The sequence below is a fragment of the Streptomyces regalis genome (genome assembly GCF_001509475.1).
Lineage (GTDB): Bacteria > Actinomycetota > Actinomycetes > Streptomycetales > Streptomycetaceae > Streptomyces > Streptomyces regalis.
On record NZ_LLZG01000001.1, the window covers coordinates 1 to 57,671 of the forward strand.

General features: G+C 71.1%; 42 protein-coding genes and 4 pseudogenes (1 of these 46 running past the window's edge). 22 read left to right on the plus strand and 24 right to left on the minus strand.

Features of this window, described 5'->3' with window-relative positions:
* On the plus strand, positions 1 to 283 hold a 283-nt coding region (locus ADL12_RS00005), incomplete at its 5' end, for a substrate-binding domain-containing protein (RefSeq protein ID WP_159053040.1).
* Positions 284 to 911: 628 nt separating this feature from the next.
* Positions 912 to 2,078 (plus strand): SpoIIE family protein phosphatase, encoded by a 1,167-nt coding sequence (locus tag ADL12_RS00015; RefSeq protein WP_244187715.1) that lies wholly within the window; start codon positions 912 to 914, stop codon positions 2,076 to 2,078.
* 35 nt (positions 2,079 to 2,113) lie between these two features.
* Here the strand turns inward: ADL12_RS00015 and ADL12_RS00020 are convergent, their stop codons facing one another.
* Together ADL12_RS00020 and ADL12_RS00025 are read right to left on the minus strand one after the other, a co-directional pair.
* On the minus strand, positions 2,114 to 4,561 hold the full coding sequence (locus ADL12_RS00020) for a SpoIIE family protein phosphatase (protein WP_062697048.1): 2,448 nt from the start codon (positions 4,559 to 4,561) through the stop codon (positions 2,114 to 2,116).
* A 181-nt stretch (positions 4,562 to 4,742) separates the two neighbouring features.
* Positions 4,743 to 6,818 carry a SpoIIE family protein phosphatase gene (locus ADL12_RS00025; RefSeq protein WP_063806594.1) on the minus strand — a complete coding sequence of 692 codons (2,076 nt, stop codon included), beginning with the start codon at positions 6,816 to 6,818 and terminating at the stop codon, positions 4,743 to 4,745.
* Between the two features lie 141 nt (positions 6,819 to 6,959).
* Here ADL12_RS00025 and ADL12_RS00030 point away from each other — a divergent pair, with 141 nt between their 5' ends.
* Entirely contained in the window at positions 6,960 to 10,334 is a 3,375-nt protein-coding gene (locus ADL12_RS00030; protein WP_062697050.1) for a pyruvate carboxylase, read from the plus strand.
* Positions 10,335 to 10,409: 75 nt separating this feature from the next.
* Here the strand turns inward: ADL12_RS00030 and ADL12_RS55910 are convergent.
* Positions 10,410 to 10,647 (minus strand): annotated as a pseudogene (locus ADL12_RS55910) (hypothetical protein); the annotation flags it as partial.
* Positions 10,648 to 10,659: 12 nt separating this feature from the next.
* On the opposite strand from ADL12_RS55910, the gene ADL12_RS00035 reads away from it, so the two are divergent.
* Positions 10,660 to 11,373 carry an aminoglycoside adenylyltransferase domain-containing protein gene (locus ADL12_RS00035; protein WP_079051769.1) on the plus strand — a complete coding sequence of 238 codons (714 nt, stop codon included), beginning with the start codon at positions 10,660 to 10,662 and terminating at the stop codon, positions 11,371 to 11,373.
* Between the two features lie 26 nt (positions 11,374 to 11,399).
* Here the strand turns inward: ADL12_RS00035 and ADL12_RS00040 are convergent, their stop codons facing one another.
* Entirely contained in the window at positions 11,400 to 11,651 is a 252-nt protein-coding gene (locus tag ADL12_RS00040; RefSeq protein WP_062697052.1) for a twin-arginine translocase TatA/TatE family subunit, read from the minus strand.
* A 147-nt stretch (positions 11,652 to 11,798) separates the two neighbouring features.
* Here ADL12_RS00040 and ADL12_RS00045 point away from each other — a divergent pair, with 147 nt between their 5' ends.
* The 3 genes from ADL12_RS00045 to ADL12_RS00055 all read left to right on the plus strand — a co-directional run bounded on the left by ADL12_RS00045 (position 11,799) and on the right by ADL12_RS00055 (position 14,724).
* Positions 11,799 to 12,188, plus strand: coding sequence for a BlaI/MecI/CopY family transcriptional regulator (locus ADL12_RS00045; RefSeq protein ID WP_062697054.1), 390 nt, complete (start codon positions 11,799 to 11,801; stop codon positions 12,186 to 12,188).
* Positions 12,189 to 12,194: 6 nt separating this feature from the next.
* Entirely contained in the window at positions 12,195 to 13,154 is a 960-nt protein-coding gene (locus tag ADL12_RS00050) for a M56 family metallopeptidase (protein WP_062697056.1), read from the plus strand.
* 184 nt (positions 13,155 to 13,338) lie between these two features.
* Positions 13,339 to 14,724 carry an LCP family protein gene (locus tag ADL12_RS00055; protein ID WP_208614444.1) on the plus strand — a complete coding sequence of 462 codons (1,386 nt, stop codon included), beginning with the start codon at positions 13,339 to 13,341 and terminating at the stop codon, positions 14,722 to 14,724.
* A 57-nt stretch (positions 14,725 to 14,781) separates the two neighbouring features.
* Here ADL12_RS00055 and ADL12_RS00060 read toward each other — a convergent pair whose 3' ends face one another.
* Entirely contained in the window at positions 14,782 to 15,237 is a 456-nt protein-coding gene (locus ADL12_RS00060) for a tellurite resistance TerB family protein (protein WP_062697058.1), read from the minus strand.
* 214 nt (positions 15,238 to 15,451) lie between these two features.
* On the opposite strand from ADL12_RS00060, the gene ADL12_RS00065 reads away from it, so the two are divergent.
* Positions 15,452 to 16,567, plus strand: a complete 1,116-nt coding sequence (locus ADL12_RS00065) for an acyltransferase family protein (protein WP_062697060.1) — start codon at positions 15,452 to 15,454, stop codon at positions 16,565 to 16,567.
* A gap of 70 nt (positions 16,568 to 16,637) precedes the next feature.
* Positions 16,638 to 16,894, plus strand: a pseudogene (locus ADL12_RS49385) (CNNM domain-containing protein); the annotation flags it as partial.
* Positions 16,895 to 16,951: 57 nt separating this feature from the next.
* On the opposite strand, the gene ADL12_RS00070 reads toward ADL12_RS49385, so the two are convergent.
* Positions 16,952 to 17,377 (minus strand): hypothetical protein, encoded by a 426-nt coding sequence (locus ADL12_RS00070; RefSeq protein ID WP_159053041.1) that lies wholly within the window; start codon positions 17,375 to 17,377, stop codon positions 16,952 to 16,954.
* A 359-nt stretch (positions 17,378 to 17,736) separates the two neighbouring features.
* On the opposite strand from ADL12_RS00070, the pseudogene ADL12_RS00075 reads away from it, so the two are divergent.
* A pseudogene (locus ADL12_RS00075) lies at positions 17,737 to 18,351 on the plus strand (hypothetical protein).
* Positions 18,352 to 18,465: 114 nt separating this feature from the next.
* The gene (locus ADL12_RS00080; RefSeq protein WP_062697064.1) at positions 18,466 to 18,858 is read left to right on the plus strand and encodes a VOC family protein; all 393 of its coding nucleotides are present in this window, start codon (positions 18,466 to 18,468) and stop codon (positions 18,856 to 18,858) included.
* A 36-nt stretch (positions 18,859 to 18,894) separates the two neighbouring features.
* Here the strand turns inward: ADL12_RS00080 and ADL12_RS00085 are convergent, their stop codons facing one another.
* Positions 18,895 to 19,242 carry a hypothetical protein gene (locus ADL12_RS00085; RefSeq protein ID WP_159053042.1) on the minus strand — a complete coding sequence of 116 codons (348 nt, stop codon included), beginning with the start codon at positions 19,240 to 19,242 and terminating at the stop codon, positions 18,895 to 18,897.
* Between the two features lie 371 nt (positions 19,243 to 19,613).
* Between ADL12_RS00085 and ADL12_RS00090 the strand changes: the two genes are divergently transcribed.
* The 4 genes from ADL12_RS00090 to ADL12_RS00105 all read left to right on the plus strand — a co-directional run bounded on the left by ADL12_RS00090 (position 19,614) and on the right by ADL12_RS00105 (position 22,701).
* Positions 19,614 to 20,522: a PhzF family phenazine biosynthesis protein gene (locus tag ADL12_RS00090; RefSeq protein WP_062697533.1), complete on the plus strand. Its 909-nt coding sequence runs from the start codon at positions 19,614 to 19,616 to the stop codon at positions 20,520 to 20,522.
* Positions 20,523 to 20,581: 59 nt separating this feature from the next.
* Positions 20,582 to 21,637 carry an FAD-binding oxidoreductase/lyase gene (locus tag ADL12_RS00095; protein ID WP_062697067.1) on the plus strand — a complete coding sequence of 352 codons (1,056 nt, stop codon included), beginning with the start codon at positions 20,582 to 20,584 and terminating at the stop codon, positions 21,635 to 21,637.
* Positions 21,606 to 22,019: a hypothetical protein gene (locus tag ADL12_RS00100; RefSeq protein ID WP_159053043.1), complete on the plus strand. Its 414-nt coding sequence runs from the start codon at positions 21,606 to 21,608 to the stop codon at positions 22,017 to 22,019. Before ADL12_RS00095 ends, ADL12_RS00100 begins: the two co-directional genes overlap by 32 nt.
* Positions 22,020 to 22,314: 295 nt before the next feature.
* Positions 22,315 to 22,701, plus strand: a complete 387-nt coding sequence (locus ADL12_RS00105; RefSeq protein WP_062697071.1) for a VOC family protein — start codon at positions 22,315 to 22,317, stop codon at positions 22,699 to 22,701.
* A gap of 121 nt (positions 22,702 to 22,822) precedes the next feature.
* Here the strand turns inward: ADL12_RS00105 and ADL12_RS00110 are convergent, their stop codons facing one another.
* Both ADL12_RS00110 and ADL12_RS00115 read right to left on the minus strand, forming a co-directional pair.
* A complete protein-coding gene (locus ADL12_RS00110) occupies positions 22,823 to 23,482 on the minus strand; it encodes a hypothetical protein (RefSeq protein WP_062697073.1) in 660 nt (219 codons plus the stop codon).
* Positions 23,483 to 23,588: 106 nt separating this feature from the next.
* On the minus strand, positions 23,589 to 24,596 hold the full coding sequence (locus ADL12_RS00115) for a pectate lyase family protein (protein ID WP_062697075.1): 1,008 nt from the start codon (positions 24,594 to 24,596) through the stop codon (positions 23,589 to 23,591).
* 282 nt (positions 24,597 to 24,878) lie between these two features.
* Here ADL12_RS00115 and ADL12_RS00120 point away from each other — a divergent pair, with 282 nt between their 5' ends.
* Positions 24,879 to 28,073, plus strand: a complete 3,195-nt coding sequence (locus ADL12_RS00120) for an RICIN domain-containing protein (protein ID WP_079051770.1) — start codon at positions 24,879 to 24,881, stop codon at positions 28,071 to 28,073.
* Positions 28,074 to 28,479: 406 nt separating this feature from the next.
* Positions 28,480 to 30,123, plus strand: coding sequence for a sigma-70 family RNA polymerase sigma factor (locus ADL12_RS00125; RefSeq protein ID WP_062697077.1), 1,644 nt, complete (start codon positions 28,480 to 28,482; stop codon positions 30,121 to 30,123).
* A 19-nt stretch (positions 30,124 to 30,142) separates the two neighbouring features.
* Here the strand turns inward: ADL12_RS00125 and ADL12_RS49390 are convergent.
* From ADL12_RS49390 to ADL12_RS00155, 6 genes and pseudogenes are all read right to left on the minus strand, one after another.
* Positions 30,143 to 30,391, minus strand: a pseudogene (locus tag ADL12_RS49390) (PP2C family protein-serine/threonine phosphatase); the annotation flags it as partial.
* A gap of 276 nt (positions 30,392 to 30,667) precedes the next feature.
* On the minus strand, positions 30,668 to 31,663 hold the full coding sequence (gene meaB, locus ADL12_RS00135; RefSeq protein ID WP_062697080.1) for a methylmalonyl Co-A mutase-associated GTPase MeaB: 996 nt from the start codon (positions 31,661 to 31,663) through the stop codon (positions 30,668 to 30,670).
* On the minus strand, positions 31,660 to 33,834 hold the full coding sequence (gene scpA, locus ADL12_RS00140) for a methylmalonyl-CoA mutase (RefSeq protein WP_062697082.1): 2,175 nt from the start codon (positions 33,832 to 33,834) through the stop codon (positions 31,660 to 31,662). Before scpA ends, meaB begins: the two co-directional genes overlap by 4 nt.
* Complete coding sequence (locus ADL12_RS00145) at positions 33,834 to 35,636, minus strand: methylmalonyl-CoA mutase family protein (protein ID WP_062697084.1); 1,803 nt, start codon at positions 35,634 to 35,636, stop codon at positions 33,834 to 33,836. The genes scpA and ADL12_RS00145 overlap by 1 nt, the downstream gene beginning before the upstream one ends.
* Positions 35,637 to 35,854: 218 nt before the next feature.
* Entirely contained in the window at positions 35,855 to 36,109 is a 255-nt protein-coding gene (locus ADL12_RS00150) for an EF-hand domain-containing protein (RefSeq protein WP_062697086.1), read from the minus strand.
* A gap of 158 nt (positions 36,110 to 36,267) precedes the next feature.
* Positions 36,268 to 37,005 (minus strand): TetR/AcrR family transcriptional regulator, encoded by a 738-nt coding sequence (locus ADL12_RS00155; RefSeq protein ID WP_062697088.1) that lies wholly within the window; start codon positions 37,003 to 37,005, stop codon positions 36,268 to 36,270.
* Between the two features lie 147 nt (positions 37,006 to 37,152).
* On the opposite strand from ADL12_RS00155, the gene ADL12_RS00160 reads away from it, so the two are divergent.
* Entirely contained in the window at positions 37,153 to 37,896 is a 744-nt protein-coding gene (locus tag ADL12_RS00160; protein WP_062697537.1) for an SDR family oxidoreductase, read from the plus strand.
* A 67-nt stretch (positions 37,897 to 37,963) separates the two neighbouring features.
* Here ADL12_RS00160 and ADL12_RS00165 read toward each other — a convergent pair whose 3' ends face one another.
* The 5 genes from ADL12_RS00165 to ADL12_RS00185 form a co-directional block, all read right to left on the minus strand.
* Positions 37,964 to 39,043: a FecCD family ABC transporter permease gene (locus tag ADL12_RS00165; RefSeq protein ID WP_244187716.1), complete on the minus strand. Its 1,080-nt coding sequence runs from the start codon at positions 39,041 to 39,043 to the stop codon at positions 37,964 to 37,966.
* A complete protein-coding gene (locus ADL12_RS00170) occupies positions 39,040 to 40,044 on the minus strand; it encodes a FecCD family ABC transporter permease (protein WP_062697089.1) in 1,005 nt (334 codons plus the stop codon). The genes ADL12_RS00165 and ADL12_RS00170 overlap by 4 nt, the downstream gene beginning before the upstream one ends.
* Positions 40,045 to 40,088: 44 nt before the next feature.
* Complete coding sequence (locus ADL12_RS00175; protein WP_062697091.1) at positions 40,089 to 41,129, minus strand: ABC transporter substrate-binding protein; 1,041 nt, start codon at positions 41,127 to 41,129, stop codon at positions 40,089 to 40,091.
* A 182-nt stretch (positions 41,130 to 41,311) separates the two neighbouring features.
* The gene (locus ADL12_RS00180; RefSeq protein ID WP_062697093.1) at positions 41,312 to 42,943 is read right to left on the minus strand and encodes a cellulase family glycosylhydrolase; all 1,632 of its coding nucleotides are present in this window, start codon (positions 42,941 to 42,943) and stop codon (positions 41,312 to 41,314) included.
* A gap of 35 nt (positions 42,944 to 42,978) precedes the next feature.
* On the minus strand, positions 42,979 to 44,085 hold the full coding sequence (locus ADL12_RS00185) for a GDSL-type esterase/lipase family protein (RefSeq protein WP_062697095.1): 1,107 nt from the start codon (positions 44,083 to 44,085) through the stop codon (positions 42,979 to 42,981).
* Positions 44,086 to 44,216: 131 nt separating this feature from the next.
* On the opposite strand from ADL12_RS00185, the gene ADL12_RS00190 reads away from it, so the two are divergent.
* Both ADL12_RS00190 and ADL12_RS00195 read left to right on the plus strand, forming a co-directional pair.
* Entirely contained in the window at positions 44,217 to 45,002 is a 786-nt protein-coding gene (locus ADL12_RS00190; RefSeq protein WP_062697097.1) for a cyclase family protein, read from the plus strand.
* On the plus strand, positions 44,999 to 46,642 hold the full coding sequence (locus tag ADL12_RS00195; protein ID WP_062697099.1) for a thiamine pyrophosphate-binding protein: 1,644 nt from the start codon (positions 44,999 to 45,001) through the stop codon (positions 46,640 to 46,642). Before ADL12_RS00190 ends, ADL12_RS00195 begins: the two co-directional genes overlap by 4 nt.
* A 105-nt stretch (positions 46,643 to 46,747) precedes the next feature.
* Here the strand turns inward: ADL12_RS00195 and ADL12_RS00200 are convergent, their stop codons facing one another.
* A complete protein-coding gene (locus tag ADL12_RS00200) occupies positions 46,748 to 48,202 on the minus strand; it encodes a glyceraldehyde-3-phosphate dehydrogenase (RefSeq protein ID WP_062697101.1) in 1,455 nt (484 codons plus the stop codon).
* Positions 48,203 to 48,364: 162 nt separating this feature from the next.
* On the opposite strand from ADL12_RS00200, the gene ADL12_RS00205 reads away from it, so the two are divergent.
* A complete protein-coding gene (locus ADL12_RS00205) occupies positions 48,365 to 49,324 on the plus strand; it encodes a LysR family transcriptional regulator (RefSeq protein ID WP_062697103.1) in 960 nt (319 codons plus the stop codon).
* Between the two features lie 148 nt (positions 49,325 to 49,472).
* The gene (locus tag ADL12_RS00210; RefSeq protein WP_079051771.1) at positions 49,473 to 51,437 is read left to right on the plus strand and encodes a collagenase; all 1,965 of its coding nucleotides are present in this window, start codon (positions 49,473 to 49,475) and stop codon (positions 51,435 to 51,437) included.
* On the opposite strand, the gene ADL12_RS00215 is transcribed toward ADL12_RS00210, so the two are convergent.
* The 3 genes from ADL12_RS00215 to ADL12_RS00225 form a co-directional block, all read right to left on the minus strand.
* Entirely contained in the window at positions 51,403 to 55,980 is a 4,578-nt protein-coding gene (locus ADL12_RS00215) for an FtsK/SpoIIIE domain-containing protein (RefSeq protein WP_062697106.1), read from the minus strand. The genes ADL12_RS00210 and ADL12_RS00215 overlap by 35 nt on opposite strands.
* Before the next feature lie 65 nt (positions 55,981 to 56,045).
* Positions 56,046 to 57,323 carry a hypothetical protein gene (locus ADL12_RS00220; protein WP_062697109.1) on the minus strand — a complete coding sequence of 426 codons (1,278 nt, stop codon included), beginning with the start codon at positions 57,321 to 57,323 and terminating at the stop codon, positions 56,046 to 56,048.
* Positions 57,320 to 57,671, minus strand: partial view of a sigma-70 family RNA polymerase sigma factor gene (locus ADL12_RS00225; protein WP_062697111.1) — the 3' portion only. Its footprint extends 218 nt past the window's final position; the window shows 352 of its 570 coding nt (coding positions 219-570); the start codon falls outside the window, past its right edge — the gene reads right to left on this strand; the stop codon is at positions 57,320 to 57,322. Before ADL12_RS00225 ends, ADL12_RS00220 begins: the two co-directional genes overlap by 4 nt.

Below are 57,671 nucleotides of genomic sequence, written 5' to 3' on the forward strand. Positions count from 1 at the left end.
GGGGCTGGCCGTGGCCGGCCGCCATGTGCCGCGCGACTTCTCCGTCACCGGAGTCGTGGCCGGCCGTTGGGCGGAGACGGTGACCCCGCAGCTCACCGCAGCCGACGTACCGGCGGCCGAGCTGGGCCGACTCGCTGTCGACCTGCTGGTGGAGCGGCTCGACCAACCCGACGCGCCGCCCCGGCACCACCTGCTCACGCCGCCGATCTCGCTGCGGGCCAGCACCGGGCCCGCGGGAGCCGCGCCCCCCACGGACGACGCCGGGTTCGCTACAACGCCCTGACGGTCCGCACGCAGCCCCTCACCCTTCGTTTCCCCACCCTTTCTGCCCTCACCTCGCAGGACGCTCGAACCGCACGACGGTGCCGTTCGGCGTGCCCGCCCGCGCCCCCTTGCCTCGGCACCCGCATGCCAGAAACAGAGCCTCGTCATCGGCCTGGGCACCGTGGCCGTGTCCGCCGCCGGCTATGAGCTGGCCAAGCTGCGCCCGCGCGGCGGCGGGGCACTGAGCTTCCTCCTCCTCGCGGTGGAGGAACTGGACACCGCCCGCCCTCCCGCCGTACTGATGTCCAAGCACTTGCCTGGGACCAGTAGCCACCTGCGCCGCCGCCTGCCCACGCCTCCCGACCGGACGGAACCGGCCGAGACATACGCCAGGCTGGAACGCTGGACGGACTTCTGGCTCACCGCGCGGCGCGCCCCCGGCGCGGCACTGTACCCCCGCGGCGGCGGCCGTGTCCTATTTGACTCGAACCGACCGTTGTCGCCCGGTGTGGGCCAGGCGGACCGTCGCCGCGATCGGAACCGTCGGGCTGCGCTCCCCATGGGGGCGGCCCGACAATGGGCAGTGGATCGCATGTCCGGCCCGCCCCAGGACGCCGCGGCGGTGTCGGCCCGAGAGGAACGTGCTCATGGGCGCTGAGTCTCGGCTCGCGGGCGCCACGTCGCGGGCGCCTGCCGTGAAGGGCAGGGCGGAGCGGACGCGGATCCTGCACCGGTCGGTACGGGTGACGCTCGCTGCGTCCGTGGGCTTCTACACGTGCGTATACGGGCTCGAAGAACCGGTGCCGGCGCTGTACGCCCTGTTCGCGCCCATCTCCGTCGGCTTGCTGTCCCCGATCCCCGGGTCGGGTCGGCAGCGGGCCGAGGTGATGCTCAAGGCTCTGCCCGTCGGTCTGCTCCTGGTCGCGCTGGGGACCGTACTGGCGGTGACGACCTGGGCAGCCGTGCTGGGAATGCTCGTCGTGGGCTTTCTCCTCGCCTTCGCGGCGATCGCGGGCCCGCGCCCGGCCGGGGCGGCTCCAGGGCTCCAGCTCTTCTACATCCTGGCCTGCTTCCCGCCGTACGAACCCGAGACCCTCGGGCTACGGCTGGCTGGGCTCATCTTCGGAGTGGTGGTGCTGGCGTTGTGCGAGCTGTTCCTGCTGCCTCAGCCGCCGGACCCGACGTACCGGAGGGCCCTCGCGGACGCGCTGGTGACGGCCGGCGACACGGTTGCAGGGAGCACCGTGCTGTCGGCTGAGGCCCTGCGGGAGGCGGGCGCGCGGCTGCGGCTGTCCCACATCCCGCCCGCGGAACGCCCCGCGGGCCCGGGCCGAGCGGTTCGCGGCCTCTCCCAGGCGGGGGCCGCCGTACGCCGGTTGCTCGAACAGCTGGCCCATCTGACCGAGACCGGCGAGTTTCGCGTGCTCGTGCGCGGCGGGGGCCGTACCGCCACGGCGGCCGGGCCGCTGCTGCCGCAGGTGGTGTCCCTGTGCGAGGAGACCGCCGCCGCCCTGCGCACGGGCCGGGCTGCTCCCGGCCCACAGCGGATGGACAAGGCCATCGACGACTTCCAGCAGATCCGCGTGCGGCAGGTGACGGGGGCCACGGACGGGGTCAGCGAGGCCCGCAACGAGGGCGGCGTCTTCTACCCGGTCCTGGAGCGGCTCGGCGAACGGTTCTGCGGGGAGGGCGCGCTCGATCCGGAGACGGTCGTGTCGTTCGTACGAGCCGACGCGGAACGCTGGTCGGCCCGTTCCGACAACGACGACCGGGCCGTCCTCGCCCTCACCGTGGAGGCCGTGGCGCCCACCTGACGCGGCAACGGCCCGCCGGCCACGATGCCGAAGGGTCAGGCACCGGGCTCCCCCTGCTGCGTGGACAGCGGCTGCTCGGCCCAGATGGTCTTTCGGTTGCGGCCGTAACGCGTGCCCCACCGCTCGGACAGCTGGGCCACCAGGAACAGGCCACGTCCGCCCTCGTCGGTGCCGCGGGCCTGGCGCAGATGGGGGGAGGTGCTGCTGGTGTCGGAGACCTCGCAGATGAGATGGCCGTCCCGGATCAGCCGTAGCAGCACCGGGCCGCCGGCGTACCGGTAGGCGTTCGTGACCAGTTCGCTCACGATCAGTTCGGTGGTGAAGGCGAACTCCTCCAGCCCCCACTCGGTCAGCCGGTCCCGCACCAGCGTCCGGGCCCGGCCGGCCGCGGTGGCCTCGGCCGGCAGCTGCCAGGTGGCCACGTCCCGCGCCGCCAGCACCCGGGTCCGGCCCAGCAGCAGCGTGACGTCATCGGAGGGCCGGTCGGGCAGCATCGCGTCCTCCACCGCCTTGCAGGTGTGCTCCAGCGAGTGGAACGGGCCGGCCAGCGCGGAGCGCAGCAGAGCCAGTCCCTGGTCGATGTCGCGGTGGTCGGCCAGGAGGAGACCGTCGCTGTACAGGGCGATCAGGCTGCCCTCGTCCAGTTCGAGCTCGGCCGTCTCGAACGGCAGCCCGCCCAGGCCGAGGGGTGGTCCGGCGGGGACGTCGACCGGGCGCACCCGGCCGTCCGGTCCCAGCACGATCGGCGGCGGGTGCCCCGCGCGGGCCATCGCGCAGTGCCGGGAGACCGGGTTGTAGATCGCGTACAGGCAGGTCGCGCCCACGATCTGCGGGGTGTTCCCGTCCGCCTGCCGCTGTTCGGTGGCCAACTGGTCCACCAGGTCGTCGAGGCGGGCGAGAACCTCGTCCGGATCCATGTCGAGGTGTGCCAGCGTGTGCACGGCGGCGCGGAGCCGGCCCATGGTCGCCGAGGCGTGCATACCGTGGCCGACCACATCGCCGACCACCAGGGCGACGCGCAGCCCCGACAGGGGGATGACGTCGAACCAGTCGCCGCCCACACCGGTGGAGGCGGGCGCGGGCAGGTAGCGGCGCGCCGTCTCGACCGCCGGGTGTTCGGGCACCTTGCTCGGCAGCAGGCTGCGCTGCAGGGCCTCGGCGGCGTTGTGCTGCTGCGTGTAGCGGCGGGCGTTGTCGATGCAGACCGCGGCCCTGGCGGCGAACTCCTCCGCCAGGGTGAGGTCATCCTCCTCGAACGGCTCCGGTCGCTGCGAGCGCCACAGGCAGACGAGGCCGAGGACCACCCCGCGCGCGGCGAGCGGCACCACCATCAGCGAGTGCACGCCCAGCGCGAGCGCCTTCTCGGCCCGTGGCGCTTCGGCGGTGAAACATCCGCGGTTGCCCTTCAGGAGAGGCTCCAGAACCGGACGCCGCTCGGCCAGGCAGCGGGCCGGCGCGGTCTCCTCGGAGAAGGAGAACAGATGGCCCTCGGGATACATCACCTTCAGCGCCTCGGGCCGGATGCTGCGGACCGCCATCCTGCGCAGCGGGCCCCGGGCGTCGGGGGCCGGCTCCTCCCCACGCGTCACGGGTTCCAGCAGATCCACCGAGAGGGCGTCGGCGAGCGCGGGAACCGCCGCCTCGGCCAGCTCGCGCGCCGTCCTGGCCACGTCCAGGGTGCTGCCGATCCTGGTCCCGGCCTCGTTGAGCAGGGCGAGTCGCCGGCGGGCCCGGTGGCGGTCGGTGACGTCCTCGACGATCTCGGTGACGCCCAGCACCCTGCCGGAGGGGTCCTGCATCCGGAAGGCGGACACGGAGACGATGAGTTCCTTCTGGGGGTCCCGCAGCAACCGGCAGGGCTGCTCGGCGAAGATCAGGGGCTCGCCCGTCCTCAGGACCCGCCGGAGCCTTTCCTCGATCAGTTCCGTGTCCGGGCCGAGCAGGAAGTCGGCGGTACGACGCCCGCGGTACGCCTCGGGGGGCAGTCCGCCGAACCGCGCGATCGCCCGGTTCACCCGCAGCACGCGCAGGTCCGGGCCGAGTACCGCGACACCCACCGGGGACCGGGTGAAGAAGCCGTCCAGCACGGCCCGGTCCATCTCCCACTGGGCGATGTGCTCGGCGAGCGAGCCGATGAGGACCCACTCGACGGTGGAGTCCAGTCGTTGGACCCTGCGGGCTCTGAACCCCACGTACACGCGGTGTCCCGCGCGGTTGAGGACCGGCAGCAGCCCGAACCAACCCTGCTCCCGCAGGCACGCGGCGGTCGCCTCGGCGATCAGGTCCTCGTCGGCGCTGTCGACGAGGACCTCGCGCACCGTCCGGCCCAGCACCTCGTCGGCCCGGTGCCCGAGGAGCGCGGTAGCCTTTTCACTCCATGCGACGACCCGTCCGCGGCCGTCCAGCACGGCCGACGCGGATCGGTGGACCGAGAACGGATCGTCCGGGCTCTCGCTGAGCGACGTAGGGGATGTGTTGTGCATCGCCCACCCATCTCGCGCCGATCGCGGGGCCCGTGGTGCGGTGCCCCGGGCGCTCCTGCCGTTCCGCATGCCTGTCTGTGCAGTGGTTCTTTCCAGTATCGGCGGTGTGGGCGCCGAGTGCTTCGTCGTCGCGGCCGGGACGGCCTGTCCGGTGCTGCTCGTGACGGTCCGGGGTCCCGGTTCACCGGGGCAGTGCGCGGGCGAGGAGTACCGCCACGTCGTCGTCGGCCACCTGGGGCATGACGTGTGCCAGGAGGTCGTCGCAGATCTCCTCCAGAGGGTGGCCCGGGTGCCGCAGTGCCTCGGCCAGACGGCGCATGCCCTGGTCGAGGTCCGTGCCCCGGGTCTCGATCAGACCGTCGGTGTAGGTCACCAGGAGGCTGTGCGGCGGCAGGAACACCCGCTGGACCTCGCGGTCCTGTCTGCCCACGCCGAGCGGCGGGCCCGCGGGCCCGTCCAGGAAGGCGACCGTTCCGCGCTCGTCGGCGATCACGGGAGGCGGGTGGCCCGCCCTGGCGATCAGGCAGTGGCCGGTGACCGGATCATGAACGGCGTACAGGCAGGTGGCCATCTCGTTGTCGCCGAGGTCGGCCACGGCGGCGTCCAGGGAGCGCAGCACCTGGCCGGGCGCGGTGTCCCGGCGCGCAAGGGTCCGTACCGCCGTGCGCAGCTGGCCCATGACCGCCGCGGCGTGGATGCCGTGCCCCATCACGTCCCCGATCACCAGGGCGGTCCGGTCGTCCGACAGGGCGATGGCGTCGAACCAGTCGCCGCCGACCTCCTGGTCGCCGGCCGGTAGATAGCGCCCGGTGAGTTCCAGTCCGCTGACGGTGGGCAGGGCGGTGTTCATCAGGCTGCGCTGGAGGGTGAGTGCGGCGTCGCGTTCCCGGCTGTACATGCGCGCGTTGTCGATGTTCAGCGCCGCCCGGGCCACCAGCTCGTCGATCAGCAGCGTGTCCTGTTCGTCGAACGGCTCCCGCCCGCGCGTCCGGGTCACCACCACCGCACCGAGGACGGTGCCCCGGGCCACCAGCGGGACCAGACGCGCGGCGCCCACGCGGGCGTACAGGTACTCGCGCAGCCGTTCGGCGCCGGGGGTGGGGATCAGCGGGCCGATGTCGCCCAGGTAGAGGTTCATGGCACGCCCGGCAGTCATGACCTGCTCGTACACCGAGCCGGGCGGCACCTGCATGGTCATGCCGACCGCGAGGTGGTCGGCCGGCGCGTCCGGATCGGTGAAGGCCGCCGCGGCGCGGCGGACCACGCCGTGCGCCGACGCGGCGGTCTCGTCGGGGGCCATCGCCTCCTCCAGCAACTGCACGTCGGCGGAGTCGGCCAGCCGGGGCACCAGGACGCGGACCACCTCCTGTGCCGTCCGCGTCAGATCCAGGGTGGAGCCCATCTGGGTGCCCGCCTCCGCCAGCAGCGCGAGACGCCGCCGCGCCCGCTCCGCCTCCAGGTGGGCCCGCTGCCCCTCCGTGATGTCGATCAGCGAAGCGATCACCCCGACCCGTTGGCCGGCCCCGCCGAGCAAGGGGGCGTAGGAGCACGACCACGTCCGCATCCGTTGCGGGTCCGCGGCGCCGGAGACGTAGCGGAAGTCGACCACCGCCTCACCCCGGTCGAGGACCTGCCGCATCACCGACTCCAGCGCGCCGGCGCCGGGGGCGATCTCGGTCACGCGCCTGCCGGCGTGCTCGGCCACCGGGACGCCGTCGATCCGGGACAGAGCCTCGTTGACCCGGAGGAAACGCAGGTCGGGACCGAGCATGGCCAGGCCGATCGGGGACTGGGTGAAAAGCCCCTCCAGCGCGGCCAGCGCATCCCGCATCCGCTCCACGGCCGAGGTCTCCGCCGCGATGGCCAGCACACCCGTACGCCCCCGCGCATCCGCGATCGGACAGTGCCACATCTCCATGTCGACGACGGACCCGTCGCGATGCCGGACCGGCAGCCGCGCGACCACCGCCGCACCCGACCGCACCGTCCGGACCAGACGGTCGGCCAGCTCCCGGTTCTCCTCGGGTACGAGTACGCGCTTGGCGTCCTGGCCCACCAGCTGCTCCGGCGTGTGACCGAGCAGGTCCCGCGCGGCCAGCGACCACTGCACCAGGCGCCCGTCGGCGTCGACGACCCAGAGCGCGAGCGGCAGCAGGTCCTGGAACACCCCCGCGTGCCCCGCCGTGGACGTGCGCCGATCCGGCGTTTCGCCGATCGCGTCGTGGGCACGTGCACCGCGGTGACTCGCGCTGGTCATGAGGGCACCTCGCTCACATCACCCTTGACCACATCAGGCTCAAGGACAGCCTAGGCCGCAAGTGGCCCGGCTCACATGGCGTGAAAGGGGTACCGCCGACACCATGGGTGCTCCGTCACCGGCAGGCTGAAGGGATCAAGGATGTTCCGCAAGGTGCTGGTAGCCAACCGCGGCGAGATCGCGATTCGTGCGTTCCGCGCAGGCTACGAGCTGGGGGCGCGCACCGTCGCCGTCTTCCCGCACGAGGATCGCAACTCCCTGCACCGGCTGAAGGCCGACGAAGCCTACGAGATCGGCCAACCCGGGCACCCGGTGCGGGCCTACCTCTCCGTGGAGGAGATCGTCCGCGCGGCGCGCCGGGCGGGAGCGGACGCCGTCTACCCCGGGTACGGATTCCTGTCCGAGAACCCCGATCTGGCCCGGGCGTGCGAAGAGGCGGGCATCACGTTCGTCGGACCGAGCGCGCAGATACTGGAGCTGACCGGGAACAAGGCGCGCGCGGTGGCCGCCGCACGGGCGGCCGGCGTGCCGGTGCTGGGTTCCTCGGAGCCGTCCAATGATGTCGACGAGCTCGTCCGCGCCGCCGAGGACGTCGGCTTCCCCGTCTTCGTCAAGGCGGTCGCCGGCGGCGGAGGGCGCGGCATGCGCCGCGTCGAGGAGCCCGCCCAGCTGCGGGAGGCCATCGAGGCGGCATCCCGTGAGGCGGCGTCCGCGTTCGGCGATCCCACGGTGTTCCTGGAGAAGGCCGTCGTCGAGCCCCGCCACATCGAGGTGCAGATCCTCGCCGACGGACAGGGCAACGTCATCCATCTGTTCGAGCGGGACTGTTCGGTGCAGCGCCGCCACCAGAAGGTGATCGAACTCGCCCCCGCCCCGAACCTCGACCCGGAGCTGCGCGAGCGGATCTGCGCCGACGCCGTGCGCTTCGCCCGGCAGATCGGCTATCGCAACGCCGGCACCGTGGAGTTCCTGCTCGACCGCGACGGCAACCACGTCTTCATCGAGATGAACCCGCGCATCCAGGTCGAACACACGGTGACCGAGGAAGTCACCGACGTCGACCTGGTGCAGGCGCAGCTGCGCATCGCCGCCGGCGAGACACTGGCCGAACTCGGCCTCGCCCAGGAGACCATCACACTGCGCGGCGCCGCGCTGCAGTGCCGGATCACCACCGAGGACCCGGCCAACGGATTCCGCCCGGACACCGGCCGCATCAGCGCCTACCGCTCACCGGGCGGCTCGGGCATCCGCCTGGACGGCGGCACCACCCACGCCGGTACGGAGATCAGCGCGCACTTCGACTCCATGCTGGTCAAACTCACCTGCCGGGGCCGGGACTTCACCACCGCGGTGGGCCGGGCCCGGCGCGCCGTGGCCGAGTTCCGCATCCGCGGCGTGGCCACCAACATCCCCTTCCTGCAGGCCGTGCTGGACGACCCCGACTTCCGGGCCGGTCAGGTCACCACGTCGTTCATCGAGCAGCGCCCGCACCTGCTCACCGCCCGCCACTCCGCCGACCGCGGCACGAAGCTGCTCACCTACCTCGCCGACGTCACGGTCAACAAGCCGCACGGCGAACGGCCCGACCTGATCGACCCGTTGACCAAGCTGCCCGCGCTGCCGACCGGTGAGCCACCGGCCGGATCCCGGCAGCGGCTCGCCGAACTCGGCCCTGAGGGCTTCGCGAGCTGGCTGCGCGCCTCCCCGACCATCGGCGTCACCGACACCACGTTCCGCGACGCCCACCAGTCGCTGCTCGCCACCCGGGTGCGCACCAAGGACATGCTCGCCGTCGCCCCGGTCGTGGCGCGCACCCTGCCCCAGCTGCTGTCCCTGGAGTGCTGGGGCGGCGCGACCTACGACGTCGCCCTGCGCTTCCTCGCCGAGGACCCCTGGGAACGCCTCGCGGCCCTGCGGGAGGCAGCGCCGAACATCTGCCTCCAGATGCTGCTGCGCGGCCGCAACACCGTGGGCTACACGCCGTATCCCACGGAGGTGACCGACGCGTTCGTGCAGGAGGCGGCCGCCACCGGCATCGACATCTTCCGCATCTTCGACGCCCTGAACGACGTCGACCAGATGCGGCCCGCCATCGAAGCCGTACGGGAGACCGGGACGGCCGTCGCGGAGGTGGCCCTGTGCTACACCTCCGACCTCTCCGACCCGTCCGAGAAGCTCTACACCCTCGACTACTACCTGCGCCTGGCCGAGCAGATCGTGAACGCGGGCGCCCACATCCTGGCCGTCAAGGACATGGCCGGCCTGCTGCGGGCACCGGCCGCGGCGAAGCTGGTGTCGGCGCTGCGCCGGGAGTTCGACCTGCCGGTCCACATCCACACCCACGACACCGCGGGCGGCCAGCTCGCCACCTACCTCGCCGCCATCCAGGCCGGCGCGGACGCGGTGGACGGGGCGGTGGCGTCCATGGCCGGTACGACCTCGCAGCCCTCGCTGTCCGCGATCGTGGCCGCGACCGACCACTCCGAGCGGCCCACCGGCCTCGACCTCCAGGCCGTCGGCGACCTGGAGCCGTACTGGGAGAGCGTCCGCAAGGTCTACGCCCCCTTCGAAGCGGGCCTGGCCTCGCCGACCGGCCGCGTCTACCATCACGAAATCCCCGGCGGACAGCTCTCCAACCTGCGCACCCAAGCGGTCGCACTCGGCCTGGGCGACCGCTTCGAGGAGATCGAGGCGATGTACGCCGCCGCCGACCGGATGCTCGGCCGCCTGGTGAAGGTCACCCCCTCCTCGAAGGTGGTCGGTGACCTGGCGCTGCACCTGGTGGGCGCCGGAGTGTCCCCGGAGGACTTCGAGTCGACCCCGGACCGTTTCGACATCCCCGACTCCGTCATCGGCTTCCTGCGCGGCGAGCTGGGCACCCCGCCCGGCGGCTGGCCCGAGCCGTTCCGCAGCAAGGCGCTGCAGGGCCGCGCCGAGGCCAAACCGGTGCAGGAACTGAGCGCCGACGACCGCAAGGGGCTGGCGAAGGACCGGCGGGCCACCCTCAACCGGCTGCTGTTCCCAGGACCGACGCGCGAGTTCGACACGCACCGCGACAGCTACGGCGACACCAGCGTGCTGGACAGCAAGGACTTCTTCTACGGGCTGCGCCCGGGCAAGGAGTACGCCGTCGACCTCGAGCGCGGTGTGCGGCTGCTGATCGAGCTGCAGGCCGTCGGTGACGCGGACGAGCGCGGCATGCGCACCGTCATGTCGTCCCTGAACGGCCAGATGCGGCCGATCCAGGTCCGCGACCGGGCGGCGGCCTCGGATGTCCCGGTGACGGAGAAGGCCGACCGGGCCAACCCCGGTCACGTCGCGGCGCCGTTCGCCGGCGTGGTGACCCTCACCGTCGCCGAGGGGGACGAGGTGGCGGCCGGTGCCACGGTGGCCACCATCGAGGCGATGAAGATGGAAGCGTCGATCACCGCCGCGAAGTCCGGCAGGGTGGCCAGGCTGGCCATCAACCGCATCCAGCAGGTCGAGGGCGGCGACCTGCTCGTGGAACTGGCCTGAGCAGGGCCCCGAGTGCCGTCGCGCCCCGCGCAGGGGGAGGCATCTGCGCGGGGCGCCGGCGGACGGGATCGGAGGTCAGGCGCAGGCCACCCGGGTCTTCGGCGTGACACCGGGCCGCCGCCGCAGGCCGTCGGCGTGTCGTCGCGTCGCTGAACTCGCCGTAGAAGTACGCGTGGAAGCCGATGTTGCCGTTGCAGCCCGAGTCGGCGGCGACCTGGAGGGGCGGCGTCACGGTGCGGCTCTGGCCGGGCGGGATGGTGGCGCCGAAGTTCGGGCCGAGGTTGCTGGGCCTCTCCGGACTGCCCCTGCAGGGGCCTCGTAGGTCTTGTTGTTGGTCAGCGTCATCGCCGTCGGCTCCGTCGCGCTCGGTGACTACCGGCACGGACGCAGCGACACCGACATGACCGTGGTCGTGGACGGGCCGCTGACCGGACGAGCGTTGCCCGACCTGGCCGCCGCACTCGCGCACCCGGCCCTTCCCTGCCCCGCGGCGGGACTGGAGCTGGTGGTCTACGGCGAGGACTTCGCGGCCCGGCCGTCCGGCGAGGCCGGGTACCTGCTGGACCTCAACACCGGACCCCTGCTGACCGACCGGGTCAGCCTCGACCCGACGGAGTCCTTGGCGTTCTGGTACGTCATCGACCGTTCCGTCGCCCATCAAGCCGGACGCGTGCTGTACGGCAGGCCGGCGCCGGAAGCGATCGCCGAACCCGCCCGCGCCGACGTGCTCAGCGCGATCCGTGCCTCGGTCCGTGAGCACAGCGCCGGCGAAGGACATCTCGCGGACAACCGAGTCCTCAACGGCTGCCGCTCCGTGCAGTTCTGCCGTACGGGCCGCTGGCAGCCCAAGCGCCGGGCGGCGCAAGCGGTCGCGGCGTCCGAGGACCGCTTCGGACCGCTCCTGAACGCCGCACTGCGCAGCTACGAACGCCCCTCACGCACCGCCGCGACCGCACTGCCCGCCACCGACGTACAGGCCTTCCTGGCCTGGGTGGCCGAACGCGTCGACGAGACCGCCGACGCGGAGCGGGCAGGGTAGGCCTGCGCTGACGGCACAAAGGCCGGTCACTGCCGAGGCTGCTGCGTGCCCTCGGGCTTTGACTCGTCCGGGGTGGCGGTCCCGGCGCTCTGCGCGGTCTCCCCCTGGATCACCCGGGGTGCGGCGGCCGGTTCGTCCTCGTCCTTCATCGCCCTGGCCTCGGCCTTGAGGATGCGCGCCGACTTACCCGCCGAACGGGCCAGCTCGGGAAGCTTCTTGGCGCAGAGAACGGCTATGACGACGAGGAGGATGATCGCGAGTTCGCTGAGTCCGAACATGAGGGCCCTGTCCTTCTGATGAGCTGGGTCCTGAAATCTACAGCACTGTCGAAATTATGGAAGACGGCCTCCGCCTTCTGCTTTCCTTACGATGTACCGCTCGATGTATCGCACGTGACGTGCAGGTCAGCGGAAGGGAGACAGGGCATGGCGGACCCCCGGCAGCGTTCCCGACGCCGGGGGCAGGGTGAGCTGGAGGCGCTGGTCCTGTCGGCGCTGCGGGAGGCGGACGGCCCGGCGACGGCCGGCTGGGTGCAGGAGCGGCTCGGCGGGGACCTCGCCTACACGACGGTGATCACGATCCTGACCCGGTTGCTGGCCAAGGGCGCGGTGACCCGGGAGCGAGCGGGCCGGTCCTTCGCGTGGACGTCGGCGTCGGACCAGGCGGGCCTCGCGGCGCACAGGATGCGCAAGGTGCTGGACGCCGAGAGCGACCGGGAAGGCGTACTGGCCAGCTTCGTCACCGGCCTCGGGCCGGACGACGAGCGGCTGTTGCGCGAACTGCTGGGCCAGTCGCGAAACGAAGGGCAAGACTGACGCCTCATGGGGGTCTTCGTCTTTCTTCCGCTGGTGCTGCCGCTCACGGCATGGCCGATCGCGCGCCTGGCCGAGCAGCACCTGCATCCCCGCACCGCCACGAGACTGCTGACCGGTGTGGCCGTGGTGATGGCGGCATGCAGCACCGTGTGCCTGGGCCTGGTGATGGTGGTGGGCACCGCTCAACTGCCCGGAAACCCTCCCCCAGACTTCGTCCGGGGGGACCCCCAGCCCGACGGCTGGTCCGACCCCGAGGTCCGCGCGGCGGTGCCGTACGACGAGGTCGTCGGCAAGGCGGCGATTCCGGCGCTGTGCGCGGTGGTCGTGGCCTGCGCCCGGACCCTGTGGCGGCACGGCCGGGTGCGCCGCCACGCCCACCGGGCGCTGTCCGGGCTGCCGGGGACGGGAGTTGCCGTACTCCCCGACGAGGTGCCGTACGCATACGCGCTGCCGGGCGGCCGACGCGACCGCGTGGTGGTGACCACGGCCCTGCTGGACTGCCTCGAACCCGCGGAACGCCGTGCCCTGTTCGCTCATGAGCGGGCCCATCTGGCCGCGCGGCACCACCGGTACCTGCTCGCGGTCCAACTGGCCGCGCGGGCCAACCCGTTCCTGCGCCCGCTGCGTACGGCGGTGTCCTACACAGCGGAACGCTGGGCGGACGAAGAGGCGGCCAAGGCGGTCGGCAGCCGCCGAACGGTGGCGTGCGCGATCGGTGAGGCGGCGCTCGTGTCCCGAGGTACTCCGCTCGCGACGCTCGCCGGCTTCGCGGCGCCGGGGCCGGTGCCGCGCCGGGTGGCCGCGCTGCTCGGTCCCGCTCCGCCGGTACGCCGCTGGCCGTCGCTGTTCACGTCGGTGGGCCTGGCGGCGTGGTGCGCGGCCGCGGGTACGGCCGCGTCGGCGATGTCGTCCGCGAACTCGGCGGTGAAGATGGTCCTCATCCTGCGCGCGGCGACGCCCCTCTGAACGAGGAGTGCCCGATCGGGCACCGACCCTGGCGGACCCCGTGTGTTCGGCGCTGCTCACCAGCAATTCCCCTGAGAATTTCGCGTGTTCGTTCGGTTCGGGCAACCGAAGTTGGCAAGATCGTGGTCTGGTCATGGTGAGGGGTCCGGGTCTTGCGGGCCGTATGTCTATCGAGGGGGCGCGGATGAGCGGAACGGGGAAGCGTCGACGTACGTCGGCCGGCGAGGGGAAGTCCCGGCTGACGCGGCGTGGACGGATCCTGGCGTGGGGGGCGGGGGCGACCTCGGTGGTCGTCCTCGGCATCGCCGGGGTGGGCGCCTGGGTCTACCAGGACCTCAACGACAACATCAAGTCCGCCGACGTCGACGACAAGATCGGCGGCGACCGTCCCGTCAACCTCAGCCCGGGCTCGAAGAACATCCTGGTCGTCGGCTCCGACAGCCGCGACGGCGCCAACGCCGAGTACGGCAAGGACCTGACCACCATGCAGTCGGACACGCTGATGGTGCTGCACGTCCCCGCGAACCGGAAGTGGGCCGCGGTCGTGTCGTTCCCCCGTGACTCCTGGGTGGAGATACCGGCCTGCGACAAGGGCGACGGGAACAACTCCACCCCACACCACGCCAAGATCAACGAGGCGTTCGCGCTCGGCGGCACCAGTGGCGAGGTCGCCGGGGCCGCCGCCTGCTCCATCAAGACGGTCGAGGCCAACACGGGCCTGCGCATCGACCACTTCATGTCCGTCGACTTCCAGGGCTTCAAGGGCATGGTCGACGCCCTGGACGGCATCGAGGTCTGCCCCGAGCAGGCCATCCACTCCAAGAAGGCCCGCCTCGACATGGACGCCGGCTGCCAGACCGTCGAGGGCGAGCAGGCCCTCGGCTATGTACGGGTCCGCTACGGCGTCGGTGACGGCTCAGACATCGGACGCATCGGACGCCAGCAGGAGTTCATGAACGCACTGGCCGAGAAGGCGAAGGCCAAACTGACCAACCCGAAGGCGCTGTACGGCTTCCTGGGATCCGCCACCAAGTCCCTGACCACGGACCCCGACCTGGCCGGCATCAAGCCGCTGTCCGGACTCGCGTCGCAGCTCAAGGGAATCCCGAGCGATCGCCTGGCGTTCCTCACCGTGCCCAACTACCCGCGGGAGGCCGACGTGGCCACCGACACGGCCAACGTCGTCTGGCAGTACCCGCAGGCCGCCGACCTGTTCACCTCCCTGGCCAAGGACAAGGAGATCGACAAGAAGCAACTTCAGGCGGAAACGAAGGACCCCCTGTACGCCTCCTCCGTGCGCGTCCAGGTCCTCAACGGCACCGGTGTCTCCGGGCGGGCCGCCACCGTCGCCGAGAAGCTCCGCGAGGCCGGCCTCACCGTCGTCGGCACGGGCAACGCCCCGCAGGACACCGGTACCACAACCGTCACCTACCCGGCGGGTCTGGAGAAGTCCGCCGAGGCGCTGGCCGCCCGGCTGCCCGAAGCCCGGGCCACGCAGGCCTCGGACGCCGCGGCGGACGTGGTCACCCTGGTCATAGGGAAGGACCTCGACCCCGACCGCATCCGCTGACCGGCCGCGCCGGGCGGACGCCGCTCGCGTCCCCCCGGCACACGGGATGCCGACCGGTCAGAGGTCGAACTCGTGCGGCGGAAGGTCGAGCGCGTAGCACGCCTCGCGCACGACGGCCTGCTCGTCCTTGTCGAAATCCCCGTCAGCGTCTCCGATCACGATGCCGATCTGGATGACGGCACGCGCCTCGGCGGGCTTCTTCTTCGCCTTGGCGATCTCCTGCATCACGCTCACCTTGCCGAAGTCGAAGTCCGTGGTGAGCCGGTTCAGGTTCTCCTCGAAGCGGCGGCGCAGGTCGTCGGCGGGGAAGTTCTGCAACACCTCGTTGGTGGCGATCAGTTGGGCCACGCGCTGCCGCTCGGAAGGGTCGACGGTGCCGTCGGCGGCGGCGACGAGCGCGCACATGGCCATGCTCGCGTCGCGGAAGGCGCCGCTCTTGAGGTCGTTCTTCTTCGCCACCAACTGGGTCTGCATCGTCGATGCGGACTCCTTGATGCGGTCCCACAGGGCCATGAGAACTCCAAACGGGGTAGGGGTCTTTGCGCCCGCCCGGACCGGACGACCGCAACTTCTACAGTAATGTAGAAGTTAGCAGCAGGGTTCCCGGGCTGCTCACCCCGTCGACGGCGAGCCACGGCGCGCTCCTTCGCATGGAGTGGCTCATACGTGTGCGTTCGCACACAGCGTGGTTGAGCCGGCGTACGGGGGTGTGCTTAGGGTGCTGGCGATGTCCGCTGACGCCACACCCGTACCCACCGTCACACGCACACCGGAGCGACAGCAGCAGCCGCTGCCGTCCGCAGGAGCGGGGGCGAGACGGGTCGAGCAGCGGGAGCCGTTCTTCGACAACGCGAAGTATCTGGCGATCGTGCTGGTGGCGACCGGCCACGCGTGGGAGCCGTTGCGGGAGGGCAGCAGGGCCGTCACCGCGCTGTACATCCTCGTGTACGCGTTCCACATGCCGGCGTTCGCCGTGGTCTCGGGCTACTTCTCGCGGGGCTTCGAGGCGGAACCGCGGAAGATCGGACGCCTGCTGACCGGTGTGGCGGTTCCCTATGTGGTCTTCGAGGTGGCGTACACCCTGTTCACCCGGTGGACCAGCCAGGATCCCGACCGGCCGATCAGCCTGCTGGACCCCCTGTACCTGACCTGGTTCCTGGCGGCGCTGTTCATCTGGCGGCTGACGGCCCCTGTCTGGCGGCTCGTGCGGTGGCCGCTGCCGCTCGCTCTCGCCATCGCGATGCTCGCCACCCTCTCGCCTTCCATCGGCGACGACCTCGGCCTGCAGCGGGTTCTGCAGTTCCTGCCGTACTTCGTACTCGGCCTGCTGCTGAAGCCGGAGTACTTCCGGCTGGTCCGGTGCCGTGAGGCGCGCATCCTGGCCCTGCCGTTCCTCGTCTGTGCCCTCGCGGTCGCCTACTGGGCGGTCCCGCGGATGAACTACGCCTGGTTCTTCCGCAGCGACAGCGCCGAGGAACTCGCCGCGCCCGCCTGGTACGGACCCGTGATGACACTGGCCACCTTCGGCTGCTCGGTCGTCCTGGTCGCCTGCTTCCTCGCCTGGGTGCCCGGGCACCGGACGTGGTTCACCGTGCTGGGCGCCGGCACGCTGTGCGGCTTCCTGCTGCACGGCTTCGTCGCCCAGGCGGCCAAGTACTGGGGCTGGTACGACTCCGCCTGGATCCGGCAGCCCGTCGGCGAGATCACCGTCACACTGGTCGCGGCCGCGGTCATGTCCGTGCTGTGCACCCCTTGCGTCCAGCGGGTCTTCCGCCGCGTGACGGAACCGCGGATGGCGTATGCCCTACGGGGTCGGGAACTCCGTTTCGGCCACAATCGTTGACCGGAGGAACACCAAGAACAAAGAGCCGCTACGTGTCCGCCAGATCGACGGACCCCCGATCGGCACGCCGTTGAATGCTGTACTCGGCCTGCTGGCCGTCTTCGTCCTGACCGCCGGCACCGGCTACTTCGTCGCCCAGGAATTCGCGTATGTCTCCGCCGGCCGGCTCGCCCTCGCCCGTGAGGCCGAGGCCGGGGACCGGAAGGCCGCCCGCGCCCTGAAGGTGCTCGAGCGGCTGTCCTTCATGCTCTCGCCTTCGTGCTGGCCACGATCGTGCAGATGGTGCTGGGCGAGCCGGCCCCGAGGAACCTCGCCATACGAGCGCCGTGACGAGGGCCCGCCCCAGGGACGATCGTTCCGTACGGCCGAGCCCCGCCACCCAGGTCACGCCGCGGCATCGACCTCGGCGACGTTCCCGCCCAGTTCCGCGAGCGTGTGCGACGGCAGCCGCTTCACGCCGGCCATCGGGGCAAGGTGCTCGGCCGCGTGCCGGGCGAGTTGCCGGTCGATGGTGGCCGCCGCCTCGACAACCTTCCCCAGGGCCCGCACGTCCCGCACTTGGAGTGCGACGTCCTTGTCGTCCATGGCGGCCTGACACGCCGTGCCCACCCAGGTTCGGGCCCGCTCGAGATCAGCTGCGGACACACGACTGGCCATGGCTCCGGGGGTCAACGCGTGGTCGCTCAGGCCTGGGCGCGAGGTGAGCGCTTCGGCGAGGGGCGGGTCGAAGAACGCGGCGACGGCGGGCGCTGTGCGCTTCGCGAGGTCGCGGCCGTCGCCGGGGCTCAGCGTGCGACGGCTCCCGAACAACCCTCCCGCGCTGTCGCCGAGCACGGGCCCCCGCGCCCCAGCGCTCCGCGTCGCCACCAACCTGCTCGAACGGAACACGAACGACAGGGCCGGGGCGATTGCGGTGGCGGTGACGGACAGTGCCGAGCCCGGGTGATACGCACAGCCTTGCCACGACCAGGAGACGCCACCGCCTGGCATACCGGCCACGCTTGAGGCCAACCAAGACGCGAGACCTCTCGGCCGGCCCGGCGGTAGAGTCCACACGTGCGTTGATCTTCCGGGCGGTGGCCAAGCGCCGCCGCAGACGGTGCCGGCGGCCCCTTCAGACGGGGCCGTCCGGTCGGCATACCCGTCACCATTCCACCGGAGTTCACGTAATGACTGCTCAGCAACCCCTCACCTACGACGCGTTCATCGAACTCGCCGCCGCTGATTCAGCCGTCGTCGGCTTGGTCCTCAAGGGTTCCCGGGCCCACGACGGCATGACCACCGAGCACTCCGACCACGACTTGTACGTCGTCCTTGCCGACGCCGCGGCACCGGCTCTCACCCGGTTCACGGGGCACCGCACCGCGGAGCTCGACCTCGTCATCCTCTCCGTCGACGAGTTCCGCGCCGCCGGAATGCGACGCCGATGAAGCATTCCGGGACGCGGGTGGTTGGCTCGACGCCTACGCCAATTCGCTGTACCGCTCGATCAAGAACGACCGCGACGGGCATGCACGCGCGGCCCGTCTCGACGCCGCCGACAGCATCCGGTTTACCTGGAGTGGGAGCTTGCCCGGTTCCCGCTGCCCGACTGGGACACCGGCATGCTGCTCGGCGCGGTGGACCGCATCTCGGCAACAGGCGACGTATCCACCCAGCGCCGTCTCTTCGCCCACGTCGAGGCGTTGGCCCGGCGGGCCGGGCACGGCGCGGTGCTGGACGCCTGGAGCGAGGACCTGGACTTGATGCGTCAGCACCCTGGTGGAAGGCACCTCTGCTCGTGAAGGTGAAGGACGCACGACCATCCGGACCTCCTCCGCGCGGCGTGCTTCCGGCTTCCGCGCGCGTGGTGTGCCCTGAGAGGTCAGAACGGCTCACCCGCGAAGGAGACACACGGCATGCTCGGACAATCGCAGGCGTTCAGCGGTTTCTCGGTCGACGACCTCGGCGAGGCCCGCCGGTTCTACGGTGAGATTCTCGGCCTCGCGGTGGAGGAGACCGGGGAGGGGGACATGCGGATGCTGACCATCAAGCTCGGCAGCGGCGCGCAGGTCTTCGTCTACCCCAAGGAGCAGCACACCCCCGCGACGTTCACGATTCTGAACTTCCCCGTGGACGACATCGAGGCCGCGGTCGGCGAACTGGAGCGGCGCGGCGTGACCTTTGAGCGTTACGCCGGATTCGACCACGACGAGAAGGGCATCGTCCGGGTCGGCAACGGCGGCCCGGCGGCGATCGCGTGGTTCACCGATCCCGCCGGGAACGTCCTCTCCGTGCTCCAGGAGAACTGACCGGCCGACCGTACTGTGCCGCAGCCGCAGCAGTGGTCACAGCGTGAAGCTGATGACCTGTCCGTCGGTCTCGACGTTGGCGCCGCTGATGTTGATGGAGTCGTAGCAGCCGTGACTGCTGAAGACCTGGACCCATTGGCCGGCGGGCACGGGGACGGAGATGTCCTTCGCCCGGCCGACGATGAAGCCGCTGTGGCAGGTGTAGACGCCTGCGGTCTGGGTCATGACCGAGTCCCCGTCGGTGATCGTGACGCGGAGTGTGGCGGTGACCTCCGCCTGGGCCGCGGCTGATGCGGGTGTCGTGAGGGCCGGCGCACCTGCCACTGCGAGCCCTGCGGCAAGGGCGGAGACGCGAGTACGGCCAGGAGCGGGACGAAGACGCATGAAGAACTCCGGATTCTCGGCTCCGGGCGCTCGGCTGCGCCGGAGTGGGGGTGCCTCGAAACGGTTGCCCGGCGCTGTGGGGAAGCGCCGTCCGGATTATTGAACGTTCCACATCTCACGCGCCACATCGGCTTCGGCCATGTTCCCGTGCAACGGCGGACAGGTCGTTCTTGGCGTGGCCGAGGGCACGGCGGGTCGGATCGCCGAGCATTGCGTCCGGCGTACATCCGATCCCGGACGCGACCAGTCACTCCGGCCCAGGCGTCCACGCCAGAGAATCGTGATCCCCTCGCACCCCATCCCGCGACGGTTCCGCATGGGGTGATCCGGGGCCGGGAATCGGCGCGCAGGTGCGCTGGTTGTCGTACGGCATGGAGATCAACGAGCGGGCCGTCGGCGCCCTCGATGCGCTGCACTACACCGCGTTCTCGTCCCACCCGGACGGCGGCAACCCGGCGGGCGTGGTCCTGGACGCCTCCGGCCTCGACGATGCCGAGATGCTGGCGATCGCCGCCCAGTTGGGTTACAGCGAGTCCGCGTTTCTGACCGGTCCGCCCGAGGAACCGGTCGGGGGAGAGGAACCGGTCGGGGAACCCGGGCGGGCCTTCACCATCCGTTACTTCAGCCCTCGGGCAGAGGTGCCCTTCTGTGGCCACGCCACCGTCGCCGCCTCCGTGGCCCTGGCCGAGCGGATCGGTCCGGGCGATCTGGTCTTCGCCACCCGCGCGGGCACGGTGCCGGTGACCGTCACGGATGAGGCGGACGGCACGCTCCGGGCGACGTTGACGAGTGTGGAGCCCCGCGTCGAAGAGATCGCCTCGGAGGAACTGGCCGAGGCCCTGGCGGCGCTGGACTGGCCGTCGGCCGACCTCGACCCGCTGCTGCCTCCTCGCATCGCCTTCGCCGGCGCCCGGCATCTGGTGCTGGCGGCCGGCAGCCGGGAACGGCTCGCGGACCTCTCGTACGACTTCGAGCGGCTCGCCGCCCTGATGCGGAAGCTGGATCTGACGACCGTGCAGCTGGTGTGGCGCGCCGCGGACACCGTCTTCCACGTCCGCGACCCCTTCCCGATCGGCGGTGTCGTGGAGGACCCGGCCACCGGTGCCGCAGCCGCCGCCTTCGGGGCGTACGCGCGTGAACTCGCCCTGGTGCCCGCGGAGTCGGTGCTCACCCTGCACCAGGGCGAGGACATGGGCAGGCCGGGCGTGCTGACCGTGACCCTGCACGCCGGTGACCCGAGGGTCCGGGTCAGTGGAACGGGCACCCGCATGCCCCGGTGACGCCGAAGGGCGGGGCGCCTCGTCACCGACCGCGGCACTCTCAGGGAATGATGACCCTCATGGCGAGCATCGTCGTACTGGGAGCCGCGCTCGGCGGCCTGCAGACAGCCCTGCTGTTGGCCGCGGACGGGCATCAGGTGACCGTGCTGGAGCGCGACCCGCATCCCGCGCCGTCGGACCCGGACGCGGTGTGGTCGCACTGGCATCGCCCCGGCATCCCGCAGTTGCGCCTCACCCACCTCCCGCTCGCCCGCTGGCTTCAACTGGCCGAGGCGCATCTGCCGGCTCTGGTCGCGCAGATGACGGAGGCCGGAGCCGTCCGCATGAACGTGCTGGCGCCGGAACCGGGCCTGCGGGGAGGCCTGCTGGCCGCCGACGCGCGCTTCGACACGTTGGCCGCCCGGCGCTGTCTGCTCGAGCACGCCGCCACGCGCGCGGCCGTGGCGGCCGGTGTCCGCATCGAGCGGGGCATCGTGTGCCGAGGGTTGCGCAGCCCGGGCGGCGGGCGGATCACCGGTCCTCCCGCGCCCGGTCGGCGTGCACCGCATGTCACGGGGGTCGAGACCAGCACGGGGCCGCTGGAAGCCGATCTGGTCGTCGACTGCACAGGCCGCCGTTCGCTGCTCCCCTCCTGGTTGCGGGACATCGGCGTACCGGGCCCGGTCGAGGAAGTCGGGCGGCGCGGCTTCACCTACTGCTGCCGCTACTTCCGGTCGGCCGACGGCGCCCTGCCGGCCCGTACGTTCCCGCTGCTCGCCGAGCACGGTTCCCTCGGTCTGCTGCGCATCCGGGCCGACCACGGCACCTACTCGCTCGGCCTCATCAGCCGCAGCGACGACCACGAACTGCGTCGCCTGCTGCGCCACGAACGCGCCTGGTCGGCCGCCGTGCGCCGGTTCCCCGGCGCGGATGCGTGGCTCGAAGGGCCGGCCCATCACCGACGGCGTCCAGATCATGGCCGGCCTCACAGACCGCAAGCGGACCCTGTACGACGCCGACGTCGAACGCCCCTGTGTCACCGGGCTGGTGGCCGTCGGCGACGCGTGGGCGGTCACCGTGCCGACCATCGGGCGTGGGCTGGCGATGAGCCTGCAGCACAGTGTGCTGCTGCGTGACGTCCTCCGGCAGACGGGCGCCGACGACCCCGTGGCTCTCGTCATCGCGTTCGGCCGGGCTACGCGGGACGGTCTTGGAGACGCGTACCGGCGGTGCACCTCCTACACCCGTCACCGACTGGCCGAGATGGACGCACACGCGGTCGGCCGCCTCTATCGGCACCCCGACTGGGACCGGGCCAGGGCGCTGGCGCTGCTGGCGGGGCGCGACCCGGACGCCCTGCGGGCGGAGCGTGTCGGGGCACATCTCCTGCCCGGTGCGGGGGCGGAGCTGAGCGCTCCGGCCCTGGCCGAGGCGGTGGCGCGGCTCGTACCCGAGGTCGAGCAGCGGATGCCGCCGGGGCCCGCGCGGGAGGAACTCCTCGACGCCGTCAGGGCTTGAGGGCCTGTCCGGCGGATCATGCCGGCGTCGCGGTGCCTGGCACGTGCATCTACCGCGTTGTCGTCGGTCGCCGACTCCTCCGCCTTGCAGCTGCACGCACCAGACACCGCTCGGCTCGGCCGGTCTGCACTGTTTCTTGCAGCCGGCCTGATCCGCCGGACAGGCCCTCGGGCGCGTCTGTTCGGTCCGGCAGCGTCAGAGCACCTACCTTGATTTGCGCACGGTCGGCGAACACAACCACCCTTGAGCGCGTCGCGACCCGACGGCTCAGGCCCGATACACCGGAGAGCGCCCCATGAGGATCCACCTGTCCAGCGTCTTCGTCGACGACCAGGACAAGGCCCTGCGTTTCTATACCGACCTGCTGGGCTTCGTGAAGAAACACGACGTCCCGATGGGCCAGGACCGGTGGCTGACCGTGGTCTCGCCGGAAGAGCCCGACGGGACCGAACTGCTGCTCGAGCCCTCCGGCCATCCCGCGGTGCAGTCGTACAAGACGGCGCTGGTCCAGGACGGCATCCCGGCCGCCTCCTTCGCCGTGGACGACGTGCAGGCGGAGTTCAACCGGCTGCGCGAGCTCGGCGTGCGGTTCGCCCAGGAGCCGCTGGCGATGGGCACGGTCACCACAGCGGTGCTGGACGACACCTGCGGCAACCTGATCCAGATCGTGCACAGCAAGTAAGGGCCTGTAAGGGACTTAAGGGCCTTCTTGCGGCGCTGCCCCGCAGCCTGCCGCAGGGTCTGACGGGAGGGCTGGTGCCCGGGAGCGTTCTGAGGCCCGGGCACCGACCCGACCCCTGGGATCACAGGCCGTCGCGCACCATCGCGGCGACGATCTGGACGTGGCGGTCGGCCGCCGTGTTCGAGAACTCGTTGTCGTAGTTCAGTCCGTACGGCCAGAAGTGGCCACCGCCGGTGGAGATTTTGGCGCTCGCACCGTCGTACTGCCTGACCAGAGCCGTGGCCTGAGCACCCGTCCAGGTGCCGCTGCCACCGAGGCGGGACCAGCCCGAGCTCGTCCCCACGCCGATGGTGTGGGCGATCTCGTGCAGCGCGGTCCGCTCGTTCATGTAGCTACGGTTGCCGAAGCGGATGGTTCCGTTGATGTTGCCGTCGGCGGTGGGCACGCCCGGGTCGTAGCGGACGGTGATGGTCTTGCCGAGGTCGCTGAGATTGTTGTAGCGGGCCACCGCGGCGTTCATGGCCCTGGTGATGAGGTCGTAGGCCGTGCGCTGGTCCTCGGTGGGGTTGGCGGCCCGTTCGAGGGTCCAGGTGATGGTGGCCGCCGCCGATACCTGCCCCTGCGATGCAGAGGTCGACGCCGATGCCGGCGCGGTCTGCGGGGTGGCCTGTGCGATGCCCGGGCCCGCCAGGACGGTGGCTGCCAACGCGGCGACGACCGCCTTGGTGCGCCAGGGTATGGGTGTGTGCCGAGTGGGCAGCGGGGCTCGTCGTGAACTCATCAGGGGTCCTCCTGTGGGGGGTTGGCCGTCGCGTGTTGGGGGGGCGACGGTTGATCAGTCCGTCCGCCGAGGAAGCGGACGGAGCGGATGAAGCGGACGGAGTCGTTCAGGTGCCGATCTTTCCGACTCCCGCCCCGGCGCGGACGAGGGAGGGCACGTCGGCCGCGCGGTCCAGCGTGTACGCGTAGTAGGTACGCGGCTCGGTCACCGTCCCGTTGGTCTCGCAGGCACCGGTCCCGGCGCCGGCGAAGATGTTGTCGCGCTGGACCAGTCGGCCGGGTCCCGACTCGTCGTAGCCACTGGCCGAGTAGCAGGGGTGGGGGACGGCGTCGAAGTAGTTGGCCTCGACCAGCACGCCCGCGTTCATGGTCGACGCGACGCCGTACACGGCGTTGCCCCTGTAGTAGTTGTTGTAGACGTGGACCGGTTCACCGAACCGCACCCGGGGATGCCGCTGTCGCGACCCGTCGAAGAAGTTGTGGTGGATGGAGACCTTCAACTTGCCGGTGTCCTGGCCGCTGTTGGCGTCGGAGTGGCCGAGCAGCATGCTCTTGTCGGTCTTGTTGAACCAGTTCCACGACACGGTGACGTACTGGGAGCCCCGGACGATGTCGACCGCCCCGTCGACCGGGGCGACGAACTCGTTGTGGTCGATCCAGATGTGGTGCGACTCCTGGCCGACGTTGACGGCATCGTCCTCGGCGTTCGTGAACCTGAGGTTGCGCACGATGACGTTGGAGGAGCGGTAGAAGTCCAGGCCGCCGCCGTTGATGACGGCTGACGAACCGACTCCGACGATCGTCTTGTCGGGGCGGACACCCTGCTTGCTGGTGATGTCGATGGTGCCCTGCACCCGGATGACCAGCGGGCCCGTGGTGTCGATGTACTCCAGGAACTGCTCGGTGGTGGTGGCGGTCACGGTCGGGCCGCCGGCTCCACCGGTGGTGCCGTTCCGGCCGAGCGCGGCGACGGCGGCGAAGCCGGAGGGGGCCGTTTCCGCCAGTGGTGCCGGCGTCTCCTCGGCTGCGGTACCGGCCGGCATCGTCACCGCGCCGAGCACCAGGGCGAGCGCGAGGGCGGGGACGCCGCGGGGGGCGCGTAGCGACGACCTCATGCGGTTCCTCCCGGGGTGGGTGGGGGGTTCTTGTTGGGTCGTGCGGAGGCGGGAGCGGAACGGGAAACGGGGGCGGAACGGCAAACGGAGGCGGAAAGCGCTTTCCAAGGTTTCTCGGATGCTAATCAGATGTTTTGAGCATGTCAACGAACTCTCCGAACCCTCACGTGCAGCCCCAACTCGCCTGCCATCTTGACGAGTTCATTACCGTCGCCGAGCATGCCCTGAGCGCGATTCCTTCTGTTCGGTTCTGTTCGCCTCTGTGTTGTGGAAGGGAGTGCCGTGACCCAACGGCATCGCATCGTCCGGGCCCTGGCATCGACGGTTCCTCTGGTGCTCGGCGCGAGTCTCGTAGCCGCCGCGCCCGTGGCGAGCGCTGCGGACCCGGCACCGCAGAGCGCGGTCACCGTGCGGATCGACCCTTCCTACCAACAGCAGGAGTTCGAGGGCTGGGGCACCAGCCTCGTCTGGTTCGCCAACGCGACGGGCGGCTACCCGGAGCCCATTCGAAGACGGCTCGTGGACATGCTGTTCGGTGCGGACGGTCTCCGCCTCAACATCGCCCGCTACAACATCGGCGGTGGCAACGCCCCCGACGTCCGCAAGGACTACATGAAGGCGGGCGCCACCATGGACGGCTTCTGGAAGGCCCCCGAGGGAACCACCCAGAAGGACATGGACTGGTGGGACCCGAACAACCCCGACCACTGGAACTGGGACGCCGACGCCGGCCAGCGCTGGTGGGTGGACCAGATCAAGGACAAGGTCAGCCGCTGGGAGGCGTTCAGCAACTCGCCGCCCTGGTTCCAGACGGTCAGCGGTTACGTCTCCGGCGGCTTCGACGCGAGCGCCGACCAGATCCGCACCGACCGCGTCGACGACTTCGCCACCTACCTGGTGCGCGTGAGTGAGCGTCTGGAGCAGGCGCACGGCATCGAGTTCGACACCATCGACCCGCTCAACGAGCCCAACACGCCCTACTGGGGCACCCAGCTCGGAGCGGACGGCCGGCCCACGGGCGGGCGCCAGGAGGGCGCGCACGCGGGCCCGGAACTCCAGCAGAAGGTCGTTCTCGCGCTGGACAAGGCGCTCGACGGTGCAGGCACCGACGCCGAGATCTCCGCGATGGACGAGACCAACCCCGGCATCTTCACCCAGAACTGGAACGCCTACGGCACCCCCGCCCGCGCCGCCGTCGACCAGCTCAACGTGCACACCTACGGCACCGGCCAGCGCACCAGCGCACGCGACATCGCCAAGGGCGCGGACAAGAAGCTGTGGATGAGCGAGGTGGAGGGCACCTGGGGTACCGGCACCGACTTCACCAGCATGGACCCGGGCCTCGGCATCGCCACCCGGATGGTCGACGACATGCGTGAACTGGAGCCCGCGGCCTGGGTGTTCTGGCAGCCGATCGAGGACGCCATCCCGCAGGCCGCGGCGGGCAAGAACTGGGGCAGCATCCATGTGCCGTTCAACTGCACGGCCGAGGACACCCTGGAGACCTGTCCGATCCGGGCCAACTCCAAGTTCCACACCATCCGGAACTTCACCCACTACATCCGTCCCGGTGATCACTTCGTGAAGGTCGACGACCCGTCGAGCGTCGCCGCCGTGCAGCAGAACGGCCGTACGGCGACCGTGGTGCACGTGAACGGCGGCGCCTCCGCGCGCTCGGTGACCCTCGATCTCTCGCGCTTCGGCAAGGTCGCGCCCCGGGCCACCGTCACACCCGTGGTCACGAGCAGCGACGGCGCCCTGGTGCGCGGCACACCGGTCCGGGTGACCGACCGGTCCGCCACCCTCACCGTCCCCGCCAAGTCGGTTACGACCTTCCTGGTCGACGGCGTCGGTGGCGTGGCGCGCGATGCCGCTCTCGTGCAGCCCGGGCATGTCTACCGGCTCCAGGGGGCGCAGAGCGGCAAGTCGTTGGCGCCGTCGGCCGACGGCAGTGGTGTCGTCATCCGTACGACCGACGCCGACAGCGCGGAACAGCTGTGGTCAGTCCGGAAGTTGACGCGCGGCAGCACGGAGAACCGCGAGCGCTACGCCCTCACCAGCGCCGAGACCGGCAAGCGTCTCGCCGTACGCGACGGTCAAGCCGTCCTGGAGGAGCCGGAAAGCGGCCAGGTACCCGAAGCCGCGCAGTGGATCATGTCGACGACCGGCGACGGCACATGGACGTTCGTCAACGCCGCCACCGGCCGCCTCGTCGACGTCACCGGGCAGTCGACCGCGGACGGCGCCAAGGTGTCCACGTACACCCCGACGTCCGCGGCGAACCAGCGCTGGACCGTGACCGACGAGACGGTGCTGCGCACCGCTCGGGCCGAGGCGTTCACCGTCCCCGGTCTGCGGCCCGAGCTGCCGACGACGGTGACGCCGGTGTTCCGGGACGGTGCCCGAGGCGCGCTGCCCGTCGAGTGGAGCCTCCCGCCGGACCGGACGTGGCGTGATCCGGGCACGGTGCGGGTCAGGGGTGAGGCGACCGACCCCCTCGGCCGGAAGATCCCCGCGCTCGCAGTCGTCACCGTCGACACCATCGCCTCGACCCTGCCGGGACGCGCCAAGACCTACGTGGGCGGCACGCCGGGCCTTCCGTCCACGGTCGTCGGCATCGGCCGGAACGGCGGCCGGGCCGACCTTCCGGTGACCTGGGACTCGCCCCCCGACGGGGCGTTCGACGCGACCGGAGTGGTGACACTGCGCGGCCTCGCCCAGGTCGTCGGTGGCGACACGGTCGACGCGACGGTGCGCGTGCAGGTCACGGAACCGGTGGAGACCAACGTCGCCGCGGACGACGGCGTCTCGGTCGCCGCCACGTTCACCGAGAGCGGGTACTCCGCGGAGCGCCTGCGCAACGGTGACCTGTCCGAGAAGGCCTGGTCCAACTGGAAACCGGGGAACACCAAGAACCCCTCCGACACCGTGACCTTCACCCTGCCGAAGCCACGCGACCTGAACCGGGTCGTCGCGCACTTCTACCGGGACGGGAGCAGCGCCTCCTTCCCCGAGAGCCTGAAAGTGCAGGTACGGGCGTCCGCCACCGGTACGTGGGTCGACGCGAGCGACCCCGTCGCGGTCGGGAGCGAGGGCGCACCGGTGATCGACGTCCCATTGGAGGCGGCACCGGCGTCCGAGGTGCGGGTCGTGATGACCGCGCGTCAGGGCGGCTACATCACCATGAGCGAGATCGAGGTGTACGCCAAGAGCCCCGGGGCCTCCTCGGATGCCGCCGCCGCGTCCGTCGAGGTGTCCGGAAAGGCGATCCCCTCGTTCGACCCGGACACCACCACCTACCGGGTCGTCACCGACGCCCCGAGCCGAAGCCGGGTCACGGCGACCGCTCGCGATCCCTACGCCACCGTCGCCGTCAACCGCCTCGACGAGCCCGGCGGGGCGGTGGCCGTCGTCTCCGTGACCAGTGAGGACGGGTCACGGACACGGACGTACCGGATCCATCTCGTACGACGCTGAGGTTGCCGTCGCGGGTGAGGCGCCATCAGCGTGCGCTGTGCCGTGTAGTAGGCGTTGACACCGGACTGCATCAGAAGGTGGGCGCCGGCGACCTTGGGCGGCCTTGGTCCGCGTATGAGCGGAAGGGGTCACGGAAAGGGTGCGGACGCAGCCGTCTCCGAGAGGCTGGTGCTCGCCTCGGCCTGACGCCGAGTCGACCGACCGACATGCCTCACCGACATAGGTCGCGAACTGCGACATGTAGGGTCTCTGTCCCCCTCGATGTGACTTTCCCCATTGCGCCGTCCGACCGGCCCCGTGAGTCTCTCGTGGAACATGCGTCCGAAGAACTGTTATCCCGGGCCCGCCGATCGATCTCCCAAGTATCGGACAGCATCGTTCGGCGTCGAGGACAGGGAAGTTTTTGATGAGTACTGAGCGCACGAGGGAGTCGGCGGCACTGGTGATCGCTGCCCGAAGCGGCGATCCGGAGGCTCAGGACGCCCTGGTCAGTGCGTACCTCCCGCTGGTCTACAACGTTGTGGGCCGGGCTCTGAACGGTTCGGTCGACGTCGACGACGTCGTGCAGGACACGATGCTCCGCGCCCTCGACGCGCTGGGTGGCCTGCGTGCCCCCGAGAACTTCCGTTCCTGGCTCGTGGCGATCGCGATGAATCAGGTCCGGACGCACTGGCAGGCCCGGCAGTCGGCCCCTGGCACCGTCGAGGAGGCCCAGGACCTCGCGGATCCGGGCGCCGACTTCGTGGACCTGACGATCGTCCAGCTCCAGCTGTCCGGGCAACGACAGGAGACCGCGCGGGCGACCCGTTGGCTGGAGCCCGACGACCGAGGCCTGTTGTCGCTCTGGTGGCTGGAGTGCGCCGGCGAGCTGACCCGGTCGGAGGTCGCCGCGGCCCTGGAGCTGTCGCCGCAGCACACGGCGGTCCGGGTGCAGAGGATGAAGGCGCAACTGGAGGCGGCCCGCGTGGTGGTGCGGGCGCTCGACGCACGGCCGCGATGCGAGGAACTGCGGGGTGTGCTGGCGTCCTGGGACGGCCGGCCCTCGGCGCTGTGGCGCAAGCGAATAGCCCGGCATGCCCGTGAGTGTATGCATTGCTCCGGATTGTGGCGTGGGTTGATGCCCGCTGAGGGGCTGCTGGCCGGTCTGGCACTGGTGGCCGCGGCGCCCGCCCTGTGGGAGAGCGTGCTCTCGGCCTCCGGCGGGATGGCCATCGCCGGCTCGGCGTCCCGGCTGCCCGCGTCCGGAGGCCGTGGCACATCGGGCCCGGGATCCGGACACCACAGCGGGCGTGGCCGGGCCGTCTCCCGCAGTGAGGCCCGTCGACGCCGGCGCATCCGCCGCCGGGCCGTCGGCGGTGTCGTCGTGGTGGCCTGCGTGGCGGGCGGGGGCTTGTGGTACTTCGACACGGACCCCGGGACGGGGAACGAGGAGGCGACCGCCACGCGGACCGCGGGCGCCCCCGCCGTGGAGCTCGGGGAACCCAGCCCCGTCGAGACCTCCCCGTCCGCCTCGAAGTCTCCGTCGCCGTCCGCGTCGCCGTCGAAGAAGGCGAGCCCGAGCCCTTCCAGGACCCCACGCCCCACCAAGAAGAGCGAGCCGACGCCTTCGCCGTCGACACGCCTGACGCGGAGCGCGTCCAGCACCCCCGAGACCCAGGCGACCCCGACCAGCGCCGTCGCGCAGGTGGTCGCCCTGGTGAACAAGGAGCGGGCGTCCGCCGGCTGCGGCCCCGTCACGGAGGACCCGCAGCTGAACCAGGCCGCACAGGGCCACTCCGAGGACATGGACGTCCGCGACTTCTTCGACCACACCAACCCGGACGGCGCCGACCCCGGGCAGCGCATCACCGCCGTGGGCTACACCTGGTCCACGTACGGGGAGAACATCGCCCAGGGCCAGCAGACCCCGCAGGAGGTGATGGACTCCTGGATGAACAGCCCGGGCCACCGCGCCAACATCCTCAACTGCTCGTTCAAGGACATCGGCGTGGGCATCCACGATGGTTCGGGCGGGCCGTGGTGGACGCAGAACTTCGGCGCCAAGCAATGAAGTCGAGCGCCGTGCGCGCGGCGCCGACCACGATCGGGCAGGCCGCGAACTGCCCGGCCGGGGTGTCCGCGGTGTCGAGGTCGAGGAGGTCGGCGACGATGACGGTGACGTTGTCGGGGCCACCGCCGCGCAGGGCGAGCTGGATCAAGTCCCGCACGGTCGTCTCGGGGTTCTGCACCCAGGTGTGGTCCTGCGTGATCTGCGTGAGGACGCCGTCGCGCAGCAGGTAGGCGCGCGAGTTGCCGACGTGGGCGAGGCCGAGCCGCTGACATCAAGGACGCGTCGGCCGGCGCGATCATGGCGTGCGGCCTGCTCGACCTGGCCACGGCCACCGGCCGACCTGCCTACCGCGAGGTGGCGCTACGGCTGCTCACCGCACTGTCGGGGACCTGCCTGACGAAGAACTCGGCCCGCGCCGAGGCGGTCGTGGCCCGGTGCGCGCGCCACCGGCCGGCCAAGGACGGGATCGAGATCTCCCTTCCCTACGCCGACCACTACCTGCTGGAAGGCATCCTGCGACCTCGGCCGACAGGGGCTCGGTCGGTCAGGACGGGCTCGTGTTGCTCTCCCCGCCGAACGCCTCCAGAATCCGTTCCGCGGCCAGCGTCGGCGTCAACTCGCCTTCCCTGACCCGCCGTTCCAGGTCGGGGGCCAGTGCCCGGACCGTGGGGTCGGCGTTGAGACGGCCCAGGAGTTCGTCGCGGACCATGGTCCAGGTCCAGTCGACCTGCTGGTCCCGGCGTCTGGCCGCGAGCCGCCCGGTGGAGTCCAGCAGGGTGCGGTGCTGCTCCAGCCGCTCCCAGAGGACGTCGAGGCCGGCCGACTCGCGCGCACTGCAACTGAGCACCGGCGGCGTCCAGAACGCGTCCTTGCCGTGCATCAGCCGCAGCGCGCCCGCCAGTTCACGCGCGGCGGCGCGGGCGTCGCGTTCGTGCGGGCCGTCCGCCTTGTTCACGGCGATCACATCGGCCAGCTCCAGGACACCCTTCTTGATGCCCTGCAGCTGGTCGCCGGTGCGGGCCAGCGTGAGCAGCAGAAACGTGTCGACCATGTTCGCCACGGCCGTCTCCGACTGTCCCACGCCGACCGTCTCGACCAGCACCACGTCGTAACCGGCGGCCTCCATCACGACGATCGACTCACGCGTGGCCTTCGCGACCCCGCCGAGCGTCCCCGCGGTGGGGGAGGGCCGTACGAAGGCCGCCGGGTCGACGGCCAGCCGTTCCATCCGCGTCTTGTCACCGAGGATCGAACCGCCCGTACGGCTCGACGACGGATCGACGGCCAGCACGGCCACCCGATGCCCGAGCCCGGTCAGCATCGTGCCGAACGCGTCGATGAACGTCGACTTGCCCACGCCCGGCACACCGCTGACACCGATCCGCCGGGCCCTGCCACTGTGCGGCAGCAGCTCGGTCAGCAACTCCTGTGCCAGGCCGCGGTGTTGCGGACGGGTCGACTCCACGAGGGTGATCGCGCGGGCCACGATCGCGCGCTTTCCGTCGAGGACGCCCTTCACATAGGTGTCAAGATCGATCACAGCTCGTGCCCGAGGTCGGCCGACAGCCGCTTGACCAGGTCGTACGCCGCATCCGGGATCACCGTCCCCGGCGGGAACACGGCTGCTGCGCCCATCTCCAGGAGCGTGGGCACGTCCTGGGGCGGGATCACCCCGCCGACCACGATCATGATGTCCTCGCGGCCCTCCGCCGCCAGTTCCTCCCGCAGCGCCGGCACCAGCGTGAGGTGACCGGCGGCCAGCGAGGACACGCCCACGATGTGCACGTCCGCCTCGACCGCCTGGCGGGCCACCTCCGCGGGCGTCTGGAACAGCGGGCCGACGTCGACGTCGAAGCCGAGGTCGGCGAAGGCGGTGGCGATCACCTTCTGGCCGCGGTCGTGGCCGTCCTGGCCCATCTTGGCGACCAGGATGCGCGGGCGGCGGCCCTCGGCCTCCGCGAAGGCGTCCACCAGGGTGCGGGTGCGGTCCACGTTCGGGGACTCGCCTGCTTCGTTGCGGTACACGCCGGAGATCGTACGGATCTGGCTCGCGTGCCGGCCGTATACCTTCTCCAGGGCGTCGGAGATCTCCCCGACCGTCGCCTTCGCGCGGGCCGCGTTCACCGCCAGCTCCAGCAGGTTGCCCTCGCCCCCGGCGGCCCGGGTGAGCGCGTCCAGCGAGTCCTGGCACGCCCGCTCGTCCCGCTCCTCGCGCAGCCGGCGCAGCTTCTCGATCTGCTGGGCGCGCACGGAGGAGTTGTCGACCTTGAGGACCTCGATCGCCTCGTCGCTGTCCACCCGGTACTTGTTGACGCCGATGACCGGCTGCCGCCCGGAGTCGATCCGGGCCTGGGTGCGGGCCGCGGCCTCCTCGACCCGCAGCTTGGGGATGCCGGCGTCGATGGCCTGCGCCATGCCGCCCGCCGCCTCGACCTCCTGGATGTGCTGCCAGGCCCGGCGCGCGAGGTCGTACGTCAGCTTCTCGACGTACGCGCTGCCGCCCCACGGGTCGATGACCCGGGTCGTGCCGGACTCCTGCTGGATCAGCAGCTGCGTGTTGCGGGCGATCCGCGCGGAGAAGTCGGTGGGCAGCGCGAGCGCCTCGTCGAGGGCGTTGGTGTGCAGCGACTGGGTGTGGCCCTGGGTCGCCGCCATCGCCTCGACGCACGTGCGCGTGACGTTGTTGAACACGTCCTGCGCGGTCAGTGACCAGCCGGAGGTCTGCGAATGGGTGCGCAGGGACAGGGACTTGGAGTTCTTCGGGTCGAACTGCTTGACCAGCTTGGCCCACAGCAGGCGCGCCGCGCGCAGCTTGGCGATCTCCATGAAGAAGTTCATGCCGATCGCCCAGAAGAAGGAGAGGCGAGGCGCGAACGCGTCCACGTCCAGGCCCGCTTCACGGCCCGCTCGGATGTACTCCACGCCGTCCGCGAGGGTGTACGCCAGCTCCAGGTCGGCCGTGGCACCCGCCTCTTGGATGTGGTAGCCGGAGATGGAGATGGAGTTGTAGCGGGGCATCCGCTGCGAGGTGAAGGCGAAGATGTCGGAGATGATCCGCATCGACGGCTTCGGCGGATAGATGTAGGTGTTGCGGACCATGAACTCCTTGAGGATGTCGTTCTGGATGGTCCCGGCCAACTTCTCGGGCGGCACGCCCTGTTCCTCGGCGGCGACGATGTAGAGCGCCAGCACCGGCAGCACGGCGCCGTTCATCGTCATCGACACGGTCATCTTGTCCAGCGGGATGCCGTCGAAGAGCTGCCGCATGTCGTAGATCGAGTCGATCGCCACGCCCGCCATGCCGACGTCACCGGTCACCCGCGGGTGGTCGCTGTCGTAGCCGCGGTGGGTGGGCAGGTCGAAGGCGACCGACAGGCCCTTCTGACCGGCCGCCAGATTGCGCCGGTAGAAGGCGTTGGACTCCTCGGCGGTGGAGAAGCCCGCGTACTGGCGGATCGTCCAGGGCTGGTTGACGTACATCGTCGGGTACGGGCCGCGCAGATACGGGGCCATGCCCGGGTAGGTGCCCAGGAAGTCCAGGCCCTCCAGGTCCTGCCCGGTGTAGAGCGGCTTGACCGTGATGCCCTCCGGGGTCTCCCAGAGCAGGTCGTCGCCGTCGGCGGCCTTCTTCACGGCCGTATGCCACTCGTCGGGGCCGCCGTCGGCGGTCGGTACCCCGAGTTCGATCCCGGAGAAGTCGGGGACGTTCATCACGACACTCCCATGCGGTCGAGGGCGGCGGTGAGCAGGGCGACGGCGTCGCAGCCCGCGAAGACGTAGGCGTCGACACCGGAGTACTGCCCGGGGCGGCCGGCGAGGAACACGTGCTCGGCGCCCGCCGCCCGCAGTTCGGCGGCGACGGAGTCCGCCTGCTCCTCGTACAGCGCGTCGCTGGAGCACAGGCAGACCTCGCGCGCCCCGCTGTCCGCGAAAGTGCCCTCGGTCGCGGGCTCGATGCCGCCCGCCTGGAAGAGGTTGGCGGCGAAGGTGAGCCGGGCGGTGTGCGCGGCGGCCGGGCCCAGCGCGGCCAGATACACGCGGGGCCGGGAGCCGGTCGCCGCGAGGTGGGCGTCGGAGCGGGCGCGCAGCGCCTCGAACGCCTCGTCGCGCCGCACCCGCGGCAACCCGCCGGACGGCGGCTCGGGCGCGGGCTCGCGCACCACCGGCCTCTCGGCCAGATGCGGGAACTCGCTGACGCCCGTGACGGGTTCGCGGCGCTTGGCGAGCTTCGCGCTGCGCACTGCCCAGGTCTCGGCCAGCCGCTCGCCGACCATGCCCGAACGCAGCGCGGCGGCGTGACCGCCGGCCTTCTCGATGCTCTGGAAGAACTCCCAGCCCGCGTGGGCGAGTTCGTCGGTGAGCCGCTCCACGTACCAGGAGCCGCCGGCCGGGTCGATCACCCGGGACAGGTGCGACTCCTCGATGAGGATCGTGGAGGTGTTGCGGGCGATCCGGCGCGCGAACGCGTCCGGCAGGCCCAGCGCGTGATCGAACGGCAGCACGGTCACCGCGTCGGCGCCGCCGACCCCGGCGGCCAGCGTGGCCACCGTCGCGCGGAGCATGTTCACCCACGGGTCGCGCGGCGTCATCATCACCGTGGAGGTGACGGCGTGCTGCACCTGCTGCCCCGGAGCCCCGCACACCTCGGCGACCCGCGCCCACAGCCGGCGGGCCGCACGCAGCTTGGCCACGGTCAGGAACTGGTCGGCGGTCGCCGCGTACCGGAACTCCAGCTGGGTACAGGCCTGAGCGACGCTCAGCCCGGCCCCGGTCAGCTCCCGCAGATACGCCACGCCGGTCGCCAGCGAGCAGCCCAGTTCCTGCGCGGCCGAACCGCCCGCCTCGTGATACGGCAGCGCGTCCACGGTCAGCGCGCGCAGGCCCGGATACGCGTCCGTGCACTGCCGGGCGAGCCCGGTCGCCTGCGCCATGTCGTACGACTGCCCGGTGCGGGCCTCGTATCCCAGCGGATCGGCGCCCAGGTTGCCGCGCACCGCCTCCGGCGCGACGCCCCGCTCCTCGACGACGCGCAGCAACTCCCGTGCGGCGGGCTCCACTTCGGCGCCCGCTTCGAGGACCACCGGGGCCAGGTCGAGGTACACGCCGTCGAGTACCGAGGCGAGTGAGGAGACCGGGATGCCGAAGTCGCCGACGGCCAGCCACAGCGAGGTGACGCCGTTCTCCAGGTCGGTCAGGACGGCGCTGCCGTCGGCCGCCGCGTGTCGCTGGCGTACGTCCCAGCCGCCGGCGGTGTTGCCCTCGGGCCTGCCGCCGCGTACGAACGGGGCGAAGCCGGGCAGGCCGGGGTCGGGCGCGGCGTCGCGCGCGGTGTACAGGGGGCGGGTGGTGAGCCCGTCCTCCAACAGCGTGGACAGGGCGTTCTCCGCGGCGTCCCCCGAGACTTCCTTGCCCGACTTGCGCAGGACGCCCGCTACGAGGCGTTGCCACTGCTCATGTGTCGCTTCCGGGAACTCGGCGGCCAGGGAGAGCCCGTCGTCAGGCAGGACCGTCATGCTCGGATGCTAGGTCAGATCGACAAAGGAGCAGCAGGGGGCGCGGCTGTGACCTTGCCCTCTCCATATCTGTGACCTCGGCCTCGCCGGGGCGCCTTGAAGCCCTGCAGGTCGGCTGTCAGGGCGGCACGCGCGCGTCGGCGAGGGGCGGATGCCGCGGGGCGGGGAAGCCGCAATCGCCCGCCTCCAGGCGGAGATGAAGCACGCCCCACCGGGTCTCAGGCCCAGCCGAAACGGCGGTCCACCACTGCCGCGAACTCCTCGAGGGTGAGTACAGCGTCGCCGTTCTGGTCGGCGGCGTCGAACAGGGCGGAGGAGGCGTTCTCGTCTCCCACGGCCCAGACGGGCAGATCTCCTGACGCGGCCAGAGACGGGCCCTTCGTCCGCAGGGCGATGATCACCTCTTCGCGGGTCAGGGTTCCGTTCTCGTCGAGGTCGAGCGCCTCGAACAGCTTGCGGGCCTTGTCGCTCATCGCGTCACCCTCGTTCCTGTCGTCGGCACGCGGGCCGGCCCTTCGTGGTCTCGCACGAAAGACGCTTCCGCTCTCGTCCAGGTTGCCTCCCCCGGCGAACCCATGGCCAGCCGGTTTTCGGTAGGTGTCCGGGTCTCGGGCGCCGCATCGCCGCCCGCTCACTCCTCGGCCGGATCGAGGCCCGCACGGTCGAGCAGTTCCTCCAGGATCATGCGCTCGCCGGGGGTGTATGTGGCCGGCATGTCGTCCAGAATCGAACGGAGAGCCAGCACTCGGCGACGCGCCTCACGAGCGCTGCCCGGGTCGCCCGGGAGGTCGTCCGTGTCCGCCTCTGTCGTGATGGCCGCGATGATGGCCTCGCGTGTCTGGGCCGAGACGCCCAGGTCGCGCTCTTCGGGCTTGAGTGCCAGCAGGGCGAAGGTGACGCCCATGCCGGCCCCGTGGACCATCTGAGCCGCCCGCTCGACGGGGACCGTCAGGCGTCCCGCTCTGGCGACGCGCTCCAGGATCTCGCGCAGCAGGCGATGCGCCTCCTTGGCGGCCTCGGACTCACCGCCCGGCTGCGGCTGCCCGTACATCAGCAGGTAGTGCGCCGGGTTGCCGAGGCCGAACTCGATGTGCATGTCCCAGCCCGCGCGCAGGTCGTCGACGGGATCCGCGGACGGTGCCCGGGAGCTCTTCTGCTTGAGGTACCGGGTGAAGCCGTCGGCGGCGGTTGCCGCCAGCAGGCCGTCCATGTCGCCGAAGAGGCGGTAGATGGTCGGCGGCTGAACGCCTGCCGCGGTGCTCACCGCTCGCGTGGTCACCGCGTCCCTGCCTTGTGCGACCAACAGGTCCGCGGCGGCTGCGACGAGTCTCTTCCTGAGGTCCGCTCGGGACTCTGCTCTATCTGCCACGAATCAATGATAACGAGCTCTCGATATCGCTGTTTGCGTATCGATGGAATCGGTGTATCGTTATCGATGGAAACGCCGGGGGAGGCGTTGAGGGAAACAGTGATGACGGCAGTGAGTCGTGAGGCCGCCGACAAGAGGGAGCACACCATGAGCACCACACCGGAGCAGCGCGTCGCGATCGTCACCGGCGGCTCGCGCGGGATCGGCCGCGCGGTCGCCGAGCGGCTTGCGGCGGACGGCCAGACCGTGGCGGTCGTCTACGCCGGCAACAAGACGGAGGCCGACAACACGGTCGCCGCGATCCGCGAGGCAGGTGGCCGGGCCGCGGCCTACCAGGCCGACGTCGCCGACGAACAGGCGGTGGCGGCGGTCTTCGACAGCGTGATCGCCGAGTTCGGGGGAGTGGACGTCGTCGTCAACTCCGCGGGCATGATGGCGCTGGCCCCGCTGGCCTCCTTCGACCTCGACGTCCTGGACCGTCTACACCGCACCAACATCCGCGGCACCTTCGTCGTCAACCAGCAGGCAGCCCGCCATGTCCGCCCCGGCGGCGCCATCATCAACATGTCCACGTCCGTCACCAAGCTCGGACTGCCGACCTACGCCGCCTACGCGGCCAGCAAGGGCGCTGTCGACGCCATCAGCCTCGTCCTGGCGAAGGAACTGCGCGGACGGGACATCACCGTCAACGCGGTGGCCCCCGGCCCCACCGCCACGGCACTCTTCCTCGACGGCAAGGACGAGGACACCATCGACACCATGGCCAAAATGAACCCGCTCGAGCGGCTCGGCACCCCCGAGGACATAGCCGAGGTCATCTCCCTCGTCGCCGGCCGCGGCCGGTGGATCAACGGCCAGACCGTCTACGTCAACGGGGGCATGGTCGCCTGATCACCACCCCACCCATGGCCACGCCTGAAGGAACCTGAGCCGAGCGGTCCGGATCAGGCGAGGCGCATCAACGCCGACGGCGGTTGCGGGCGATCAGCCACATCAGATACGGCGCGCCGACCGCCGCGGTGAGGACGCCCACCGGCAGCTCGACCGGGGAGAACAGGCGGCGGGCCAGCAGATCGGCCACGAGCACGATCGAGGCCCCCGTAAGGGCGGAGGACAGCAGGGGAATCTGGGCGGTGCGGGTCAGACGGTGGGCGATCTGCGGAGCGAGCAGCGCCACGAAGTCGACAGGGCCGGCCGCGCCGGTCGCCACGGACGCCAGGACCACGCCGAGCCCGGTGAGACCCAGCCGGACCGGACCGAGCCGTACGCCCAGCGCCGTCGCCGTGCTGTCGTCCAGGCACACCATGCGCTGAGCGTGCGCCGCCCACAGCAGCGCCGGGACCAGGACCGCAACGACCAGCGCGAGCGGCGCGGCCTGGTCGTAGCCGCGGCCGTTGAGCGAACCGGTGAGCCACACCTTGGCCTGCTGGGCGACCAGATAGTCGCCCTTGGTGAGGAACAGCCGGGTCAGCGAACCGAGCGCGATCGACACACCGATACCGACGAGAACGAAGCGTGTGGCGTGCAGGCCGCCCCGCCAGGCGAAGACATAGACGAACACGGCGGCCGAGAGCCCGCCCGCGACCGAGACGTACGGCAGGACGGAGTACGACGTGATCCCGAAGGTCATCGCGGTCACCGTGGCCGCGCCCGCGCCGTGCGTGACGCCGATGACGTCCGGACTGGCGAGGGAGTTGCGGGCCACGGTCTGGATCAGCGCGCCGGAAACACCGAAGGCGGCACCGACGAGGAGCCCCGTCACCAGTCGGGGCAACCGGAGCGTGCCGACGACGAGTTCGTCGGGGCTCGGCTGTCCCAGCAGCACCCGTACGACCTCCGTCGGGGAGACATACGACTCGCCCACGCACAGGGACGCCACCACCGTCACCGCGAGCACGACGGCCAGCAGGACCGCGACGGCACAGGCCCGTCGGTGCAACAGGAAGCTGACGTCCCCCGCGCGGGCGACGGTGTACCCGGAAGGGCGGAGGCGACGCGGGGCCGGGGTGGGGGCGGTTCGCTCCAGGGGCTGGGTCACGCCGGCACCGTCGCCTTTCTCCGTACCAGCGCGACCAGGAACGGCACGCCGAGCAACGCGGTCATCACGGCCACCGGCACTTCCGACGGCGCGAAGACGACACGGCCGAGCACGTCCGACACCAGGATCACTGCGGGGCCGAGCAGGGCGGACAGGGCCAGGACCCACCGGTGGTCGGCACCGACCAGCGCCCGTGCGATGTGCGGGACGGCGAGCCCGGTGAACGCGATCGGACCGGCGACCGCGACGGCGACCCCGGTGAGCACGGTCGCGGCGAGCGCGCCCAAGCCTCTGAGCAGCGCGACCGGGTGACCGAGCCCCCTGGCCACGTCGTCGCCGAGAGCGAGAGCGTCCAGACCCCGCGCCAGGACGGCGACCAGCAGCAGCCCCACGAGCAGGAACGGCCAGGTCTGCGCCGCGACTTCGCCGTCCCGGCCGCCGATCGAACCGACGTCCCAGAAGCGGAACTCGTCGAGGGCGCGGGCGTCGGTCGTGACGATGGCGGAGACGACGGAGGCGATGAAGGCGTTCATCGCGGCCCCGGCCAGCGCCAGTTTGACCGGGGAGGCGCCGCCGCGCCCGCTGCCTGCCACGGCGTACGCGACCACCGCGGCGAGTCCCGCACCGGCGAACGCGAACCAGACGTAGCCGGCGGGAGTGTGCACCCCGGCAAACGCGATCGCGCAGACGACGCCCAGCGCGGCGCCCTGGCTCACGCCGAGGATGCCTGGCTCGGCGATCGGGTTGCGGGTGATGCCCTGCATGACCACCCCGGCCACCGCGAGGGCGAGCCCGACCATCACGCCGATGACCGTGCGGGGAACCCGCAGCGCGCGCACGACCTGCGCGTTGTCGCCGGTGCCGCCGTGCAGCAGGGCGTCGAACACCTGGGCCGGGGGGATCTGCCGGCTGCCGAGGGCGAGACTGAGCAGCACGGCGAGGAACAGCAAGAGGGTGCCGACGACCGTCCAGCCGATGCGCCGCCGGGTGGCATGGGACATGCGTTTCCTCTTGCTGTTCCTCTTGTTGCTGTTGCCGATCGACCCTACTTGGTCAGGTACTTCTCCAGGTCCGCGAGGACCTCGTTGGCTGCGGTGACGCCCAGGCCCAGATACCAGGTCTCGTCCGGCACGTCGTACGCGTGGCCCTCCTTGACCGCCTTCAGGTTCTTCCACAGCGGGTTGCTCTGGGCGCGAGACTTGTCGGTGGCCTTCGCGTCGCCGTACACGCCGGTGAAGATGTAGTCACCGTCGGCCTGGTCGATGTTCTCGGCGCTGACCTCGGCGGCCAGGTCCTCGATGTCCTGGTTCTTCGGGCGCGGGATGCCGGCGTCCTTGAGGATGGTGCCGATGAACGAGGCGTTGGCGTAGAGGCGGATGACGCCGTCGGGCAGGTAACGCACCATCGACACGGTCGGCTTGTCCGCGCCGAGCTTGGCGTCGAGCTCCTCGACCTTCTTGTCGTACGCCGCGAGCTGCGCCTTGGCCGCAGCGGTCTTGTCCAGGGCCGCGGCGTTCAGGAGGTAGTTCTCCTTCCAGGTGAAGCCGGGGCGCAGGGAGAAGACGGTGGGCGCGATCTTCGACAGCTCGTCGTACTTGTCCGCGGCGCGCAGCTGGCTGCCGAGGATCAGGTCCGGCTTGAGACCGGCGATCGCCTCCAGGTTGAGGTTGTTGATGGTGCCGACGTTCGCCGGGGTGCCCGCGTCCTTCTTCAAGTAGGAAGGCAGTTCGGGGGAGCCCTCGGTGGGTGCGAGACCGACCGGCTTGATACCGAGCGACACGACATTGTCGAGCTCGCCGACGTCCAGGACCACGACACGCTTGGGCTGGGACTCGATGACGGTCTCGCCCATGGCGTGTTCGACGGTCCGCGGCCACTCGCCCGGCTTGGCGTCGGTGCCCATCTCGGCGGTCTTCTTCGCGGCGTCCGCGAATTCGTCGCCGCCCTGAGCCACGGCCTTCTTGTCCCCGGCTCCCGCCGCGGGCTTCTTGTCTGCGCTGTCGTTGGAACCGCCGCAGGCCGCGAGGGACAGAGCGGCGGCGACGGCAAGAGCGACGGCGGCAGTGCCGCGGCGCCGGTGAAGCATGGCAAGGCTCCCTATGGGTACACGCTGTTTTCGGCCCTTAGGCCAGCCTCACCTTATCTGGATCTTTCGTGCGCCATACACGCGGATCTGTGTGGTTCCTGTCACGGTCCTGTGGCGCCGACGTGCGCTTCCTTGACGCCCTGAGCCGACAGGGCGTCAAGGAGGTTCAACACGCGGGCGGCTCAGGTCAGTGAGCAGGTGGAGCCGTTGAGCGTGAAGGCAGCGGGGTTGGGGTTCGTGCTGCCCTTGGTGGCCGTGAAGCCGAGCGTGACCGAGCCCGCCGGGGCGATGGCCGCGGTGTACGAAGCGGAGGTGACGCTCACGTCGGTGCCGCTCTGCGTCGCGGTGCCGCCCCACAGGTTGGAGATGCGCTGGCTGTCGGGGAAGGCCCAGCGCAGCGTCCAGCCGTTGATCGCCGAGCTGCCGGTGTTGCGGATGACGATCTCGCCCTGGAAGCCGCCGGGCCACTCGTTCGTCACGTGGTAGGCGACACCGCATGTCGCCGACGTACCGCCGGAGGAGGTCGTGACCGTCACCGTGCCGGAGCGCGGGGAGCGGTTGCCGGCGGCGTCACGGGCGTAGACGGCGAAGGTGTACGAGGTGGCGGGGGCGAGGCCGGTGAGGGCGGCGGAGGTACCGGCCGTGCTGGTGACGGGGCTTTCGGTGCCGCCACTGACACGCACCACGTCATAGCCCGTGACGCCGGTTCCGTCGTTGGCGGCGCCCCAGGCCAGCTTCACCGACGACGAGGTCACCTCCGAGACGGTGGGTGTCCCGGGCGCGGTCGGGGGAGTGGTGTCGCCCCCGCCCGAGGCGTAGACCGTGGCTTCCTTCGAGGTGGCGGCGATGCCGTTGGCGCCGTTGAAGATGCGCCGGCCCCAGGAGCTGAGCCGCGTGGGGTCGAAGTCGATCGCCAGGTCGAGGACGGGGTCGGTGTTGCCGCTCCAGGACCAGGCCAGGTAGCCGAGCTGGAGCTGCTGGGCGGCGGCCATCATGGTGTCCTCGTCCGGGTCGCCGTACTGGTCGGGCGGACCTCCGAACTCGCCGACGAGGAGGGGCAGTTTGGCGCTCACGAAGGCGTTGAGGTAGTCCGTGATCTCCTGAGCGGTGTCGTAGACGCTGTACATGTGGATCGAGAAGATCAGGTTGCCGGTGGGGTCGGCGTTGTAGACGGTCTGGGCGTTGGCGCGCATGACGCCCTGCCAGTCCTGGCCCCAGTTGGGCGCGTCCACCATGATCGTGTGCGCGAATCCGGCGGTGCGCAGCTTCTTGACGGCCGCGATCGTGGGATCGGTCCAGCCGGCGGGATCGGTGTTGCCCCAGGGCTCGTTGCCGATGTTGATGATGACGTAGTTCTCCTGGCCGGTGAGCACGTCCTTCAGGCCGATCCAGTAGTCGGCCGCGTGATCGAGGGTCCCGGCCGCGGCCTCCTCTCCGTAGCCGGTGGTGTCGTGCACCTCCAGCACACAGATGAGCCGGTTGGCCTTGCACTGGGCGATAACGCTCGCCACGTCCTCGGCGCTGTTCTTCGTCCAGCGGTGGCCGTCGGAGAGGACGACGCGGACGGTGTTGGCACCCAGCGCCTTGACGTCGGCCAGGGACTGCGTTTCGCCCGGGTACCAGGTGTGGGCGTGGTTGACGCCGCGCATCACGAAGTCGTTGCCGTTCGCCTCCACCAGCCGGCCGTTCTGGATGCGGATGCCGGTGGCCGCCGCCTGGGCGGGCGTGGCGAAGGAGAGCAAGGGGACGAGCAGGCCCAGGAGGGCGGCCAGGACGGCGGCCAGTCGTGGGGCACTGCGGGTGGGGGATCTCATGGCGGCTCCGAAAGGTGGGATGGGGTGACGGTGCGTCAGGATGACGCGGCGCGCGCCGTGCACGTGACAGTCGCCGACGGAGCGCCGGCCGTTGCCGGGGTGCTGGCGATGAAGCCGAAGGTGGCGCTCGCACCGGGCGGGAGGGCGCCGTTCCAGGCCGCGTTGGAGACGGTGGCTGTGTCGTCCGACGCTGGGTCGAGGGTGCCGTTCCAGACCTGGGTGAGGCGGGCGCCGGGCGCCGGCACGACCGTCGCGGTCCAGCCGGAGACGGCCGAGGCGGACGCGTTGGCCACTGTCACTTCGCCCTGGTAGCCGCCCTGCCAGGCGGACACGGCACGGAAGGAGGCGGTGCAGGCGGACGGGTCACCAGGATCACCCGGGTCGCCGGGATCCCCAGGGCCTGCGTCGAGGAGCGCCGCCAGAGCCGGATACCAGCGGGCGGCGATCTTCTCGTCGCCGGAGGCGCTGGGGTGCACGCCGTCGTAGGTGTCGGTGGCCGTGTCGAAGCCCGTCCACTGGTCGACCACGGTGACCGGGGAGCGACTGGTGCTCGTCGTCCGGGCCCACTCGGGGATCCGTGCGTTGAAGTCGACGACGCGTTGCGCGCAGCCCGTGCAACTGCTCGGGTTCATCGGAATGATCTGCGCGACCAGGATCCTCATGTCCGGGTTGGAGACCCGTATCTGCTCCACCAGCTTGGTGTAGGAGGCGAGGATGCGGTCGGGGGCGATGGCGCTCCACACGTCGTTCGTACCGAAGTGCATGACAACGATGTCCGGAAGGGTGGCCGCCAGTCGGGCCGGCAGCAGGTTCTGGTCGGCCACGTTGGTGACCAACTCGCCGCCATGGCCCTCGTTGTCCCCGTCGTACGGCTGTCCGCAGCCCTGCGGGCCGAGGGTGCCGACGAAGTCGATGTCCGTATATCCGGTGCTCTGCAGCCGGTTCCACAGCACCGCCCGCCAGCAGCCCGGCGAGCCGGTGATGGAGTCGCCCAGCGGCATGATGCGCACGGGCTCCGCCGCCCGAGCGGCCGCGGCCGGCGGTGCGAGGGCCACTGCGAGGGGCAGGAGCAGGGCGGCCAACAGGCCGAAGAGCGGGAGGAGCGGGAGGAGCCGTAAGCGTGAGTGGCGGGTGTCGCGCATGGTGTTCCCTTCCCCGAGTAGGTGGGAGCGCTCCCATGGGGACATGAAGCCACTGTTGTCATTGACGCGTCAAGAGGTGGGAAGTACGGCTGCGATGCTGTCAGTTGACAGTGCCGACCGAGGAGGCGCCCATGCCCGAGCCGTCCGTCCTTGCCGCGCTGGTGTCCGCTCTGCGAGGTGGATCCATCGAAGTCGTCGACCTCACCTCACCCTTGTCGTCGTCGACCCCCGTGATCCAACTGCCGCCCGAGTTCGGGCAGACCGCCGTCTTCGAGCTGGAGGAGATCAGTAGGTACGACGACCGGGGCCCGGCCTGGTACTGGAACAACTTCCGCAGCGGCGAACACACCGGCACCCACTTCGACGCCCCGAACCACTGGGTCACCGGCAAGCACCTCGCCGACGTGGCCTCGGTGCCGGCACGCAGGCTGATCGCACCGGCGGCGGCGCTCGACTTCACCGGCGAGGTTGCCAAGAATCCCGACTTCCTCGTCGAAGTCGATCACATCAAGGCTTGGGAAGCCGACAACGGCCCCTTGCCCGAAGGCGGTTGGCTGTTGCTGCGCACCGGCTGGGATGCCCGCTCGCATTCCCAGGAGGCCTTCCTGAACGCCGACGAGAACGGCCCGCACACCCCCGGTCTGTCGGCGGAGTGTGCCCGCTGGGTCGCCGAGGAGGCGCCGGTGATCGGCCTCGGTGTCGAGACGGTGGGCACGGATGCGGGACGTGCGTTCTCGTTCGACCCCGCTTTTCCCTGCCACTCCTTTCTCATGGGCAGCGACAAGTACGGTCTGACCCAGTTGCGGAACCTCGCCGCGCTGCCGCCGACCGGCTCCGTCGTCATAGCGGGACCGCTTCCCATCGTCACGGGCTCCGGGGCCCCCGCACGAGTCCTCGCCCTGGTGGAGCGCCCATGAACGTCGCGGAAGCGGTCGGCCGGGCGCTGTGCGCGGCCGGGGTCGGCCAGGTCTTCGGGGTGGTCGGATCGGGCAACTTCCACGTGACGAACGCGATGGTCGCCGCGGGGGCGCGGTTCGTGGCCGCCCGCCACGAGGGCGGCGCGGCGACGATGGCCGACGCGTACGCCCGGACCAGCGGCACCGTCGCGGTGGTGAGCGTGCATCAGGGACCGGGCCTGACGAACGCGATGACCGGCATCGCGGAGGCGGCGAAGAGCCGTACACCGCTCGTCGTGCTCGCGGCCGAGGTGACCGAGCCCAGGTCCAACTTCCATGTCGACCAAGAGGCGTTGGCGCACGCGGTGGGCGCGGTCTCGGTTCGGGTCACGTCGGCGGAGAGCGCGGTGGAGCAGGCGTGTGCGGCGGTACGGCTGGCGGTGCAGGAGCGGCGTACTGTCCTGCTCAACCTTCCGCTGCCGGTGCAGGCCCTGGATGTGCCCGACGGAGCTCTGGCGCAGGCCGCGCCCCCGCCGGAACGGGCCGCGGTCGAGCCGGACGCGGACGGTGTGAGGGCCTTGGCGGACCTGCTCGGCCGGTCCCGGCGGCCGGTCTTCGTGGCCGGCCGGGGCGCGCGGGGCCCCGGCAGCCGGGAGGCCCTGGAGGCGCTCGCCGAGCGCTACGGCGCACTCTTGGCGACCTCGGCCGTCGCCCACGGGCTCTTCCACGGCAACCCCTGGTCCCTGGGCATCTCCGGCGGCTTCGCCTCGCCCTTGGCCGCCGAGCTGATCCAGGGCGCGGATCTGATCGTCGGCTGGGGCTGTGCCCTCAACATGTGGACGATGCGGCACGGCCGTCTCATCGGCGCCGACGCGACCGTCGTACAGGTCGACGACGAGCCGTCGGCACTCGGCGCGCACCGGCCGGTGCACCTCGGTGTCACGGGCGATGTCCGACTCACCGCACGCGAGGTGGTCGAGGCGAGCGTCGGCGGAGAGCGGGAGGGCTACCGGACGCCGGAGGTCGGTGCGGCGCTCACGGCACGCCTGCGCCGGCGTGACGTGCCGCACGAGGATACGAGCACGCGTGAGCGGATCGACCCGCGGACGTTGAGCGCCGCGCTCGACGACATCCTCCCCGCGGAGCGGGTGCTCGGCGTGGACTCCGGCAACTTCATGGGGTACCCGAGCGCGTACCTGTCGGTGCCGGACGAGAAGGGCTTCTGCTTCACGCAGGCCTTCCAGTCGATCGGCCTGGGGCTCGCGACCACGATCGGGGCGGCGCTGGCACAGCGGGACCGGCTGCCCGTGGCCGCGCTCGGCGACGGCGGCGCGCTGATGAGCGCCGTGGAGCTGGACACCGTCCGTCGGCTCGGGCTGCCCATGGTGGTCGTCGTGTACGACGACGAGGCCTATGGTGCCGAGGTACACCACTTCGGTCCCGAGGGGCACCCGCTCGACACCGTCCGCTTCCCGCCGACGGACATCGCCGCTATCGGGCGGGGCTACGGCTTCGAGGCGGTGACCGTCCGGACACGGGCCGACCTGAAGGCCGTGGCGGACTGGGTCGCCGGGCCGCGATCCACGCCGTTGCTCGTCGACGCCAAGGTGGCCGCCGATCGCGGGTCCTGGTGGCTGGAGGAGGCGTTCCGCGGCCACTGAGCGCCGGTTCGTGGCCGCCGGAAACGCACCGACCCGCCTGCCGCAATCGCTGTCGGCAGGCGGGTCGGTTCGGTTCGGTTCAGGTCGATCGGTCGGTCGGTCGGATCAGACCGCCGGTGCCGGGTAAGTCGGGTACTCGACTCCCGAGACGTGCTGGACGACGCGGATGACCTGGCAGGAGTAGCCGAACTCGTTGTCGTACCAGAGGTAGAGGATCGCGTTGTCGCCCTCGACCTTCAGGGCTCCGGCGTCCACGATCGACGCGTGACGCGAGCCGATGAAGTCGCTGGAGACCGCGTCGGGGGCGGTGATGAAGTCGATCTGGCGCCGCAGCGGCGAGGTCAGCGACACGTCGCGCAGGTAGTCGAGGACCTCCTCGCGGTCGGTCTCACGCGCGAGCTGGAGGTTGAGGATCGCGATCGAGACGTCCGGCACCGGGACGCGGATCGAGCTGCCGGTGATCCTCGCCTTGAGGTCGGGCAGCGCCTTGGCGACGGCAGAGGCGGCGCCGGTCTCGGTGATGACCATGTTCAGCGGCGCACTGCGGCCGCGGCGCTCGGACTTGTGGTAATTGTCCAGCAGGTTCTGGTCGTTGGTGAACGAGTGGACGGTCTCCACATGGCCGCGCAGCACACCGAACTCGTCGTCCATCGCCTTCAGCGGGGGGACTATGGCGTTGGTGGTGCAGGAGGCGCAGGACAGGATCTGCTCGTCCGGCTTGATCGTGTCGTGGTTGACGCCGTGCACGATGTTGGGGACGTCGCCCTTGCCCGGCGCGGTCAGGACGACCTTGTCGATGCCGGGGCGCAGGTGCTGGGACAGGCCCTCGCGGTCGCGCCACTTGCCCGTGTTGTCGACGAGGATGGCGTTCTTGATGCCGTACGCCGTGTAGTCGAGCTCGGACGGGTCGTTGGCGTAGATCACCTTGATCTCGTTGCCGTTGGCGACGATCGTGCTGTTCGCCTCGTCGACGGTGATCGTGCCCTGGAACTGGCCGTGGATGGAGTCACGGCGCAGCAGCGAGGCGCGCTTGACGAGGTCCTCATCGGCTCGGCCTCCGCCGCCGCGGACGACGATGGCGCGCAGCCGCAGGCCGTTGCCCGAGCCGGACTTCTCGATGAGCAGGCGGGCGACCAGGCGGCCGATGCGGCCGAACCCGTAGAGGACGACGTCGCGGCCCTCGCCGCGCTCGATCTTGTTGGCGCCGGTGGCACCGGCGACGGCCTCGGCGGTGAACGCCTCCACGGACAGACCGCGGTCGTCGCTCTTGTACGTCGCGGCCAGCATGCCGATGTCGATCTGGGACGGACCGAGGTCGAGCGCGGCGAGCGCCTGGAGGAAGGGCAGGGTCTCGGTGACCGAGAGCTCCTCGCCGGCGATCTGCCGGGCGAACCGGTGCGTCTTCAGGATGCTGACCACCGACTTGTTCACCAAGGAGCGGCTGTGCAGCAGGACGGTGACGTCCCGCTCGCGGTGCAGCTTCCCGATGATCGGGATCATCGACTCCGCGATCTCCTCGCGGTTCTTCCAGTTGGTGAACGAGTCGTCGTTGACAGTCACGAGCGCCTATCTTTCGAGCTAGGTAGCGCTCATATGCTAACCACTCGTGGCGATGATCATTCAAAGGGGGGTCTGTGGACGTGGTAATGCCCGTTATTGGGGTGGTTTGCGTAGAGCGCTCCGTTGGTGGGGCCTTGCGGGTACGACGGGCGGAGTGACCGTATGGAGTTGGAACTTCGGCATCTGCGGGTGCTGTGTGCGATCGCCGACGCGGGCAGCGTGGGCCGGGCGGCCGCGGAGCTGGGGTACTCGCAGCCCGGGATCAGCACCCAACTCCGGCGGATCGAGCGGCACTTCGGTGAGCCGCTGTTCGAACGCGGGCCGACGGGAGTGCGGCCGACCAGGTACGGCGTCGAGGTGGTGGCTCAGGCCCGCGACGTCCTGACCCGCGCCGCCGCGATCGGGCGCCGTCCGGCCGCCGGGGCCGCGACCGCACGTCGGACCCTGCGCGTGGCGGCGACCAACTCGCCGATGCTGGCCGGCATGGTCTCCGGGGTCCGTGCCCGGCTGCCCGAGGTCCCGCTCGCGGTGAGCAGCGTGTACGCCTCCTCGCGGATCGTCGAACTGCTGGAGGACGGCACGGTGGACGCGGCCATCGCCGCGGACTACCCCGGCAGGGAGCTGGAGCACTCCGACGCGGTGGTCCATCGCGGCATCGTCACCGAGCCGACGTTCGTGGCCCTGCCGTCCCGCCATCAGCTCCGGCACCGCCCGCAGATCGCGCTCGCCGACCTGGCCGAGGAGGCGTGGTTCGTGACGCCCGACGACGGGGCGGGCTGGCCCGGCGTCTTCCACGCCGCGTGTGCGGCGGCCGGTTTCACGCCGGCCACGGTGCACGAATTCCTCGGCGACCAGCTGCAGTTGCAGGGAATGATCGCCGACGGGCTGGGTGTGTCCCTCGTGCAGGCCACGCTGCGGCCGATCCCGCACGTCGTCGTCAAACCGCTGATCGGTACGCCGCTGTGGTGCCGCTACGTCCTGGCCTGGCGGCGGGAAACGGTCCCCGGAGAACTCGCCGAGACGCTGTTCCAGTCCGCCACCGTCGCCTACCGCGAACTCGCCGCGCAGTCCCCGCACTTGAGGACCTGGGCCGCACGCACCTGGAGCGTGCCCGGGGCCTAGCGGCTGCGGTGGCGGCGCGGGGCGTTATGGCTCAGCGGTGCCATGTGCTATGTCACACGCCATTGTTGGGGCAGGCGGGCGCTGGGACAGTGCCTCACACGCCTCAGCACTCCCCGTCGAGGCGCATCAACTCCCTGGAGGTATCCCGATGCGCTACCGCTTAGAGCTGCCCAGACGCACGCTCGGCGCACTCGCTGTCTGCGCCACGCTCTGCGGCCTCCTGTCGACGCCCGTGTTCGCCGCGCCCCCGGCCGATCCCGACGCCAGGCCCTCCGTGGCCGCACCCCACAGGACGCCCCCACCGCCGACCGCCTCAGTCACCGATGCCGCCGACCGGACCGCCGTACAGAAACAGGCTCTGAATCCGGCCCAACTCCCGCCTCTCACACCGACGCACGCGCAGGATCCGCCGCCATCGAGGGGCGCCGGTAAACCGAAGTCGTGCAACCCGGGCGACTTCGGCGGACGGACCGGCGCCGCACTCGTCGCGTTCGTCAAGGCGTCGACCACCGAGTGCGTCAACACCCTGTTCGCCGTGCGGGGTTCAGATGCCCGCGCCGTCTTCCGCGAGTCCCAGATGGTCACCATCGCGCAGGCGTTCACGAGCACGGCCCGGACCTACGCCGGTGACAACTCGTCGCGGGTGCTGCAACTCGTGCTGTTCCTACGGGCCGGCTACTACGTACAGTTCAACAACCCGGACGACGTGGGCCCGTACGGTACATCCCTGGCCCGCAACGCCACACGCGGCCTCGACACCTTCTTCGCCCGCCCCCACTCCAGGGACGTCAGCGCCGCGAACGGCGACGTGCTGGGCGAGGTCTTCATCCTGACCGACAGCGCCGACCAGCAGGCCCGCTATCTCGGGGTCTACCAGCGGACGTTGCAGGACTACGACAGCTCCTACGACGGCATCCGCAGCATGCTGGCGGCCGTCAACTCCGTGTACACCCCGCTCTGGCGCGGCAACTGGAACCCCGACTACGTCAGGGCGGTCACCGCCGACCCGTCCATCGCCGGGACCCTGCGCACCTTCGCGCTGGCCCACCTGGACCTGCTCGGCACCGACCGTGCGTACCTGACCTCCAACGCGGGGATGAACCTGGCCCGTTACGTCGAACACCCGGCGCTGCGGCCCACGGTCCGCCCACAGGTCAAGCACCTCCTGGACTCGTCCCGCATCACCGGACCCACGGCCGGCCTCTGGGTCGCCGTGGCGACACAGGCCGACTCCTACGACGGCGCCAACTGTTCCTACTACGGCGTCTGCGATCTGAGCGGCCAACTCACGCGCGCGGCCCTGCCGATCACCCACGACTGTGACGCCACCCGCACCCTTCGGGCCCAGTCGCTCACCTCGGCCGAGCTCGCGGCGGCGTGCGCCAGTGTGCTGGGCCAGGACGCCTACGTCCACGACCTCGTCAAGGACGACGGACCCATCCCGGGCCAGTACCTGTCGACCCTCGACCTCGCCGTCTTCGCCAGCGCCCAGGACTACCGGACCTACGCCGGAGCGATCTTCGGCATCAGCACGGACAACGGCGGCATGACGGTGATCGACGACCCGACGGACCCCGCCAACAAGCCCTTCGCGGTCATGTACCAGAAGAGCCAGGACACCGGACACGCCGCCAGGATCTGGAACCTCAACCACGAGTACACGCACTACCTCGACGCCGTCCACAACATGAAGGGCGACTTCGGGCAGCAGACGTCGGTGCCGGACGTCTGGTGGATCGAGGGCGTGGCCGAGTACGTCTCCTACGGCTACCGCCGCATCACCTACGACCAGGCCGTCACGGAGGCGGGCAGGCACACGTACCGGCTGAGCACGCTGTTCCAGAACACGTACGCCAACAGCGACGTGACCCGCACCTACCCGTGGGGCTACCTCGCGGTCCGGTACATGTTCGAGAAGCACCCGGCCGACATCCAGCGCATGCTGGCCCGCTTCCGCGTCGGGGACTACGCGGGCGGCTACGCCGTGTACAACACCGACATCGGTACCCGCTACGACGCCGACTTCGACCAGTGGCTGACGGAGTGCGCGGCCGGCGCCTGCGCGACGACGCCGGCCGTCACTCGAGAGTCGTCTCGGGGATCTGCACGTTGATCAGCTCCCCGGAGCGCCGGTCGACGGTCAGGCCCCGGCCCGGTCTGCGGTTGCGCAGATGAGCGTGGGTGAGCCGGACGCCCAGGATGTCGCCCTCCATCACATTCTGGGGGTCGAGGAGTACGCCCCGGCGGTGTCGCTTCAGGGCACTGAGCCAGCCCATGGCACCCGCCATCGTCTCCCCGGTGACACCGGCGGCCACGCCCACGCCACGGTCCCGGCCGGACTCGACCAGGGCCCGCAGGTCCTGGTCGATCTCCGGCAGGATCAGCAGATCGGCGTCGTCGACAAGGACCACCCGGGGCTCGTCGCCGCTGCCCAGAGCGGCGGCGAGCTCCTGTGCCGTGGGGGACTGCGAGGTGAGCAGCCGTACACCCGGATGACCGTTCAGGGCGCGCAGCGGCGACTCCCGGGGTGTGAGCACGACGAGCCGGGTGCCGGAGGCGAGCAGGGAGACCGCGAGGCTCGCCAGCGTGGTGCTGCGGCCGGAGCCGGGCGGCCCGGCGACCACGAACGTCGGCGAGGAGCCCGCGAAGTCCACCCCGACCGGTGCGACATCGTCGCCCCCCAGCCCCAGCAGACCCCACAGGGGCCGTCGCAGTTCCTCGGGCACCTTCTCGTACGCCGCCGTGAACTCCACGTTCGCCGGCAGAGTGCCGATCCGCACGGGCCGCCGGGCGGCGGGCAGTCCGGCGTCGCGGCGGGTCGCCTCAGTGCCGATGGCGCGCAGCGCCTCCGCCTGTTCCTGACCGGTCGCCCCGGGTGCGAGCAACGCCACCTGGATCTCGGTGCTGTCGGAGGTCCAGCCCTGTCCGGGTCTGATCACGTCGGGCAGGTCGCGGGAGCGCTTGCCGACGACGTGGTAGTCGGTGCGGTCGTTCAGCCGCAGGAGCAGCTTGTTGTCGTTGAGCGCGGTGGCCCGCCCGGCCAGCAGCGCGCGCTCGGAGGTGGCGACGACGTGCAGACCCGCGGCGGCGCCTTCCCTGAGCAGGCGGTTCAACTGGTCCATCTGCCGGCCGCCGTTGTGCTCCGCGATGAGGTCCACGAGCGCGTCCCAGCCGTCCACGAGCAGCAGGACGTGCGCCGGACGCTCGCCCGCGGGCACGATCTCGCGGAGTTCCGTGAGATTCGCCGCGTGATGGTGAGTCAGCTGCTCCTGACGGCGGTGCAGTTCGGCGTCGAGCCGGGTGAGCAGTCGTTCCAGCCGTTCGTGGTCGCCGCGCGGTACGACGGCGCCGCAGTGCGGCAGCACGCCCAGTGCGGACAGCGCACCGCCCGCGAAGTCGATGCCGTACAGATGCACGTCCGCGGCGGAATGGGCGCGGGCCAGCGCTCCGGCCATGGTCCGCAGCACCTGCGACCGTCCGGAGCGCGGGATGCCGATGACGTACAGATGGCCGAAGGTGGCGAGGTCCAGCCGCACCGGCTCCTGCGCCTGTGCGCCGGGCACGTCCGACAGGGCCCAGGGCACCGGGACCAGGCGGGCGTCGCCGGTCTGCTCGGGCTGCGGCAGATCGTCGATCAGCACGCAGTGGCCGAGCGGGGGCAGCCAGGGGCTGGACTGCGGGGCGCAGCCGGTGATCTCCGCCGCCTCGCGCACCGCGTCCACCAGTGCGTTGAGGTCGGTGGGGGAGTCGTCGTCCATGGCGGGAGCGCCGGGCTCGGCTTCGGCGCTCGGTATGCCGACGGCGCGGCCGAGTCGCTGCCACGGCAGTTCGGTACCCCAGATCCGGGGAGCCCCCGCCTCGGTCGCGCGCTGCGGCTGACGCACCGGCGTCGCTCCGGGGCGGGTCGCTCCGGAGTACGCGGTCTGGAACGGTACGACCGTGCCGTGGCCGAGGCGGGCCAGGGCCCGGCCCGGGGTGTTCGGCGAGATGCTGACGGCGTCCTTGGTGTCGATGACGTCCTGGCTCTCGGTGGCGTCGGTGACGCGCAGGGCGATCCGCAGGTTGGTGTTGGCGCGGATGTCGGCGTTGACCACACCGGCCGGACGCTGGGTGGCCAGGATCAGATGGATGCCGAGGGACCGGCCGCGCTGGGCGATGCTCACCAGACCCGGGATGAAGTCCGGGATCTCCCGGTAGAGCGTGGCGAACTCGTCGATGACGATGACCAGCCGGGGCACCGGTTCCAGCTCGGGGTCCCGGCGGCGCATGTTCTGGTACTCGGGCAGGTCCTTGGCCCCGGCGGCCGCCAGGATGTGCTCACGGCGCACCAGTTCGGCCGACAGCGAGGTCAGCGCCCGCTGGACGAGGTGGCTGTCGAGGTCGGTGACCATGCCGAGGGTGTGCGGCAGCCGGACACAGTCCTTGAAGGCGCTGCCGCCCTTGTAGTCGACCAGCACGAAGGTCAGCTCGTCGGGCCGGTTGACCACGGCGAGGGAGGCCACCAGGGTCTGCAGCAGTTCCGACTTGCCGGACCCGGTGGTGCCTGCGACGAGGCCGTGCGGTCCGTCCTTCACCAGGTCGAAGGCGGCCGGACCGTCGTAGCCCGCGCCGAGCAGCACCTCGGTGGAGCCCGGCCGCCGGTCCCAGCGTGCCGAGACGGCCTCACCGCTCGGTTCCGGCAAACCCAGCAGGTCGAGCAGGCCGACCCGGTCGGGCAGGCCCTCCGAGGCGTCCGGGGTGACGTCGTGGATGGGGGCGATGCCCCGTGCCAGGCGCTCGCACCAGGCCGGTTCGACCAGGTCCGGGCGGATGTCCGGGATGGCGGGCAGGCCGGTGCGGCGCAGGGTGAGCCGGTGGTTCTCGTACCGGACCACCGCGGTGCACTCCTCGGGCAGGAGCCGCTCCTCGTGGTCCAGACAGAGCGGGAAGATCCGTACGGCCGGGCCTTCCTTGAGGATGGAGACCACGCCGGGCACGTCGCGGAGCCGGCGGGCGCCGTCCATCACGACCAGCACGTCCGGTTCGCTGAGCAGCGCCTTGCTCATCGTCGACTCGGCGGCCCGCTGTCGGGTGCGCAGGGTGGAGACCAGCTCGGCGACGCGGTTGGCCACCGTCTCCGGGTCGTTGCCGATGAGGGTGACGGCGCCGCCGCGGGATCCGGGCAGGCCGTCCCGGGAGTGCGGCAGCCAGCGGGCCCAGTCCCAGGACTCCTCGGACGCCTTGTCGGTGAGGACGACGATCCGCAGGTCGCGCGGCGTGTGCAGGACGGCGGCCTGCGCGGTCAGCCAGCGGGCCAGCGCCTGCACCGGGCCCGTCTCACCGGCCAGGCCCACCACTCCGCAGTGTTCGAGGTCGACGCTGACGGGCGCGTCCGGGATGGTCCAGTGCACGGACGTGTGGTTGTCCTCGCGCGCCGCATCGTCGATGCCGAGCAGGGACGGCTGGCTCGCGGTGCCCAGCCGGAGAGCCAGGTGGTCGGGGTCGCCGCGGCGGCGCTCCCACAGCCGGCGGCCGGGGCCGACGCCCCACAGGCCGGCCAGCGCCGGGTCGGGCGCGCTCTCGGTGCGCAGCCGCTGCTCGGTGACGACCTTCTGCCGGACGTCCTCCTCCAGCGAGGCACGGCGCAGCCGATACGTGCGGGACTTCTCCTCGAAGTCCTTGCGGGCCGTGCGCCGCCCGCTGACGTGGTTCGCCGCCATCAGCAGCGGCGACAGGAACATGAAGAGCAAGTAGTAGTACGAATGCCAGATGAGCACCATGCCGAGGCCCATGATCATGGGGGCGAACGCCACCAGGAACGGGATGGGCCTGCGACCGGGCGGCTCGGGCGGTCCGGGGAGGCGGAAGCGCTCGGGTTCGAGGTGCGGCAGGATGCGCGGCGGCCGGTTGTAGTCCAGTCCGCCACCGCCCTCGGAGGGCACCACGGCGGCGTCCCGCTGCGTCGGTTCGGACAGCCGCAGCAGATACTCGCCGAGGGCGAGCTCGCCGCCGAGCGGCCAGAGTTCCCAGCCGTCGGGGAGGGCGGCCGCATCGGTGACCTGCTCGGCCGGCTCGTCCTCCTCGTCCTGGTCCGCGAGGGGGAGCAGCGGCACGTTGGGCTTGCCTCGGTGCTCAGGCGGCTCCGGTACGGACAGGCCGGCGGCGCCGTCCTCCGGCAGTTCGACGAGGGCGGAACCGTCCGGGCGAACGGAGATCCGTATGCCGTCGGACGGAAGTCCACGACCCTGAAGCGGCACTGCGGAACCCTCCACCGGGCCGATGCCGTGCGTGCCGAGGCCGAGCGCGTACACCCGCCCCGCATCGGGTCCTCCCACCACCTGCAGTTCCACGACCGGCGAGTGGTCCACCTGCTGCGGCTGCGGCATGGCGGACCGCTGCGGGCCGTACTCCGCGCCGCCCCGCGGGACGGGCGCGCCGAGCCCGACGAGGCTGCCGTCCATGACCGGTGTGCCGGCCAACGGGGCGCCGGGGGACAGCGGTTCGTCGCCGACGTAGCACACGGGCACGTTGCCCGTGGCGGGGGCTGGGTCGTCGGTGCGCAGCCGGGCCAGGTGTTCGGCGATGTCCCCCACGGGGGTGGCGGCGTCGGCGCTCAGCACGATGTCCTGACGGCTCGTGGGGTCGCCGTCGGCAACGGTGGTGATGAGGAGTTTCATGTCTCCCCTTTTGGGGTGGTTCGTAGGGCGAGCAAGGACTTGCGGTGCCGGTGTGCGGCGGCGGGCTACTCCCCGCCGGTGGACGACGCCTCGGCGGGGTGGGACCGTGCCGAGGCCGGTTCGGACAGGAGGTCGGCACCTGCGACGGTCCGGGCCGGGGCCAGGGGCTTGGGCTCCTCGACGAACTCGGACAGCTCGGAGAGAGCAGACGGCTCGGACTGCCCGGCCGGTTCGGGCGCCCGCCACTCCTGTTCCGTACGCGGCTCGACGGCCCGCTCGACCGGCCGCTGCCGCTCCGGTGCGCGGCGCGCACGGCGCCGATCGGCCCGGACGGCCGCGGCTACGGCCCGGCTGAGCGGGGCCGAGTCGGCGTACAGGTCGAGTTCCGGGGCGGTGACCCGGCCGCGGCCGTCGACGCGCAGGGCCCAGCTGTGCCCGGCCGCCGGGCCGTCGGTGAGACAGACGACGGTGCCGGTGGCGGCGAGTGCGCTCAGCCGCCGGGCCTGTTCCCGGGTGGGGGAGGCGCAGACCACGACGGTGGTGGCGGCAGTGACCGCTTCTTCCTCCTCCGTCGCGGCGGGCGTGCCTTCCAGCCGGCGCAGCACGCTGTCGAGCGGTTCCCCGTGGTAGTGCGGGTGGACGCCGTCCGTCACGGTGACCGAGGCTCCGCTGCCCGGTCGGTCCAGTTGCGCGGCCAGCGCCTGGAGCAGCCGGGTCCGCGTGACCGTATCTCCCTCGACGGTGATCATCCGTGGCCCGGCGGCCAGGTCGAGGTGGACGCAACTGTCGTCCGCCATGCCGACGGCGACCGGCAATGGCCGCACCCGGGCGCCCGCGCGGGGTGCGGCGTCCGGCAGCGACTCCTCGTCGTCCAGGCTCAGGCACCAGGACTGCGGGCCGATGCCGTCGGCGACCTCCCAAGGGGCGGGCGGGGCGGGCAGCCGGCGGGCGGCGATCTGGACGGCGGCCCGACCGGGCTCCGTCCGCAGCCCGTAGGCGAAGGCCCCGGGCACATCGCCGAGCGCCGCTCCGGCCGCGTCCAGCAGCCGCCGCACGAGCAGGCCGGACCGGGGGTCGCACAGGTGGCGGGCCAGCGCCCGCACCCCACGACGGTGGCGCCGGAAGGCACGCAGTGGCTCGCCGAACGCCCGCCTGGTCAGGGTGAGTTCTCGGGCGACACCCCGCCGGAACCGCCGCCAGCCGCCGCGCTTACGGACGACGTGCCGCAGCAGCAGGAACAGCAGCAGGAGTACGGCGACGGCGACCAGCAGCGTCGTCATCAGCGACGAGTCGGGCTTGGCCAGCGAGATCAGGTGGCCCTGCGCCGGGACTGCCGCCGTCATGCGGCCACCACCGCGTCCTCGGGGTGGCGTCGGCGCAGCTCCCGTATCGCGTGATGTGCGCGGGACTTGACCGTGCCCGGCGGTATGGAAAGGGCGTCCGCGGCGTCCGGGCCGGTCCAGCCCAGCATGTAGACGTAGAAGAGCACCTCGCGGTGGGGCAGGGAGAGGCGGGAGAGGGCGTGCACGAGGAAGCGGCGGTGCACCGCCTGGCCGATCGGGTCGACGGGCTCGGCGTGCGACTCCAGCAGCTCCTGGTGGTACTCCGGGCGGGCCTGCTCGCGTCGCGTCCAGTCCACCACCAGGTTGTGTGCCACCCGGAACAGCCAGGCCCGCGAGGGCGACCAGTCC

What these genes read in the sequence shown, in the direction of transcription:
- ADL12_RS00015 (WP_244187715.1), top strand. Translation starts at nt 912, where the DNA reads ATGGGCGCTGAGTCTCGGCTCGCGGGCGCCACGTCGCGGGCGCCTGCC.
- ADL12_RS00020 (WP_062697048.1), bottom strand. Translation starts at nt 4,561, where the DNA reads ATGCACAACACATCCCCTACGTCGCTCAGCGAGAGCCCGGACGATCCG.
- ADL12_RS00025 (WP_063806594.1), bottom strand. Translation starts at nt 6,818, where the DNA reads ATGACCAGCGCGAGTCACCGCGGTGCACGTGCCCACGACGCGATCGGC.
- ADL12_RS00030 (WP_062697050.1), top strand. Translation starts at nt 6,960, where the DNA reads ATGTTCCGCAAGGTGCTGGTAGCCAACCGCGGCGAGATCGCGATTCGT.
- ADL12_RS00040 (WP_062697052.1), bottom strand. Translation starts at nt 11,651, where the DNA reads ATGTTCGGACTCAGCGAACTCGCGATCATCCTCCTCGTCGTCATAGCC.
- ADL12_RS00045 (WP_062697054.1), top strand. Translation starts at nt 11,799, where the DNA reads ATGGCGGACCCCCGGCAGCGTTCCCGACGCCGGGGGCAGGGTGAGCTG.
- ADL12_RS00050 (WP_062697056.1), top strand. Translation starts at nt 12,195, where the DNA reads ATGGGGGTCTTCGTCTTTCTTCCGCTGGTGCTGCCGCTCACGGCATGG.
- ADL12_RS00055 (WP_208614444.1), top strand. Translation starts at nt 13,339, where the DNA reads ATGAGCGGAACGGGGAAGCGTCGACGTACGTCGGCCGGCGAGGGGAAG.
- ADL12_RS00060 (WP_062697058.1), bottom strand. Translation starts at nt 15,237, where the DNA reads ATGGCCCTGTGGGACCGCATCAAGGAGTCCGCATCGACGATGCAGACC.
- ADL12_RS00065 (WP_062697060.1), top strand. Translation starts at nt 15,452, where the DNA reads ATGTCCGCTGACGCCACACCCGTACCCACCGTCACACGCACACCGGAG.
- ADL12_RS00080 (WP_062697064.1), top strand. Translation starts at nt 18,466, where the DNA reads ATGCTCGGACAATCGCAGGCGTTCAGCGGTTTCTCGGTCGACGACCTC.
- ADL12_RS00085 (WP_159053042.1), bottom strand. Translation starts at nt 19,242, where the DNA reads ATGCGTCTTCGTCCCGCTCCTGGCCGTACTCGCGTCTCCGCCCTTGCC.
- ADL12_RS00090 (WP_062697533.1), top strand. Translation starts at nt 19,614, where the DNA reads ATGGAGATCAACGAGCGGGCCGTCGGCGCCCTCGATGCGCTGCACTAC.
- ADL12_RS00095 (WP_062697067.1), top strand. Translation starts at nt 20,582, where the DNA reads ATGGCGAGCATCGTCGTACTGGGAGCCGCGCTCGGCGGCCTGCAGACA.
- ADL12_RS00100 (WP_159053043.1), top strand. Translation starts at nt 21,606, where the DNA reads ATGAGCCTGCAGCACAGTGTGCTGCTGCGTGACGTCCTCCGGCAGACG.
- ADL12_RS00105 (WP_062697071.1), top strand. Translation starts at nt 22,315, where the DNA reads ATGAGGATCCACCTGTCCAGCGTCTTCGTCGACGACCAGGACAAGGCC.
- ADL12_RS00110 (WP_062697073.1), bottom strand. Translation starts at nt 23,482, where the DNA reads ATGAGTTCACGACGAGCCCCGCTGCCCACTCGGCACACACCCATACCC.
- ADL12_RS00115 (WP_062697075.1), bottom strand. Translation starts at nt 24,596, where the DNA reads ATGAGGTCGTCGCTACGCGCCCCCCGCGGCGTCCCCGCCCTCGCGCTC.
- ADL12_RS00125 (WP_062697077.1), top strand. Translation starts at nt 28,480, where the DNA reads ATGAGTACTGAGCGCACGAGGGAGTCGGCGGCACTGGTGATCGCTGCC.
- scpA (WP_062697082.1), bottom strand. Translation starts at nt 33,834, where the DNA reads ATGAACGTCCCCGACTTCTCCGGGATCGAACTCGGGGTACCGACCGCC.
- ADL12_RS00145 (WP_062697084.1), bottom strand. Translation starts at nt 35,636, where the DNA reads ATGACGGTCCTGCCTGACGACGGGCTCTCCCTGGCCGCCGAGTTCCCG.
- ADL12_RS00150 (WP_062697086.1), bottom strand. Translation starts at nt 36,109, where the DNA reads ATGAGCGACAAGGCCCGCAAGCTGTTCGAGGCGCTCGACCTCGACGAG.
- ADL12_RS00160 (WP_062697537.1), top strand. Translation starts at nt 37,153, where the DNA reads ATGAGCACCACACCGGAGCAGCGCGTCGCGATCGTCACCGGCGGCTCG.
- ADL12_RS00170 (WP_062697089.1), bottom strand. Translation starts at nt 40,044, where the DNA reads ATGTCCCATGCCACCCGGCGGCGCATCGGCTGGACGGTCGTCGGCACC.
- ADL12_RS00175 (WP_062697091.1), bottom strand. Translation starts at nt 41,129, where the DNA reads ATGCTTCACCGGCGCCGCGGCACTGCCGCCGTCGCTCTTGCCGTCGCC.
- ADL12_RS00180 (WP_062697093.1), bottom strand. Translation starts at nt 42,943, where the DNA reads ATGAGATCCCCCACCCGCAGTGCCCCACGACTGGCCGCCGTCCTGGCC.
- ADL12_RS00185 (WP_062697095.1), bottom strand. Translation starts at nt 44,085, where the DNA reads ATGCGCGACACCCGCCACTCACGCTTACGGCTCCTCCCGCTCCTCCCG.
- ADL12_RS00190 (WP_062697097.1), top strand. Translation starts at nt 44,217, where the DNA reads ATGCCCGAGCCGTCCGTCCTTGCCGCGCTGGTGTCCGCTCTGCGAGGT.
- ADL12_RS00195 (WP_062697099.1), top strand. Translation starts at nt 44,999, where the DNA reads ATGAACGTCGCGGAAGCGGTCGGCCGGGCGCTGTGCGCGGCCGGGGTC.
- ADL12_RS00205 (WP_062697103.1), top strand. Translation starts at nt 48,365, where the DNA reads ATGGAGTTGGAACTTCGGCATCTGCGGGTGCTGTGTGCGATCGCCGAC.
- ADL12_RS00210 (WP_079051771.1), top strand. Translation starts at nt 49,473, where the DNA reads ATGCGCTACCGCTTAGAGCTGCCCAGACGCACGCTCGGCGCACTCGCT.
- ADL12_RS00215 (WP_062697106.1), bottom strand. Translation starts at nt 55,980, where the DNA reads ATGAAACTCCTCATCACCACCGTTGCCGACGGCGACCCCACGAGCCGT.
- ADL12_RS00220 (WP_062697109.1), bottom strand. Translation starts at nt 57,323, where the DNA reads ATGACGGCGGCAGTCCCGGCGCAGGGCCACCTGATCTCGCTGGCCAAG.